The sequence below is a fragment of the Hymenobacter siberiensis genome, from assembly GCF_018967845.1.
In the GTDB taxonomy this organism is placed as follows: domain Bacteria; phylum Bacteroidota; class Bacteroidia; order Cytophagales; family Hymenobacteraceae; genus Hymenobacter; species Hymenobacter siberiensis.
The window spans coordinates 1,779,269-1,835,838 of the sequence record NZ_JAHLZZ010000001.1 but is presented as its reverse complement, the minus strand read 5'-3'; the positions used below and the strand labels follow the sequence as shown (position 1 = coordinate 1,835,838).

The following is a 56,570-nucleotide window of genomic DNA, read 5'->3' as shown; positions in this document are numbered from 1 at the left end:
GCTGAAGCGCGGGCGAAACAGGATGGAGTTGGCCGAGTCAATCTTGTGCTCCAGCCGCAGGTTGAAGCGCTGGTTGGTGTTGAGGCTGCTGGTGGTGGCGTTCTGGGTATAGGTGGTACCGACCGGCAGCACATATTGCCGGTTAACATTGCTGTTCAGCGTATTATCAGCCCGATTAAAGAAGTAGCTGGCCGCGAGGTCGGTTTTCTTGTTCCAGGAATTCGAGTAGTTCAGGCCCACGGCGTTGGTTTTGGTAATACCGCCGCTCTGGTTCACCAGGAAGTCGCCGGCGTTGCCACCGTTGCCGCCGCTGCCTCCCCCACTGCCCCGGCCGCCACGCCCGCCGCCGCCCTGGTTCGAGTTGCCCACCACGCCAAGCAGGTCTTCGGTGCCGAAGTTCTGCTCGTTCACGTTGTTGCTCTGGGCCAGCACCGACATCCGCTCGTTACCCTTGAACTTGTTTACGTTGCCGCTGGCCTTGTAGCGGTCCGGCCCCGCGCCGGCCACCACCCGCCCAAAGGTGCCGTTGCGAAATTCCACCTTGGTCACGATGTTGATGGTCTTGGTTGTGTTGCCGTCATCAAAGCCTGAAAAGCGGCTCTGCTCGCTGCGCTGGTCAAATACCTCCACCTTGTCCACCATTTCGGCGGGCAGGTTTTTGAGCACCGCGTCGGGGTCGTTGCCGAAAAACGGCTTGCCGTCCACCAGTACCTGCTGCACGTTTTCGCCCTGAGCCTGCACCTTGCCGTCGGTGCCGCGGCTCACGCCAGGCAGCTTATCGATGAGGTCGCCGGTGGTGGCATCGGGGTTGGTTTTGAAGGCGCGGGCGTTGAACTGGGTGGTGTCACCCTTCTGCACCGATTGGGCGGCGGCGCCCGTCACCACCACGCCCTTCAGCTGCACGCCGCCGGCTTGCAGGGCCAGCATGCCCAGCTGCACGGGCGCGCCGGCCACGGTCACGGCCTGCCGGGTTTTCTGGTAGCCCACAAAAGAAGCATCGACCACGTAGCGCCCGGCGGCCACGTTATCAAACTGAAACCGGCCCTCGGCATCGGCCGCCGCGCCGCTCTTGGCCGAGTCGGGCAGGTGAATCAGCAGCACGTTGGCCCCGATGAGGGCCGACTGGTCCTTGCCGTCCGTCACGCGCCCACTCACTGTGGTGGGGGCCTGGGCCCGGGCCGCCTGTAAGCCAATCAGCAGGAAAAACAAGACCGCAAAATGCCGCATATACTTGGTTAAAACAGGGTAGCGGTGTCTGACGGTATTCGGTATTCTGCGGCTGAGAGTTGGCCTGGTGGGTCAACGCGGGCGGCGGCTACTTCCTACGCAGCAGCAGCAAGCCGTCGCGCAGGGGCAGAAACACCGGCTCCACCCGTGGGTCCCGGGCCATCTTGTCGTTGAAAGCCCGCACCAGGGCCGTGTCCTTGTCGCCGGCTTTCAACGCGTGCGTGGGCAGCACCTTGCCACCCCACAGCACATTATCAACGATGAGCAGCCCGCCGGGCCGCACCTGGTCAATCACTGCTTCAAAATAAGCGTCATTATTCCGCTTGTCGGCATCAATAAAGACCAAATCCCACACTTCATCGACCAGGCCGGCCAAAACGTCGAGCGCCGCGCCAATGTGCAGCCGCACCTGCTCCGTGAGGCCGGCCGCTGCCACGTAGCGCCGGATGCGGGCTTCCTTCTCCGGGTCAATTTCAATGGTGTGCAGCAGGCCGTTAGCTGCCAGCCCCTCACCTAAACACAGCGTGGCATACCCGCAAAACGTGCCAATTTCGAGAATGCGGCGCGGGCGCGCCAGGTGGCTGAGCAGGCTGAGCATACGGCCCTGTACGTGCCCGCTGCTCATGCGCGGCATCAGGAGCTGCAGGTGGGTTTCGCGGGTGAGCTGGGCGAGGAGCGGCGGCTCGGGCGCGGTGTGGAGTTCGGCGTAGCGGTCGGTGGTCATGGGCTATTCGGGTTTCTCGCTGAGGTTCGCGGAGGAAAACGCCGAGGTACGCGGAGACGACCTCCGCGTACCTCGGTGAGAAATTTTAACTACAAAAACGGCCGGAGGCGAAAGACAAAACGTTGTACCCCGATTTCCCCGGCCCAAAGCGCGCCTCTACCACCCGGCACAGCCCCTCGTAGCGATAAACATCCGGCCCGTACTCGCCTGGCACCTTGCCGGGCACGCGCACGGGCCGGCCGGTTTCCTGGCTTTTGAGCAGGGCCAGATTGGTGCCAACCGCCAGCTGGCCGGTCACCTGCCGGCCGGTTTTGGGGTCGCGCCCGCCGTTGCCGGAGTAGCGGATTTCGGGCTCACCAAATTCGTCGTCCTCATACTGCCCGGCCAGCACGATGCTTTCGGCCACCAACGCCCGGGTGCCGCACACGCCCGCCCGGCGCGGCCGGTGCACACCACTAAAAGCCAGCTCGATGCGGTTGTGAAAGGTGTCGCCCGGCCGGTAGGTGCCTACGTGGCCAAAAACCGGCGGCAGCCATTACTTCCCTTCCGGCACGTATTGCAGCACGCTAAGGTGCTCCTCGGTCAGCACTTCATTGGCCATTTCCTGCAGCTCAGCGGCCGAAATCTGCTCGATTTTACCAAAAATCTCGCTCAGCGGCTCCACGCGGCCCAGGTCCAACGTGCTTTTGCCGAGGAGCTGCATCAGGCCGCCGTTGCTTTCCTCGCTCATGGCGAGCTGGCCCATGAGCTGGTGCTTGGCGATGTGCAGCTGGTTGGTGGTCAGCGATTTTTCGCGCAGCAATTTTAGCTCCTTCTGCACCAGGCCCAGCGTGCGCTTCACCTGCTTGCCCTCGGTGCCAAAGTAGATACCGAACAGGCCGGTGTCGGTGTAGGGCGAATACGTGCTGTCGATGGTGTACACGAGGCCGTATTTCTCGCGCACGGCCAGGTTGAGGCGCGAGTTCATACCCGGGCCGCCGAGGATGTTGTTCAGCATGAAGAACGGGATGCGGCGGGCGTCGTTCAGCGAATACGCCGGGCCGCCCAGCAGGCAATGCGCCTGCGAGATGGGCCGGGTTTCGGTCTGCGACTTGCGCTCGTAGCTGCCCACGGGGCGGCGGGTGCGCGGGCCCAGCCGGGCCGGCAGCGGGGCCAAGAATTTATCGGCCAGTTTTTTCACCGCCTCAAACGGCAGGTTGCTCACCGAGCTGAATACCAGCCGGTCGGTCCGCAGCTGCTCCTGCAAAAAGGCGTAGAAATCGGCCGTCTGGAAGCGGCTCACGCTCTCGCGGGTGCCCAGAATGTTCACGCCCAGCGGGTGGTCGCCGAATACGACGGTATCAAAATCGTCGATGATGGCATCTTCCGGGGCGTCCTGGTACATGCTCATCTCCTCCAGAATCACGCCCCGCTCCTTCTCCACCTCGCGGCCCGGAAAGATGGAATTGAACGTGAGGTCGGTCAGCAGCTCAAACGCCCGCTCGAAGTGCGTGCTGAGCAGCGCAGCGTAGAAGCAGATTTTCTCTTTGGTGGTGTAGGCGTTCAGCTCGCCGCCCACGGTTTCGAGGCGGTTGAGGATGTGGAACGACTTGCGCTTTTCGGTACCCTTAAAGGCCATGTGCTCCCAAAAGTGGGCCAGGCCCTGCTGGTGCGGGGCCTCATCACGCGAGCCGATATCGAGTAAAAACCCGCAATGCGCTATTTTAGTATGCAGTACCTGCTTGTGTAAGAGGCGGATACCGTTAGGATATTCGTGAATGTGATAATCGAGCATAAGTAGGGCAAAGGTACGGCTGGGCAGTCACGCAAGCTCAGGATAACAGCCGGCTTTCGGATGATATAACCGGCAGCGTAGCCAGTAGTTGCCCCACCTCAATGCCGTAGGCGCAGCGAAAGTGCCCCAACGGGCAGACCGCGTGGCCGTGCAGGCCGCACGGCCGGCAGGCCAGCGCCTCCTGGGTTTCGACGATGAACGAAACGGGGCTCAGCGGCCCGAACCCGAACGCTGGCACTGTGCTGCAAAAAACGGCCGTCACGGGTGCGCCCACAGCCGAGCACAGGTGCATCGGAGCCGAGTCGTTCACATAATTCATCATCGCCCCGCGCATGAGGGCGGCGGAGGCGAGCAGGCCGATTTTGCCGGCAATGCTGGTCACGTTGGCGCGGCTGCTGGCGGCGGCCAGGCGCTCGCAGGCGGCCACGTCGGGCGGGCCGCCCAGCAGGTACACCCGCACGCCCTGGGGCAGGGCGGCCAGCAGCTCCAGCCACTTCTCCTCGGGGTATTGCTTGGTGAACCACACCGAGGTCGGGGCCAGGCAGATGTAGGGGCCGGCCATGGCATACGGGGCAATGGCCGCTTCATCGGCGGCCGAGGGATAGAGCCGGGGCGGGTAGAGAGTTAAAAGTGAAGAGTTAGAAGTTAAAACCTCTGCGGATTTACCGGCTACTTTTTCGCTTTTAATTTTTAACTCTTCACTTTTAACTATAACCAACCGCAGGTTGCGCGTCACCTCATGGGTGCCGTCGCCAATTTGGTGGGGCACGCGGCGCGTGAAAAACCGGCTCAACGGGTTTTTAGCGAACCCGATACGCTCCCGGGCTTTGGAAAACGCCGTGAGAAAGCCCGTGCTGGCAAAGCGCTGCAGGGTCACGACGCGGCCGTAGTGCGCCGCCCGAATCTGGCCCAGCAAGTCCCACAACGCGGCGTATTTGCGGTATTTCTTATTCCAAATCAGCACGTTGCGGACGTGCGGATGGCCGGCCAGCAGGCCCTCGTTGCCGCGGCGCACCAGCACATCGACGGGCGTGGCGGGCTCGGACTGATGCAGATATTCCAGCAGCGCCGTCATCAGAATAACGTCGCCGATGAAGGCGGTTTGAATGAGTAGCGTGGCGGGCGGGGCAGGAGTCGTGGGCACGGCACAAAATTACAGCGGCGCGGGCACGTCGCGTGCTTGCGGCGGCAAGCTGCACGCACGCAGGGATTAAAAAGCAGATATGCGGCACCGACCAAGGCTATCCAAGCCTGGCCAATGCCGCATATCCTGGCTGCTGCTGCTGCTGCTCAATCTCAGCCGGTGCAGCTACGTCAGTTGCGTGGGTCGGTTCACTACTTCTTCCAGCGAAATAAGGGTTTCGGTGCGCTCAATACCGTCAATCGGCTGAATGCGGTCGTGGAGCACATCGCGCAGATGCTGGGTATCGCGGCACACCAAACGGGCAAAAACCCCGTAGGCGCCGGTGGTGAAGTGAATGCTCACAACCTCCGGTATTTCACGGAGCTGCTGCACCACGCTGGTATACACCGAGCTTTTCAGCAGATAAATACCCAGAAAGGCGCTCACGCCGTAGCCTAGCTTTTGGTAATCAATGCGCAGGGTAGCGCCCTGTACAATTCCCAGCTCTTCCAGCCGGGCCATTCGCACGTGGACCGTGCCGCCCGAAACATTGACTTTGCGGGCAATTTCGGTGTACGGCATTTTGGCATCCTGAATCAGTAAGTTCAGGATGTTCCGGTCGGTGTCATCAAGTTCGTAATTTCTGGCCATTTTTTGCGGAAAGGAGTTGGAGAGAGTGTTGAATTAAACGCTTAAAATTAAATTTATTGCAAAGCTCGAGTTAGATGAAAGAATTATTTGCATCATCTAACCATACATCTTACATTTGTCATAATCCTAGGCAGAAGGCCACGGTGCTAAGTAAGAACGTACTAGTGCTTGAAACAAGGCCGATACCTCGACCATGCCATTCGCTAAGTTCTTCATAAAAGGAAACTTCCTTTTGTTACGGCCGTGGTTGGATACGGAGGAGAAGAGGGGAAAACGGGGCTGCGCATCTGGGTGGGTGCGCACCTCACATTTGTAAGAGGCGGCCTCTGGGTGGGGGCCGCCTCTTCGTGCTTTAACTCGTCCGGGGATTGTGTGTGCTACCGCCACGGAATTGCTCAACTGATTTTTAGCGGGCCGCTACCGGGACCCGCTGCGTACGGTACTGCTTCGAGCCGGCTTGCAGGAAAGCGCTGAATTGCGCTACGTCGGGCTCATAGGCAATAGGCGTTACCAGGGGCTGGCTGGTTGCATCGTCGGCATCGAGAATCACATAGTACGGCTGGGCATTGATGCCGTAGCGCGTTATCTGGAGGTCGGCGTTTTGCTTGCCGAGGGTGGTTTTAATTTGGTTATCGTGGGTGGAGGTGTACCACTCCTTCTGGGGCAGCTCGGTTTTATCGTCCACGTACAGCGCCACCACCACGTAATCGTTGCGGAGTTGGGTGAGCACCTGCGGGTCGCTCCACACCGTAGCTTCCATCTTGCGGCAGTTCACACAGGCATGGCCGGTGAAATCGATAAAAATGGGTTTGTGCTGCAACCGAGCCACGCGCTTGGCCTGCTCCAAGTCGAAATAGCCGTCGAGGTTGTGAGGCAGCTCCAGGAACTCGCCGAAGCGGGGCGTTTCGCGGGCGGCGGCCCCGGCAGTGCTGGTTGCCATGGCGGGCGCGGCCCCACCCTCGGCCGTGGCCAGGGAGAAGTCGTGCTTGCTCTGGGGCGGCAGGTAGCCGGCCAGCAGCGGCAGCGGCGCCCCAAACAGGCCCGGCACCAAGTACACGGTGAAGGCGAAGGCCAGCACGGCCATCAGCAGGCGGCCCACGCTGAGGTGGTCGAGGGGCGAGTCATGCGAGAGGCGGAACTTGCCTAGTAGGTAGAAACCCAGCAGCGCCGAAAGCACAATCCAGAGCACGATGTACACGTCGCGGTTGAGCAGGTGCCAGTGGTAGGCCAGGTCGGCGGTGCTCAGGAATTTCAGGGCCAGCATCAGCTCAATGAAGCCCAGCACCACCTTCACCGTGTTTAGCCAGCCACCCGAGCGGGGCAGGCTTTTCAGCCACGAAGGGAAGATGGCAAACAGCGTGAACGGCAGCGCAAACGCCAGCGAGAAGCCCAGCATGCCCACAATAGGCGTGATGCGCTCGCCGCGCGCGGCCATACTCAGAATGCTGCCCACAATGGGCGCGGTGCACGAAAATGACACCACCACCAGCGTAAGAGCCATGAAGAAGATGCCGGCCCAGCCGCCTTTATCAGCCTGCGCATCCACCGAATTCACAATCTGGTGGGGCAGCGTAATTTCAAACAAGCCCAGAAACGACAGGCCAAACACTACAAAAACGATGAAGAAAATCAGGTTTGGAATCCAGTGCGTGGCAATGAGATTAGGGCCGTCTTCGCCCAACAGCACCGATACGAGCACGCCCATCAGCACATAAATACCAATGATGCTGGCCCCGTACACCAGCGCCTTGAAAATACCGCGCTGGCGGCTGTCGTTGCCGCTGGTGAAAAGCGAAACCGTCATTGGTACCATCGGGAACACGCAGGGCGTAACCAACGCGGCCAGGCCAAAGGTGAAGGCCAGCAGCGCGAAGGCCCACAGGCCGCCGGCTTTGTTCACGGGGTCGGCGGCGAGGGCTACGCTGGCCACGGCGGGCGCGGGCGCGGCCGTGGCTTCGGGGGTGGCGCTGGTGGCTGGGGCGGGCACAACTGCCGCAGTGGCTGCCTGGGCAGCCGTATCACCGGCAGGGTCGGCCGCCTGCACAGCGGCGGGGGCGGCAGCAGTTGGGGCAGCCGCTACCGCCGCTGTGGTGGGCATGGCAGCGGGCGGCATGGCCCCGGTGGCTTTAGCCGGAGCAGCCGCGCCGATGGCAGTAAGCGGGCCGAATTTCAGGGTTTCGCTGCCGGGCACGCATTTGCCGTCCACGGTGGTGCAACTTTGGTAGTCGGCATCGGCCACGATGCTGAGCGCGCCGGGCTGCAGTATTTTGATACGCTGGCGCATCTGGCCGGTTTTTTCCCAGAAGGCGACTTCGCCCTTGAAAATCTCGTCCTGCTCGTGGTGCGACTTGATGGCCTGGAGCTTGCCCACCAGCGCATAGGCCGGGCTGGGCTTGAATTTGAGCGTGAACACCACGGGGCCGACTTCATCGCTGAAATCGGAGGCGTAGAGGTGCCACTTGTCGTCGATGCGGGCGTTGATAATTAATTCGACCTCCTCGCCTACTTTGGCGGTGGGCTTGCTCAGGGCGGTGCTTAGGTGGGTAGGCGTGAGAATCTGAGCGGCGGCGGGGCCCATCAGGGCCAGCCAAAACAGCGCTGCAGTTAATATCCGAAAATTCTTCATTGTATTTGAATGACGCGTTGTGGTTGGCCACGCCTGGCTTCTTTCTAACCGGCAAAGAGCCGCTCTCGTTGCAATTACCCCGGTTGGAGGCCACGGGTAGTCGCTTCACCCGGCCATAGCTTACACCTACTTCAGAGCACAAAATTAAGCCTCGTTGAATGACAAACCGATGAGTTAAAAGTTCAGCAAGCCAACCACCTGCGCCAAACTGCGTACTTTTGGCCTACAAAGGCTTCCAGACCGACCGCGTCGCGGGGCCGCCGACATGGGTTTAAAAATACTTTTCACCGTTTTACTGGTCTTGGTAAACGGATTTTTTGTGGCCGCCGAGTTTGCGCTGGTCAAGGTTCGACTTTCGCAGATTGACCTGCGAGCACAGGAGGGCAACCGCTTGGCGCAGCTCACCAAGACCATGCTCCACAACCTAGATGCCTACCTCTCGGCCACCCAGCTGGGCATCACGCTGGCATCGCTGGGGCTGGGCTGGATTGGCGAAAGTGTGGTGGCGGAGGTGCTGCTGGCCATTATTCACAAGCTCGGGCTGGTAATCGCACCCGAAACCGTGCACACCATTGCCCTGTTCGCGTCGTTTGCTACCATCACGGTGCTGCACATCGTTATTGGCGAGCAGGCTCCCAAGGTGCTGGCCATTCAGAAGCCCGAGGCCACCACGCTGGTTATTGCCGCACCGCTGCGCTTCTTCTACATCATTACCTTCCCGGCCATCTGGCTGCTGAACGTGCTTTCTAACGGCCTGCTGGGCATGTTTGGGGTGAAATCGACGCACGGGGCCGAGATTCATACGGCCGAAGAGCTACGCCTGCTCATCGACCAGGGCAAAGAGAGCGGCGAAATCCAAGACTCTGAGCATGAGCTGATTGAAAATGTTTTTCAGTTCAACGACCGCATGGTGAAGCAGATTATGGTGCCCCGCACCAAGCTTTCGGCCTTGGAGGTGAATGCGCCCGAAGAAACCATTCTAGACCTGGTATTCAGCGAAGGCTTTTCGCGCATGCCGGTGTTCGAGGGCAATATCGACAACATCGTGGGGGTGCTCAACGTGAAGGACCTGCTGCCCATCATCCGGCGCGGCGAGGCCGTGGATTTGGCCCGCATCATGCGCCCGCCCTACTTTGTGCCCGAAACCAAGAAAATCAACCGCCTGCTGCGCCAGTTTCAGCGCAAGCACATTGTGATGGCCATTGTGAGCGACGAGTTCGGCGGCGTGTCCGGCATTGTCACCATCGAAGACATTATGGAGGAGCTGGTGGGCGAAATCCAGGACGAATACGACAACGAGGTGCCCGTGGTGGAAAAAGTGGCCGAAGACGAGTACCGCGTAAACCCCGCCACCCCCATCTCCGACGCCAACGAGTACCTCCCCTTCCCCCTACCCGAGGGCGAAGACTACGAAACCGTGGGCGGCCTGCTCAACGTCATCTACGGCAGCATCCCGGAAGTGGGCGACGTGGCCGTGCTCGACCCCTACGAGTTCCGCGTGCTGCAACGCTCGCGCCGCGCCGTGGAGCTGGTGCAACTCCGCGTGACCACCCACGCCGAGCGCGAGGCCCCGCGCGGCGAGCTAAGCGACGAGGTGTAAAGGGAATTAAGAATGGTCCTCCTGACGATGCAGGAGGACCATTCTTAATTCTTCATTTTTAATTCTCCAACCAGCTGGCATAAGTCTGGTAATTAGCAGCCGTGCGCTTCAGCCCCTCGCGCTGCTTCTCCGTCACGGGCTTAATCTTTTTGGCGGGCACTCCCGCGTACAGAAAACCGGGCTCGCACACGAAATTTTCGAGTACCACGGCCCCGGCCGCGACGATGCAGCCGGTGCCCACCACGGCGTGGTCCATCACGATGGCTCCCATGCCGATGAGCACGTCGTCCTCCACGGTGCAGCCGTGCACCATCGCCCGATGCCCGATACTAACGCGGCTGCCGATGTTGAGCGGGGCCTGCTGGTAGGTGCAGTGCAGCACGGCCCCATCCTGGATATTAGTTTCGTCACCGATGCGGATGCGGTGCACGTCGCCGCGAATCACGGCCGTGAACCAGACGGTGCATTTTGAGCCAAGGACGACATCGCCGATGATGGTGGCGTTATCGGCAACGAAGCAGTCGGCGGGAATGGTGGGCGAGATGCCGTGAACAGGGAGAATTAGAGCGGGCATGAGTTGTGAGGTAAGCTTTAGCTTGCCGTATCGGCAATGAGACGGCAAGCTAAAGCTTACCTCACAAGCAGCCGTTTCCACGTCCCCTTCTCCCAGTTATACTTCAGCGTACTCGGCAGCGCCTGCCAGAAATATTTACTGGTTTCGACCGCGAAGCTGGGCTGCATATAGCAGTTGATAGTGCAGCCCTCGCAGGCGGGCAGGCGGCCTTCAAGGGCAGCCAGGCGCTGGGTTTCGGGCGCGTTGTAGAGGTCGAACAGCTTGCCGTCGATGGGGAATTTCTGTTCGCCGAGGTGGTAGCAGGGCAGCACCAGCTCGTTGCTGGGCGAGATAACCAGCGTGGTGCTGGCGGCCCGGCACACGGGCGCGGCAATGTGGTTGCCGCCATCGCGCCGCAACTCGATGAAGGCTTCGTTCAGGTACACGCCCTTGCGCTTGCCGAAGGCCGAGAGATAGTCCAGCTCCTCGGGAGTGAGCTGCTCACCGGTTTCCACGTCGCCGTATTCGAAGGCGGGATTGAGGATGAGCACGAGGCCGTTGGGCTGGGTAATGTCGCGGTACACGGCCTCCAAATCCGCCAGGTTTTTGCGGAATACGGTGAAGAGGATATCCGGCCGCTCGCCCAGCTCTTTGGCTACGCGAATGCTTTCGAGCACGAAATCGTAGCAGGCCACGCCCCGGCCCAGGTCGTGAGTGTCGCGGTCGGCCGAGTCGAGCGAGAAATGCAGCATATCGACCTTACCGCGCAGCTTTTCGGCGTTTTTGGGGTAAAGCAGGCCGTTGGTCGTGACGGTAGTGATGAAGCCCAGCTCCCGCGCCAGTCCCAGAAACTCGGGCAGCTGCCGGTGCAACAGCGGCTCACCGCCGGTGAAGTCAATCACCGAAACGCCCAGCCGCTTGAGGTCGCGCAGGTTGCGGTCCACATCCTCCAGAGTGATGTAGGGCGAGGGCTTCTCCCAGATATCGCAAAACGCGCACTTCGCATTGCAGCGGTAAGTGACGTAGTAATTGCAAAGGACGGGGTGCTTAACGAGACGCATATTTTTAGCTGTTAGCCATTAGCTTTTAGCTATCAGCTTTTTATGTTCCGGCCTCCTCCAAGCGCCACAACGAAGCTAACAGCTAAAAGCTAACAGCTAGGTCAATGCGGCAGCTTGCCCCAGGCGGCGGCATCCCACTGCGTTGGCGTGGCCGCCAGCGCCTCGGCCGTGGCTTCGCCAAAATGCTCTTCATAGTAATTGCAAAACCCTTTCAGTGGGCAGCGGGCGCAATTCGGCTTCAGGAAAAAGCAGATTTGCTGCCCGTGCCAGTAGTTGTGCTTGTGGAAGTTAAACAGTGTTTCGGCATCATTGGGGAGCAGGGCCAGCAGCACGCTGTGCGCCTTCTCGACCGATACCTTGGGGCCCAAAAACCCCACCCGCTGCGCTACCCGGTGCACGTGCGTATCGACGGGCAGCACCGACTTATGATAATTGAAGAGCAGTAGCAGCGAAGCCGTTTTCAGGCCGATACCGAGCATATCCGTGAGCCAGGCCAGGCCGCGTTCCGTGGGCCAGTCGGCCAGAAAGTCCAGGTCGAACGCCCCGCCCGTTTCGGCCCGGATGCGACGCAGAATTTCCTGAATGCGCGGGGCCTGGGTATCGGGCCAGCGCGTGGTGCGGATGGCGTGGGCCAGGTCGGCCGTGGGGCAGCCTCCACCCCGGTCCAGTCGCCAAAAGCTTCCAGCATGCGGTCGTAGGCTAGCTCTTCATCGGCGTGAGTGGTGCGGTGCGATAGCACGGTGGAAATGAGCTCACGCATAGGTGTGCGGCGCGGCTCGGGCAGCAGATGGCCGTAGAAATGGTCGAGTATCTGGTGGTCGGCCAAGGCTTTCTCGGCCGGCGAAGAAGTCAGAACCGCGGATTTATCGGATGGCACGGATTGGTCGGATTTCGTGGACGATTTTCATCAAACGCAAAAAAGCCGCCCGGGTAGGCGGCTTTTTTCAATCTCACTACGGTTCGGCTTACGTTTTTGGTCAGCTACAAAATCCGACCAATCCGTGTCATCCGATAAATCCGCGGTTCTGACAATTACAGCTGGCCTTTTTTGGCGGCCTTCTGCATCTTGTCGTTGGCGAAGATGGCTACTTCTACGCGGCGGTTGGCCGATTTGCCGGCGGCGGTAGCGTTGTCGCCCACGGGCTGGGTAGCGCCGTAGCCGGTGGCCGTGATGCGGCCCGAGTCTACGCCCTGGCCCTGAATCTCGTTCGACACGGCCTGGGCCCGACGCTCCGACAGGGGCTGGTTGATGGCATCTGAGCCCGAGCTATCGGTGTGGCCTTCCACCACCACGCTGGTATCAGCATACTTCTTGAGGGTGGTGGCCAGCTGGTCGATGTTGCCGGCAGCTTCCGGGGTCAGGTTCGACGAGTTGGTGCCGAACAGGATGCCCGATGCAAAGGTAATTTTGATGCCTTCGCCCACGCGCTCTACAGTTGCGCCTTCCAGGTCGCGGCGCAGCTCGGCGGCCGCCTTATCCATTTTGCGGCCGATGAGGGCACCCGCCGTACCACCTACTACAGCCCCAATGATGGCCCCTTTGGCCGTGCCCGACTTACCGCCAATCAGGCGGCCGGCCACGCCACCAACTACGGCACCACCCAGGCCACCAATGAGGCCGCCTTTGAGGGTTTTGCTCATGCCCTTCGGCTTGGCAGTCGAAACGGTAGAGGTCTGGGCTTGCGCAAAATTGTTTACCAGCAGCAGCAGGGCGAACAGAAACGCAATGGATGAACGAAGAAATTTCATGTTAAAAAAAGGTTTGGATAAAAAATACCAGCAAAAATCGCGGTGTGCGAACAGGCCGGCAAGTACGCCATTTGCAACCACCTTGCCAAACTCCTCGGGGCCAGCGCGCCTTTTGGCCCTCCCAACTCATTAGCCGGCTCGTTCAACCACAAAAAAGGCCCTGCCGGGTGGCAGGGCCTTTTATAAGCGCGATAGCCTATCGGCGTAGCGCGGCCGAATTACTTCTTTTTGTGGTAAGCGTTGTAGCGGGCCGGGTCTTTTTTCTTGTCTTTGTTGCGGCCAATCAGGCCGCCGCCAATCACGCCGGCTACCCCGCCAATAATGGCCCCTTTACCGCCGCCAATCACGGCACCCGTCACGGCACCCGCACCGCCGCCAATGGCCGCGCCTTTGGCCTTATTACTCCAACCTTTTTTGGGCGTCTGGGCCTGCGCACTGGTGCCGGCCAGCACGAACAGCATTAAAAACAAAGCGAATACTACACGCAGGGATTTCATAATTCAGGAGGTTAAAGTTGATGGGAGGGATTACGGGATTTCAACGCATACCAGGCGGGCAGAGTTGCTGAAGAAAATGCGTCTGTTTGCGCGCCCAAGGCTTCCGCATTCACAAAAAAAAGGCCGCCCCGGTGGAGTGACCTTTTTTTGCATACCGGGCAGCAGTGGCCCGACAAATACTGCTTACAAACGGCCTTGCTCGGCCGCTTTCTTCATCTTTTCGTTGGCGTAGATAGCGATTTCTACGCGACGGTTGGCCTGCTTGCCTTCGGCCGTGGTGTTGTCGCCCACGGGCTGGGTCGAGCCGTAGCCCTGAGTGGTGATGCGGCTCGACGAAACACCTTTGGCGATGGTGGAGTTGGCCACGGCCTGGGCCCGGCGCTCCGACAGGGGCTGGTTGATGGCATCCGAACCCGAGTTATCGGTGTGGCCTTCCACCAGCACGTTGGTATCGGGGTATTTCTGGAGAATGGCAGCCATCTTGGTGATGTCCGATTCCGAAGCCGAACGCAGCGTAGCCGAGTTGGTATCGAAGAGGATACCCGAGTCGAAGGTAATTTTAATGCCTTCGCCCACGCGCTCAACCTTGGCGTTCTGCATGTCTTTTTGCAGGTCTTCGGCCTGCTTATCCATTTTGCGACCAATGATGGCACCCGTGGTACCACCCGCAGCAGCACCTACGATGGCCCCGATAGCCGTGCCCTTGCCACCGCCCAGCAAGCCACCAACTACGCCACCAAGAATAGCACCACCACCAGCGCCCAGCAGGCCACCTTTAACGGTTTTGCTCATGCCAGTTTTGCGGGCACCGGTACCGTTGTTGGTCGAAAGATCGGGCTGCGTGGAGCTGGCTTGCTGCGAAGTGGCGCAGGAGCTAAACAGCAGCACGAAAGCCATCAATACAGAAAGAAGGGATTTGGAGGTGTTCATGTGAAAATGAGGGGGTTGGTGAAGTTGTGTTCAGCCCTTATACGGAAAAACCCGTTCCGGGGCTGGAAGCGGATTTTTCAAGAAGTGTGCCGAAAACGAAAAGTGCCTTTTTTTATTGTTGGTGGGCCTTGGTAGCGGCGCGGCGCGGCGCGGGGGCACTGGCGGCGGCGGCCGGCGCGGGCTGCAGCATGCCCAGCAGGTTGGCCAGGCGCTGCTTCAGCTCGCGGCGGTCCACGATGAAGTCGAGGAAGCCGTGCTCCAGCACGAACTCGGCGCTCTGGAAACCCTTGGGCAGGTCCTTGCCGATGGTTTCCTTGATGACGCGCGGGCCGGCAAAGCCGATGAGCGCGCCGGGCTCGGCAATGTTAAAATCGCCCAGCATGGCAAACGAGGCCGTGACGCCGCCCGTGGTGGGGTCCGTCAGCAAGCTTACGTAGGGCACGCCGGCTTCGGAGAGCAGGGCCAACTTGGCCGACGTTTTGGCCATTTGCATGAGCGAGTAGCCGGCCTCCATCATGCGGGCCCCGCCGGAGCGCGAAATCATCAGAAACGGCGTGCGGGTCTGGCGGGCGTAGTCGATGGCGCGGGCAATTTTCTCGCCCACCACCGAGCCCATCGAGCCGCCGATGAACTTGAAATCCATGGCCGCCACCACCAGCGGCTGGCCGGCGCTCAGGCCGTGGGCGGTACGCACGGCATCTTTCAGGCCGGTATTGCGCTCGGTGGCCTCCACACGCTGCGGGTAGGCTTTGGTATCCACGAAGTGCAGCGGGTCGCCGGAGGTGAGGTTGGCATCGAGCTCCGTGAATCCGCCCTGGTCGAAGAGGAATTCGAAGTAGTCGATGGCATCAATGCGGCCATGGTGGCTGCAATTGCCGCACACATGCAGCAGGCGCTTGTGCTCGGCCATAGTGGCCACGGTTTTGCACTCGGGGCACTTGTACCAGAGGCCGTCGGGAGTCTCTTTTTTCTGGTCGGTGGGGGTCACAATGCCCTTTTCTACGCGCTTGAACCAGGCCATATTTCGTTTAACTAACAGCTGCCAGCACGGGGCTGTCAGCTTGAATTTTTAGATGGAAAAGCCGCCGGCTTCGGGCGTGCAGCGGCAAATTACAGGGCATCAAAGATAAGCCATAACTATTGCCATCTTTCGCAAAATCCTTGGTGGCAGCGGGCTGGCGTGGTTTGGCGCGGGCAAGACCGCTGCTTTGGCGCGGCACCCAGCCCCAAACGGAGGCGGGAATGGGCTTCGTTCGCGGTGTTTCCAGCATCGATTCCAAAACCTGTCCGGAGTGGTATTTTGCTAGGCTGAGCGCGGGTTAAGCGCTACCTTGCCGGGCCAACGCGGCCGGGCAGTCCGACCGCCGATGGCCCGGCGCTGCGCCTTTTTATCCCCGTGAAAACCTTCTCCCCTGCCCTGCTGGGCCTTTACCTGCTGGCCGCCCCGGTGCTGAACAGCTGCGTAACGGCCAAGAAATACGACGACCTTAGCGCCCGCCAGCGGGCCGATGCCGATGGCAAAGCGGCCGCCGAGCGGCAGTACCGCGGCGCTACCGCGGAGCTGCAAAAGGCCAGCGACGAGCTGGCTCAGCTGCACCTCACCCAAAAGCGCCTCGTAACGGACTCGGCCGAAACCGGCAATGCCTATCGCAAAACCCGCAGCCTCTACAACGAGCTGAACAACAGCTACGACAAGCTGCTGAAAAACAGCGACCGCGAGCTGGCCAACAAGTCCTCCGACTACAACAAAGTGGCCAAAGACCTGGCCCGCCGCGAAGCCGAGCTGGGCTCCCTGGAAACCACGCTGCAGAAAAGCAAAGCCGATAACGACCGCCTCGCCGTCGACCTCAAAACCCGCGAGGTTCGCCTAACCGAGCTCACCAAAGCCCTGGCCGAAAAGGACAAAGCCGTGGACGACCTGAAGGCCCGCGTGAGCAAGGCCCTGCTCAGCTTCAACAGCAGCGACCTGCAGGTGAAGCTGAAGGACGGCAAGGTGTACGTGTCGCTGTCGGAGCAGCTGCTGTTCAAATCGGGCTCGACGAAAGTGGACCCCAAGGGCCAGGAGGCGCTAAAAAATCTGGCCACCGTGCTCCAGGAGCAGAAAGACGTGAACGTGGTGGTGGAAGGCCACACCGATAACGTGCCCATCCGGTCGGGCACGGCCGGCATGACCGACAACTGGGACCTGAGCGCCCTGCGCGCCACCGAAATTGCGCGCCTGCTCACCACCGCCGGCGTGGCCCCGGAACGCGTCACGGCCTCGGGCCGCAGCCAGTACGTGCCCGTGGCGGCCAATGACTCGCCCCAGAACAAGGCCATGAACCGCCGCACCGAGATTATCCTCACGCCCAAGCTAAACGAGCTGTTTAAGATTCTGGACAGCAATTCGGCTACGGCGGCCACGGGCAAGTAGCCCACGCCGCTAGCAACGACCCAAAAGGCCCGCTCGGCCTTTTGGGTCGTTGCTCCGGTCTAACCGGTTGTCGCTAGGCCGGAATCGTGCTCACTTCAACCGGTCAGACCGCCTAGGGCGGTCTGACCGGAGCAACGACTTGGGTAAGGCCTGCGCTGAAGTCGAGCGGGCCTTTTGGATTAGAAATTTCGTACTCTACCCTATAATTTTCACAGGTATTTGATAATGAGATACTTGTCTGATAATCCAGTCCAGCAACCGTTCAACTAGCTGATTGACTGTTGTTTGTGCGCCCGTCATCGGACGGGTGAGTTGGCGCACGATGTTCAAGCCGTGGCGGCTCAGGCTCGTGGCCCGGTACCCGTGTTTTTTGCGGGCGATGGGCTGGCGTCGGTCTGCGGCGTGCCCCACGGCCAGACAAAAGGCGTAGGCCAGACTGACCAAGACCAGTAGTTTACGCAGCTTGTGGCGGCAGGCCAAGTGACTGTTTTCCAGGTTAAAACCCCGGCCTTTCAGATTCTGAAAGCACTGCTCTATCGTCCAGCGCTTGGCGTAGCGCTGGCTTATCTGCTGCAAACCCGAGGTGCCGAAGAGGAAGAGAAACTCGCCGCCGGCTAGGGCCTTGACCCACACCTGCCCCCACACCCCATCCACCTGGCGCTGGGCAAAGCGCCGGTGCTCCCCCTCGGCCAGCCCCAGGTCGGCAATGGCGTGGCAGTGGCCGTGCGCGTCAGTCAGCAGGTGGTGTTTAGGCAGGCGTATGACGAAGTTCAGGCCGTTGTCCTTGAGTCACTTGAGCTATACATGGCCCACCAACTCACGGTCGCCCACGACCAAGCCGATACGCGCGCGGCCGAGCAAGGCCAGGCAGACCTCGAGCAGGGCGATGCGCTGGGTGGCGTTGGAGCTGCCGCTGCGGTTATCGAGCAGTTCCCCGTACAACGGTACGTGAAACGCGCCCTGGCCCACGGTGACGAGCAGAATATTGACCTGACACCGGCCGAAATCCCATTCGGTGCGGTCGATGCACAGCCGCAGCTTACCTGTGGCTGGTAACAGGCGGATAAAGAGCTGCGCCAGGGCGAGATAGTCCAGGGTCACGAGGCGGAAAAAGTTTTGAATCCGGGTCTCATTCGAGGCCGGTTTGGCCGCGTCGTTCAGGTGCTGGGCCACTTCGCAAAACGGCACGTTGCGGCTCTTTATCAGCCCAATAACGAACTGGGCGATGAACTTTTGCCGCGAGAGGTGGCCCACCAGGGGCACGTGCTGTAAAACGGTCGTAATTTTGGCGATGAGGCGTTGCTTCACGGGGTGGGAAGAGCTTTGAGGTGTTGGAACTGCAAAGGTCGGCCCACCCCGTTTTTATGCCCGGTAACGTGGGCCAGCAGCTACCCCTTGCTTAATTACCTATTAAGCAATGCCTTGTGAAAATCATAGGGTAGAGTAGAAATTATGGCATTAGCATAATCAGCTGAATTATACTCGTCCCAAAGTAGGGGGCGGGGGCAGGCCCTACCGGGTACGACCCCGCACCCTACTGCGTTTTTCACAATCCACTTCATGACGAGTATAAATAGCCATTCAACAGAAATTCCCGACAAGCCTCACCATTTTAGCATCCTGGGACCAGGCAGCAAAAAGCCAGCCCCGGACGCGGAGCTGGCTTTTTGGCAAAAAATAAGGCCGGATTACAGCGTGAAATTCACGCGGCCGAAATAGTACGCGCCGCTGAAGCCGAACTGGTTGGAGCCGTAGGGGAAACGGCCCCGGTTGGTGCCGTCCAGGGTGGTGTAGGTCAGGCTCTGCTCGTTGTTGTTGGGGTCCTGGTAGAGGCGGTCGGGGTACACGTTGAACAGATTGTTCACGCCTATGCTCAAGCCGATGTTCTTGATAACCTGGGCGCTGATAGTGAGGTCGGTCACCCATTTGGCCGAAAAAGTCTGGTCGATGTAGGAGCGGGTGGGGTCGGCGTCTTTGGTCTGCACCTCGCCGAAGCGCACAGTGCGCAGGTTCAGGCCGAAGATTTTGTAGCCATAGTCGGCGCTGAGGTTGATTTTGCTGCGGGGCTGGCCGTTTTCGAGGCGAGCGCGCTGGGCGCGGTCAAACAGCGTGTTTTGCAGGCTGGGGTTGTTGTCGATGGTGGCAGAGCTGTTGAAGCTGCGCACCGTGGTTTCGTTGAAGTTGGCGGCGGCCGTCAGGGTCAGGCGGCTGTCGGGGCCGAGGGTCAGGCGCTCATTGGCCACAATGTCGATGCCTTGGGTGCGGGTGTTCACGGCATTGGCGAAGAACTGCACGCCCTGCACCGGGTTCTGGCCGGGGCGCGGGTTGGCGGTGAGGATGGCAGCCACGGCCGGGTTGCCGCGGCTGAACTGTGAGCTGAGCACAATGCGGTCGCGGATGTCAATCTGGTAGGCGTCCACCGTCAGGGTGATGGTTTTGAAGAGGCGGGCCGTGAGGCCCAGGCTGTAGTTGGTCGACTTTTCCTGCTTCAGCGAGCCAATGCCGAAGGCTTTGGTAATGGCGTCGTCATTGCTGGTAGTCAGCACTTCACGTAGTTCGCCGCTGGTAAACTGGGTGCTGGAGTTGGTGAAGTAGCGCTGCTGGAGCGAGGGGGCTCGGAAGCCGTTGCTGAGCGCGCCGCGCAGCGCCAAGCCATCAAGAATGCTATAGCGGGCGGCCACTTTGCCGCTCACATTGGAGCCAAAATCGGAGTAGCGCTCGGCGCGGCCGGCCACGTCCACCAGCAGCTTGTCGGTGAGGTCGCTTTCTAAATCGACGTAGCCCGACACGTTGTTGCGGCTCTGGTTCAGGGCATCGGTCGGCCGGTAGCCCGCAAAACCCTGCGAGCCGGCGGCGGCGGGGCTGCCGTTCACCTTGCGGTCGCCAAGGATATAGGAGCCTACATCACCGGCATTAATCTGGAAATTATCAACCCGAAACTCGCCACCAAACGCCACGTTCAGCGTGGCCAGCGGGCCCACTTCGCTGAACTTGCGGGTGAAGCCCAGGTTGGTGGTATTCTGCTGAAAAGCCAGCTCGCCGGCGTAGAAGCTGGTGGGGCTGGTACCTACCGGCAGCGAGGCGTTGAGGGTGTTGCTGATGTTGTATTTCAGCGCGTTGCGGCCGTAGGTATTGCTGAGGTCGGCGGCGAAGCCGAATACCTTGCCGCGCAGGCCCACGATGGCCGAGCCGTCGTTCACGGTGCTGTTGATGAAGGGCAGGAAGCCATTGGGGTAGATGCTGGCATCGGTTTGGGTAACGGCCGTGGGCAGGCGGTAGAGCGCGCCCGACGAGCCCGTGCGGCGCGTGAGGCCACCCGAGAAATACGCTTCAAGGCCGATGCTGGGGACCAGTGTGTAGGCCGCGTTCACAAAGCTGCCGTAGGTGCGGGTATCGGCGCCGCCCACCCGGATGTCGCGGCGATTAAAGCCATTCTGGGCCACCAGGGCATTATCGCGGGCTTTCAGGTCGAGCTTTTGCTGGTCGGTGAGGCCGGCGGGGTAGTTGCCGCCGCTGGTGCCCAGGTAGATGAGCGGAGCCGTATCGAGCCCGCTGCGGTCCACGTAGCTGCGGTTCGAGAACTGGCCGCTCACGTCCACGAAGCCCCGGTGGCCGAGGCCGAAGCCCAGGTTGGCATCGGCCTGAAACAGCTGGCCGTCGCTCTTGGTGGTCTGGCCGGCAGTGCTGCTCACGCTGATGCCGGTGGTGTCGTCCTTCAGCTGAATGTTGATGACGCCGGCAATGGCGTCGGAGCCATACTGGGCCGCCGCGCCATCGCGCAGCACCTCAATCCGCTTGATGGCGGCCGGCGGAATCACGTTCATGTCGGTACCCACCGAGCCGCGCCCGGGCGTGCCGTTGATGTTGACGAGGGCCGAGGTGTGGCGGCGCTTGCCGTTCACGAGCACCAGCACCTGGTCGGGGCCCAGGCCGCGCAGGGTGGCGGGGTCCACGAAATCGGTGCCGTCGGTCACGGTCTGGCGCGTGCTCTGGAACGAGGGCGCGATGTAGGTGAGAATCTGGGTGATGTCGGTCTGGGCGTAAGCCTTGATTTCGCGGGCCGAAATCACGTCCACCGGCGAGGTGGTGAGGATGTTGGAGCGACCCTCGGTGGCGCGCGAGCCGGTGACCACCACTTCGTTCAGCTCGGTCTGGTTGGCGGCGAGGCGAATTTCGAGGGTGGTGCGGCCGTTCAACGGCACGGTTTGCGTGAGCGAGCCCACGGCAGAAAACACCAGCGTGGCGGTGCCGGGCACGTTGTTTAGGCTAAAACGGCCGTCGCCGTCGGTGCTGGTGCCGTTGGAAGTGCCTTGCTGGAGCACGGTCACGCCGGGCTGGGTCTGGCCGGTGGCGTCGAGCACGCGGCCGGTTACGGTGAGGTTCTGGGCCCAGGTGGCGGCGGTGGTCAGCCACAGGAGCAGCGCCACCAGCCCGATGCGGGTAGTTGTGGGGTGTATCATCAGTAAAAAAGAGAGGGAAATAAAACAGGTTTCCGGCAGCCCAGAGAATGGGGTTCAGGCCGGATTAACCCAGAAAAAAGAAAAGCCACGGTGTCGACTGGCGAGAGCCGCCCACGAAGCAGCTCTGCCCGGCAAGGCACCCATAAATTTCACAAATAGCATATACCAGAAACACCCAAACGGGTTACGCGACTGGCCCGCCAGCAACGCGGCAGTTGCTACGTTGGAATCAGACACCCGCACTTTTCTGGACTGGCATTCAGCCGGGCAAGGCACTCAGGCACTCCCAGCCAACACCCTATCCTAACAACAACAGCAACAGCATCCTACCACGGCCACGCGCATGGGCGCGGGCAAGCTGGCAAGGTTCGGGGAAAAGCTGGGAGAGGCCAGCCGATTGCCCGATAAGGGGGCGGCTGCGAGGAATTGTATCACGAGATAAGCATAAAGTCAGATTGCCGGGCCACGGCAGCGGCCGGAATCGAGTGGGTATAAGCGACGGGCGCGGCAAATGTTTTTCGCACCCGTCTGGTAATTCAAAAATCCTGTCATTCTGAGCTTGCGAAGAACCTTGTCACGGTCGAATAGCCAGGTTCAAATACGTTCCAGCCGTGATAAGGTCCTTCGCAAGCTCAGGATGACAGACGCTAAAAAAACCCGTCATAAACAACTGCTAAGGCTGCACTACCGCTCCCACCACTGCGAATTCAGTGGACCGGCGGCTACGTCCACGCGCTGGCCGGGGGCGGGCAGCAGCAGCGGTACTTCGGGCCCGGCGGCTTCGAGCAGGCGTTGCACGAGCTGCCGCCAGGCATGAAAGGCCAGGTTGAACGTGCCCCAGTGCAGCGGCAGCAGCGGGCCGCCGCCCAGCAGCCGGTGGGCCGCGAAGGCGTGGTCGGGGCCCAGGTGGATATCGGCCCACTCGGGGTCGGCAGCGCCGATTTCCAGCATCGTCAAATCGAACGGCCCGTAGGCCTCCCCTATCTGCCGGAAGCCTTCTTCGAAGGGGCCGGAATCGCCGCCAAGAAACACTTTGTGCGTTGGCCCGAGCAGGCACCAGGAGGTCCATAGCGTATTATTGCTGGTGAGGCCCCGACCCGAGAAATGCCGGGCCGGCGTAGCCACCAGCGTAAAATCGTCGCCCAACCGGGCCGATTCCCACCAGCTCAGCTCGGTGATGCTGACGGCGGGTACGCCCCAACGGCGCAGGTGCGCGCCCACACCCAGTGGGCAGAAAAACGGCACGCCCGTGCGGCCCAGCACCCGAATGGCGGCGGGGTCGAGGTGGTCGTAATGGTCGTGCGAGAGGACGACGGCGTCCAGATTCGGCAGCTTATCCAAAGCCAGCGGCGGGACAAAAAACCGCTTCGGCCCCACCAGCTGCGACGGCGACACCCGCTCGCTCCACACAGGGTCGGCGAGGATGCGGCGGTCATCGATTTCGAACAGCATGCTGCTGTGGCCCAGCTAGGTGGCGCGCAGGGCCGTGGCCGACACGGGGGCCGCCAGGGCAGCAACATCGGCCCGGAAAGGACCAAGGGGCTTTTGGGGCTCCCGCTCAGCCTTTTCACACAACCAGCGCTTGAGGAGCACGCCGTAGCCGGAGGGCGGGCCAACACGCGTGGGCACGGCGTTCTGGTAGATTTTGCCGGTGCGAACGGCTTGCAGGCGGGCGGAGGCTACTGGTTTCATCGCGAGCACAGACGAAGCAGCGGCCGCAATGTTTGATGAAGAACCGGAAAGCTGTGCTAAAGGTGGGAGCCCCGAACGTGCTTTCCCAGAGTCGTTGCGCCGGTCAGACCGTCCTAGGCGGTCAGACCGGCGCAACGACTCTGGGAAAGCACGGCCTGAAGATTCTGCCTTTACGGGCGAGGCTAAAAATCGGCTTTTATGCCCAGCGCCAGGGTCAGCAGCTGGCCGAAGCCCAGGCCGCCGTTGCGGTTATTGAGGTAGCTAGCAAGGTACAAATCGTTACTACCCAGCTCATAATACAGGGATATTTTGCGCGGCTGGCCGGTGGCCGCCACGGGCGGGGCCAGAAACGTGACGCGGCTGCCCAGCAGCGGCCCGTAGCGGGTATCGGTCGAAAACCAGTAGTAGTCGCTGGCGTACTGGCCCTTCAGCTCGTCGTTGATGGTGCCGTGGGTGTAGCTAAAATACGCGCCCACGGTGAGGGGCACCACCTGGAATTTATCGCCCACCGGCAAGTGGAAGGGCGAATACATGAACTTCAGCGAAGCCAGGCTCAGCGTGGAGCCGGCGTAATACTTTGGCACGTAGCCGATAAGAATATCAGTTTCGAGATGGGTTTTTGAGAATTCGTAGCCGGCCCCGGCGGCTACCATGCCCAGGCCGCCACCGGTTTGCAAGGCCAGGTGGGCGGGGCGGTACCAGGGCCGCTCGACGCGACGGGCAGCGGGGGGAATACGGACGGCGGCGGTATCGGGCGGGGTGGCGAAGGCCGGAACACCAGCAACCAGCAAAAGGGCGGAGAACAGGAGCTCTTTCATTAGAACTTGACGCGTTTGATGCGAAACTGCTTGTCGCCCCACACGGTGACCACCAGGTAGCGCCGTTCCGAAAAAGCGTCGGAATTAACGTAGGTTACGCCGTCGTTATAAGGCTGCGTGATGCTGTAGGAATGGTTGTGGCCGTTCATCTCGAACACCAGGTTCGGGGCTTCGTGCAGGGCCTGCACGTAGGGCGTGCGCAGGGCGGGGTCGAAGTCGTCGTTGGTAGGCGGTACGTGCGAAATCACCACCTGCCGCCGGGCGCCGTCGAAATTGGCCAGCTGGGGTTTCAGCCAGGCCATGTCGGGGGCGGTACCGTCGAAATTATATTCGCGGCCGTTGGTGTCCACCATGATGAACTTGGTGTTGCCGTACACAAACGAATAGTTGAAGGCCCCGAAAATGTGCTGGTAGGTGGGCCGGCCATTGCCCACCAAATCATGGTTGCCGATAACCGTGACGTAGGGCACCGTGAGGCGGCGCAGCTTTTCATCCATCCACTGCATTTCGCGGGCTAGGCCGAAATCGGAAATATCGCCGGCAAGCACCAGGAAGGAGATGCCGGGCTGCTGGTTCACGCTGGCCACCAGGGCCTCGGCCTCGTCGTAAAACTGCTGCGAGTCGCCGGTGAAGATGAAGCGCAGCGAATCGCCGGGCGCGAGGGGCCGGGCTTGCAGCTTGGCCAGGTTCTTTTCGGTGAGGTTGGTGAATTCTTCGGGGACGCGGTGGTCGTTGGGGCTGAACTCAATGAGGTTACAGCCGGCTAATCCCAGCAGTGCGATGCCGGGCAGCACGTGCCTCCAGCGGCGCAGATTAGTAAGGAGAAGCATAATGATAAAACCGGCCCAGGACCGACCAATAAAAACAGAATCCTCTTTAAACCGATTCTTCCGGGTAAGGGTTGGAAATTAATTCACTTTTAACCTTTGCCTGCCCGATTCCTGCACTGCGGCGGCGGCGCGGGCGAACAGGCCGCACCCTCCACGCCCGCGCCGATGGTGGACGAGTAGCCCAGCGCCAGAAACGACTCGCCAGACACTTTTGCTTTTGCGCCGGTAGCGGCGGCCGGGAGCTGCACGGCGCAGCCGCTGCAGCAAAAAATCAGAAACAACAGCAGCGGGTGCAGCGACATCATGAGTAGTTTGGCAGTAGGCGGCACACGTACGCCGCGCCGCCGGCTGCAGATTGCCCCCGCCCGGTGCCAGCCCGCTTTCCCCTACCCCATCACGGCCACCATGCGCAGGGTTAGGCAGGGCCAGGGCCGCATCGCCGGCTACCTGAGCCCGCTCCCGGGCCTCTGGTGCGCTCAGGCCTTTGGTGAACAGCTGCCACGCATCGGCCGGGGCCAGCGCGACGATGGCGGCCGGGGTGGCGCCCCCGGGCGGCTGCAGCTGCCAGCCGTGCGGGCCAGCTCCCTCCCAGTGCCCACCCGCATTGCCCGTGACGACCACTCGGACCAGCGTGCCCACCGGCGCAGCTACTGCCCGGTACGCGTGCGGCAAACCCCGCATCATTGTCTCAATAAATGGCTGAAAAAAATGCCGGTTGCATCAGCGGCGCGGTCTGGCCCACAGCGGTGCTGATTGAGCTGCTGGCGGTGCCATTTCTCGGTGTAGTCGCAGGCCATGTGGAACCAGTTCAGCGACGCGCTTTCGCCGGCCCAGGCTACCGCAAAAGCGGCCGGGGCCCACGGGTCAAGCGTGTTCAGATAGGCCGTGTATTCGCGACCCGACTGCGCCAGCAGCTCAATCAGCGCCGCCGGACTGAGGCGGCGGGCGGCTCGCACCCAGTCGGCGTTCAGCCGGTTGAGGTAGGCCACAATGCCGGCGTAGCTGGTATCAGCCGGGGCTTCGCCAAAATGGCCGTCGCGCAACATGGAGAACGTGCGCAGGTTGCCATCGAGCAAGTGCGCGGCTACGTCCTGCACCGTCCACTCGCGGGCCAGAGTAGGGCGCTGCCAGTCGGCGGGCGTCAGACTTGGCAGCAGCTCCAGCAGCAGGCGGTCCAGCTCCGGGAAGAGCGGCAGGGTGATGATTGGGGGCTGCTGCATGGGCATTCCACTAGCTATTATTAGTCTGACTTGACGGGCCGCAACAGCCGCTTCTCAACCTTGGGCCGGGTGCCCACCATTGCCCCTACCAGGTTGCTTGCAGCGCCTTTTCGAGCCGGGTAGCCACCCCGAAAGGCACCTTGCCGCGCGCATAACGCAGTTGGGCCCGCGGAATGGCCTGCGCGGTGTGTTCCACCATCCGAAAGTAAGTCGTCGCGGGCATCGCTTCTACTGCCCGGAACTCGGCGGGATAGGCTACGCCACTGCCGTAAGCGGCAATTACGTAGGTGCCAGTCAGCTTCCAGTCGGTGCCCGAAGCCAGCCGAACAGCCCGGATTTTAATATCTCCCTGGCGGTAGGCCGATTCCAGCTCGACCTTGGTCGTGACGAGGCCACGCACCGGGTCCAGGGTATCGAGTTCGAAACCTTCGCGCTGAATGTGGTGCACCAGCGCATCCAGCACTGAATCGGGTCGGGCGGTGGTATGCGCCAGCACAATATTGGCACGGCTGAAGGGTTGGTCGCTGGTCGTGGGGTCGGGCTGCAAGCGCAAGTGGGCCGGGCGCGTTCCGCCCAGCCCACTGCCAATCATCGCACAGCCCACCAGTAAGGCAAAGCCGCGCATTACCCGATGGCCTGGGCCAAATCGGCAATCAAATCCTCGGCATCCTCGATGCCCACGCTCAGGCGGATGAGCGAGTCGCTGAGGCCCGACTTGCGGCGCTGCTCGGCCGGAATACTAGCGTGCGTCATGGTGGCGGGGTGGCCGCTCAGGCTTTCCACGCCGCCCAGGCTTTCGGCCAAGGTGAAGTACTGGAATTTCTCGAGCACGGCGATGGCATCCTCCTGCTTATCACCCTTCAGGATGAAAGAAAGCATGCCACCGAAATCGCGCATTTGCTTGGCAGCAATGGCGTGGTTGGGATGGTTTTCGAAGCCGGGCCAGTACACTTTCTCCACTTTGGGGTGCTGGCGCAGGTACTCGGCCACGGCGCGGCCGTTTTCGCAGTGCCGCTGCATGCGGATGTGCAGGGTTTTGAGGCCGCGCAGCACCAAGAAGCAGTCCTGGGGGCCGGGCGTGCCACCGCAGGCATTCTGATAGAAGCTCAGGCGCTCGTGCAGCTCGTCGTCGTTCACCACCAGCGCACCCATCACGGTATCGGAGTGGCCGGCCATGTATTTGGTCAGCGAGTACATCACGATATCGGCCCCGAGGTCCATCGGGGTTTGCAGGTAGGGCGTGCTGAAGGTGTTATCCACGGCCAGCAGCGCACCGCACTCCTTGGCCACGGCCGAGGCAGCGGCGATGTCGATGATGTTGAGCAGCGGGTTCGTGGGCGTTTCCACCCAAATCAGCTTGGTTTTTTCGCTCACCACGGCCTTCACGGCTTCCATATCATGCATGGGCACGAAGTGGAATTTGATGCCATAAGGCTCGTACACTTTGGTGAAGAGACGGTAGCTGCCACCGTACAGGTCATTGGTCGAAATGACTTCGTCGCCGGGTTTCAGCAGCTTCATCACGCAGTCGATGGCGGCCATGCCGGAGGCGAAGGCGATGCCGTGCTTGCCGTTATCGAGGGCGGCCACGGCGGCCTGCAGCTGCGAGCGAGTGGGGTTGTGGGTACGCGAGTACTCGAAGCCCATGTTTTTGCCGGGCGAGGACTGCACGTAGGTCGAAGTCTGGTAGATGGGCGTCATGATGGCGCCGGTGGCGGGGTCCGGGTGCACGCCGGCGTGAATGGCTTTGGTGGCGAATTTCATGGGTGGGCTGTAGAAGTTGAGCGGCCGGATGGGCCGCCGGCAAAGGTCGGCGATTAATCGGAAACGGCCCCGGTTGCCGGCTCGACGGCCGTGCCTATCTTACCTGCTGATTTTTTCAATTCCTTTCATTCCCCCCTTTTCCCCTGCTCCTACATGAAGCATTTTCTACTCGCGCTGGCTACCTAGGGCTACCACTGGTGGCCCAGGCTACGCCCAAACCACTGCTCACGCCCGCCGACTCGACCGCCCGCCGCACCTTCTACATCGATTCGCTGAACCACGCCCTGCACTACCAGCAGGGCCACGTCACGCTGCCCGGCGGCATCAGCGAGATTGAGGTGCCCAGCGGTTTTCGCTACCTCGACTCGGCCCAGAGCCGCACGGTACTCACCCGCTACTGGCACAACCCCGACGGCGGCTCGCTGGGCATGCTGTTTCCCAGCAAGCTGAATCCACTGGATGAAAACAGCTGGGCCTACGTCATCGAATATGACCCCTCGGGCCATGTGAAGGACGACGATGCCGACGACATCAACTACGACGACTTGCTGAAGGAAATGCGCGACGATATGGTGGATGCCAACAAGGAGCGCACCGCCGCCGGCTACGAGCCCGTGGCGCTGGTGGGCTGGGCCTCTTCGCCCTACTACGACAAAACCACGCACACCCTGCACTGGGCCAAAAGCCTAAACTTCGGCAACAGCCCCGATAACACACTGAACTACAACGTGCGCGTGCTCGGCCGCAAGGGTGTGCTCATTCTGAATGCCGTGGGCTCCGAGCAACAGCTGGCCGACATCAAGGCCAGCATTCCGGGCCTACTCAGCGCCGTGAGCTTCGCCAAGGGCCAGCAGTACACCGACTTCAAAGCCGGCCTCGACGAGGTGGCCGCCTACGGCATCGGCGGACTGATTGCGGGCAAAGTGCTGGCCAAAGTGGGCCTGTTTGCCGTGATACTGAAGTTCTGGAAGCTGGGCCTGCTGGCGCTCAGCGGTGCCTGGGCGGGCACCAAGTGCTTTTTCACCGGCAAAAAGCTGACCCCCGCCGGCGGCCCCACCCCCGACGACGAGCCCACCGAAGAAACCCCCGAGGCGTAAATATTTCGTCGCTCCCCCGCTTTCCACCGTACTTGCAGGCCGAAGCCCCGCTGCCAACTGGCGGGGTTTCGGCCTTCCTTATGTTCCGACTGCTGCGCGAGCTTTTCCAGAAAAACTTCTCCACGTTCTTCACCATGTTCCTGCTGGTGGCCGTGCCCCTGCTGGGTTCGGCCTCGCTGCTAACGCTGCTCTACGAAAAGCAGGATTTGCTGGAGCACCTCAGCGCCGGCCAGGTCGTGCTGTATTTCGTGGTTATTGCCTTCACCATGGCCTTTGCCCTCACGCCTACCACGTTCGTGGCCATCATCACGGGCTACTATTTCGGGTGGGCGGGGCTGCCGGGCATGGTACTGGCCTACGCGCTGGCGGCCGCCATCGGCTACGAGCTGGCCAAGCGGCTCGACCACGGCAAGCTGCGCCACTTCCTGCATCTGTTTCCCAAGGCCGAGGCCGTGCTGGGCGAGCTGCAAAACCAGAGCTGGCAGCTCATCCTGCTCACGCGCCTCTCGCCCGTGCTGCCGTTTGCCCTCATGACGTTTGTGCTGGCCATTGTGGGCGTGCCGCGCAAGCGCTTCCTGGCCGCTTCGGTGCTGGGCATGCTGCCGCGCAGCCTGTTCTTCTACTGGCTGGGCACGGAAGCCTCCGACGTGCTGGCCCTGCTGAAGGACCCCGACGAAGGCACCCTCAGCAAACTGGTGCTGGTGGGGCTGGTGGCGGCCTCGCTATTCGGCCTCTATTTTGTCTTCAACCAAGCCCTGAATCGGGTATTGCGCCAAGGCGGCACCGGAAATCAGTAAAAATCTCCAGCTGATTATTAGTCACTTGCTGCCATCTGCACATTTTTATTGAGGAAAAATGGGCGCGTGGTTTGCACAGGCGCTTTTTATCCTCTTACCTTTGTGCTCCCAACACGGGAAAAGGGTTGTGTAGCTCAATTGGATAGAGCATCTGACTACGAATCAGAAGGTTTAAGGTTCGACTCCTTACACGACCACTATTAGACCCTGCAACCAGCTAATTATTAGCAAGTTGCAGGGTCTTTTTCTTTCTGCGGGACGGCTCACGGGACAAAACTTTGTTGATGCTCAACGAAGAGCAATTTTCAGGGCCTGGCTTACGCAGCCTCGAAAAGTTGTTTTGATGAAGTTGCTACATTTGATGAGATTGTCGGCTGGAGCAGGCAATTTTTCCAATAACAACATCTTCTAGCGTGAACCATCTCTACCCCCGCGCCATTCGGGCGCTCTGTTCTGCCTTGCTACTCGCCCCATCTGGGGTAGCCTTTGCCCAGGCTCCTACCATTTCGACCATCGTACCGATGGCCAACGCTAAGGCAGCATCACGCACCGCCCCACTCACCGTTACTTTTACCCAGCCACTGACAGCGGCCTCGGCTGGAGCGTTGAAAGTATTCAGCAACCAGCGTGGCGGGCTGCGTTCGCGTGGCGCTACACCAGCTGTAGTAAATGGGAGTAACCTCAGCTTCGCACCGACGCCTTATGATTTCCGGCCAGGCGAAACGGTGCAATTTACCGTGTCTACTCTTGCGACGAGCAACGGAGGCTCCTTGGCGAGGGCGCTAGTTGGGCAGTTTACTACAGCGGTGGGTGGTACGGGCACGGGCTCTTTTGTGGCAGGCTTTCGGGGGACAGATGCCTCACTTAATTCTATCCGCAACGTGAAGGTTGGCGACATGGATGGCGATGGTGACCTAGACATCGTCACCGCCAATTTTGAAGGCAGAACCGTAGACGTACGACTCAATAACGGAACCGGCACATTTGGAAGCCCCCTGCGCACATCTGTTGGGTTTAACCCTAGCAGTGTGGCCGTGGGTGACATAAATGGCGACGGTAGCTTGGACGCCGTAGCTGGTAACCTCTTTTTCAATCAGTCGAGCGTATTGCTGAACGTTGGGGCTGGTACGTTTACTAACGCACAAACCATCCAAGCAGGCGGTTCTGACGTTCAACGGCTCGTACTTGGCGATGTGGACGGCGATGGTGATTTGGACCTGCTCACGGTCAGCGCGAATAGTTTGGCGAGCGTGCAGCTCAACAATGGCACTGGTACGTTCGGGGCCCCTACCAGTGTACTGGTGGGCAACCAGCCAGCGGACATTGTTATGGGCGATGTGGACGGCGATGGCGACTTGGACCTGCTTGTAGCCAACGCAAGCAGGAACGGACCGGGCACGATAAGCATCAGGCTGAACAACGGCTCGGGCACATTCAGCGGAACTCAGGATTTATCCGTGGGAAGTGGCCCCGGCCAAGTGGCGATAAGTGACGTGGACGGTGATGGCGACTTAGACATTCTGGCAGCTAATTCTTATTCCTCAAACGTAAGTGTGCGTCTTAATGACGGCACAGGCACGTTCAGCGGCAACCAGGATGTGAGTGGAATTAACGCATTTAGTTTAGCAGTGGGCGACGTAGACGCCGATGGCGACGCCGACCTTCTTTCCGGCTTCGGCAGCAACTTGAGCATCCGTTTAAACAACGGCAGCGGCCTCTTTGGAGGCTCCCAAAACATGACCCTTGCCGGAGGCATTGGCAATAGCAACCTACTCCTTGCTGACTTAGACGGCGACAGCGACCTAGATTTTTTGACCGTCAATGCTGCCTCTAACGCCACAATTAACGTGTATTTGAATGGCGGCACGGGCCCGCTATCCAGCTCTCCGAACAGCTCAGCCACTGAGCTGGACCTATTCCCCAACCCTACCCATGGTACTGCTAGAATAACCGGGGGTGCCCCGAACACCACAATCACCGTGCTTGACGGGTTGGGCCGAGAAGTGCTTATCACCAAGTCCAACGCCCAAGGCGCGGCCCACCTAGTCTTACCAGCCGGGTTACCGGCAGGGGTGTACTTGGTGCGCACTGGCGGGCAGGTGCGCCGCCTATTCGTGGAGTAAAGGCGGACTAGTGGTTCAAAAACTTTAATTGGTCGTATCGGATTAAGGATGACTAAGTCCTTCGTTATGACCCTTTATCGCCTTTACCTGACCGCCGACGAACGCCAGACCCTAGAGGGGTGGCAGAAGAAGTATAAAGCCCATTCGGCTAAACTTCGGGACATTCAAATTTTGTTGAACAGCGACGAGCAGACCGGGCGCCGCCCGGCCCTGGAACTGGCTGCCGTGCTGGGTATCTGCACCCGCACGGTGGAACGGGTACGCCGTCAGTTCTGCGAGGAAGGCCTGAAGATGTTCGAGCCGAAAGTACGTAAAACGCGCTCTGACAAAAAGATAGACGGTCGGGTAGAAACCCATCTGACGGTCTTGCTCTGCCAAAGCCCCCCCGACGACCACCCGCGCTGGCAGTTGGGGATGCTGGCCAACCGGCTGGTGGAGTTGCAGGTGGTCGAGCATATTTCGACCACAATGGTGGCGCGGCTGCTAAAAAAAACGAACTTAAGCCTTTTCAGGGCCCCACGCAGTGGGTGATTCCGGCCGAAGAGAACGCGGCCTTTGTGTGCCAGATGGAGCAGGTGCTAGACGTGTACGAGCAGCCCTACGACGCGGATTTTCCCGTTGTGTGCCTGGACGAATCGCCTAAACAACTACTCGATTACCAAGAATTTACTGCTTCCAACGGGCAGCCACACCGCGATTCGGAATACGTGCGCCGGGGCGTGGTGGAGTTGTTCGTCGCCACCGAACCGTTGCGCGGTTGGCGCGAGTTGACCGTGGAGAACGACCACAAAGCCGCCACGTGGGTGCAGTTTGTGGCCCGGCTAATGGACACGACCTACCGGGAAGCGAAAAAAGTGCGCTGGGTGATGGACAACCTGAGTACGCACCGAATCAGCAACTTCTACGCCCACTTCCCACCGGAAGTCGCCCGGGCCTATGTGCAGCGGATGGAAATCATTTACCCCCCCGTCCACGGGTCGTGGCTGAATATGGCCGAAATTGAATTCTCCGTCCTCACGCGCCAAGTGCTTGACCGCTCCTTTTCGAGCAAAGAAGCCGTGCAGGCGGTCGTCAAACGGTGGAAAAACAAGCAAAATGCCAACCTAAAACCGCGCAACTGGCAATTCAAAACCGCTGATGCCCGCATTAAATTAAACCGATTATACCCAACTATTTAATGTTTTTTGACCACTAGTTGTAAATTCAGTAGCTGATAGATACGCCATACACGCTTGTGATTGACCACGACCCGCAGCTTGCGCAGGCGGTAGTAGTATTTCCAAAAGCCCCAGCCGCCGTGCCGCTGCACCAGTGCCCGCAGCCGGGCAACGAGTTCGGCATCGGCGGGCTGGAGTCCCCCACGGCCCCCGCCCGGTGGCGGGGCGTAGCTGTTGCGGGCCAGGCCCACGAGTGCACACGCCTGGCGCTGGCTCAGCCCCCGCCCACTGGCGTAATGGGCCACGGCGCGCCGGGCCGTGGGGGTGACTACTTTTTTCGCAATACCTCCTTGATAACCTGGTGTTCCAGACTCAACTCGGCGTAGAGCTGTTTGAGGCGGCGGTTTTCCTATTCCAAGTGCTTGAGGCGCTGCAACTCGCTCACGCCCATGCCCCCAAACTTGCTTTTCCACGCGTAAAAGGTGGGCTCACTGATGCCGTGTTCCCGGCAAATCTGGACCACTGTCTGGTCTTGGTCCTGTTGGCGTAAAATTCCCGGAATCTGGGCTTCACTAAAGCGACTTTTTTTCATGAACAGTTAAAAATAGAAGAAGTGAAAAGTTACTACCTCTCTCTATTTTTGATTGGCTCACTTTCGGGGGAAGCTTACAATTCATACAAAGAGGCTTAAAAGTTAATTCCAGCCCGGCCGGCAATCAGCGGCGGCCCGACTCGAAATCGAGCCAGTCGGCGCGCTGTTCTTCCAGCTCGGCGGGGCTGATGCCGTAGGCGGCGCAGGCCTCCACGGCATCCATCAGGCCTTGCTCCACGGCGTTGAGCACGGCCCAGATTCTGAGCTTGCGCTCGGCGGCAGCACTCGCATAGTCAGCGGGTTGGGGGCGGTCATCGGTATCGAAGTAATCAGGCTGATTCTCAGTCATAATGCAGCCAAGGTAGTGACGCTACTATTAACGCAGCGTGAACATTGGTTGGATTGGCGCACGGGCCCGGAAGTTTATTTCCAGCGACTAAAAAACTGGTCGAAGCCCTCGCGGTAACCGTCGCTCACGGGCAGGGTTTCGCCGGCAATCTGCACCGTGCCGCGCCCCACCGACTGGATGTGGCCCAGCCCCACGATGTAGCTGCGGTGGATGCGCAGAAACTTGCCGGCGGGCAGCTTTTCCTCCATGCCGCGCAGGCTGGTGAGCGAGAGCAGCGGCCGCGTCTGGCTGGCCAGGTGCACCTTCACGTAGTCCTTCAGGCCCTCCACGTACACGATGTCGGCCAGGGGCACGCGCACCAGCTGGTACTCCACTTTGAGGTAGATGTAGTCGTCCTCTGGTGGATTGGCGGGTTGGGGGATTGGTGGGGTGGTGGCGGGCGCGGGGATTTCGCTGGCCTGCTTCATTTCGAAATAGGTTCTGGCCTTGAGGGCAGCGCGCAGAAACTCCTGGTAGTCGAAGGGCTTGAGCAGGTAATCGAGCGCATCGACGCGGAAGCCCTCCAGGGCGTACTGGTTGAAGGCGGTGGTGAAGATGATGCGCGGGCCGTGCTGCAGCACCTTGGCCAGCTCCAGCCCGCTGAGGTCGGGCATCTTAATGTCAAGAAACAGCAGCTGGGCATCGGGGCGCTCGTGCAGCGAGCGCAGGGCGGCCACGGCGCTTTCGTGCCGGCCCACAAGGCGCAGAAACGGGGTTTGCTCGATGAAGGAGCACACCAGGCCCAGGGCCAGGGGCTCGTCGTCGACGGCTACGCAGTTGATGACGAACGGGGCGGCGGCAACGGCGGGGATTATAGATTCAGGTGCAGGCATACTTCGTATTCGTTGGCGGCGTTGTGGGGGTTTACGCGCACGGTGTGGGCGTGGGGATAGAGCAAATCGAGGCGGCGCTGGGTGTTGGCCAGGCCAATACCGCCGGGCTCATCGTCGTCGTCGGCGGGCCGGTCGGGGAACACGGTGTTGCGCACGCACAGCTCCACGGTATGGGCCGTGGGCTGGCGCAGCTCGATGCTGATGCGGCTGGGCGCGGTGGCGCTCACGCCGTGCTTAAACGCATTCTCAACAAACGGCTGGAACAGCATGGGCGCGATGAACGGGTCGGGGCTGAGCGGGTCGGGCATCTCGAAGCTGACCTGCACTTTGTTGGTCAGGCGCAGGTGCATTAGCTCAACATAATCGCGCAGGAAGCTGATTTCCTGGCTCAGGCAGGTGTGGCCGGCCGGCGACTCGTACAGCACGTAGCGCATCATGCGCGAGAGACGGTGCAGGGCGGCGCGGGCCTGGTCGGCGTCGAGCAGCGTGAGGGCGTAGATGTTATTGAGGGTGTTGAAGAAGAAGTGCGGGTTGATTTGGGCTTTCAGCAGGCTCAGCTCGGTGGCTACCTGGCGGCGCTCCAGCTCCAGGCTGCTTTCGGCGTCGCGCTGGCCCTTTTGCATGGCCGCGAGGCTGGTGGCAATGCCCAGCACCAGCAGCGCCAGCAGCAGCACCCCGGAATTGACGAACGGGCTACCTTCCTCCAGGCCCGGCACCGGGTACGGGCGCGGCGCCGACCACGGATTGGGCGGGTTGAGGACGGCCTCGCGGGCAGCCGAAATCAGCTCGGGCACCCCCAGGCGTTGCTCTGCCTGCTGATGAATGGCCAGCACCGCCAGCACCAGCGCGGCATTCAGCACCACGTAGGCCCAGCCTTTGCCGCCATACAGCAGGCGCGGCGCGGCCCACGCCACGTTCAGGTAAAACACGCCCACCAGCAGGCCAAACACCACGGCCTGCGTCAGCCAGAACTCGATGGGCTTGGGGCCGGGGTAGTCGGGCTGCTGGGCCACCAGCAACACCGCCACCAGCCCCCAGACCAGAGCGTGCAGTAGCAGCGTGGAAGCCGAACGGAGCAGGGGTATGGGCATAGTTAGGAGTTGGGAGTTAGGAGTTAAAAGTGAAGCGTTGCGTAGCGAGAACGAACGGCGGCCAGTCCTCAACCCCCATTTTTAGCTCTTATACTCCCAACTTTTAACTCTCTCCAAAGCTACAACTCGCCCTTGGGTGCCCGGGCCTTGTATCGGCCAGCAGGGGGTGGATATCGCCCAGTCGGCACTATAGGCCGCTGGTGCGGCGTGGCCCCAATTGACCGCGCCGTTTGGGGGGGCTAAAAAGGCGAATGGGCGACGCGGGACAGTAGCTCGGCGATTGCAGTTGGCCCCAGTTATTAAGGAGCCGCAAATTTGAGCCAAACCCGCTGCCTATTGGCTGGCAGATTGCCGCTTACTCCTCCGCTCCTCCCCCCTGCTTTCTTCATGGCCTCGACCCTGCTTCCCCGACTTGCTTCGATGATGGCCGCCGCCGCGCTGCTGCTGGTAGTGGCCTGTCAGAAAGACCGCGAACCCAGCACGCCCACCACCGCCGACCTCGCCGCCATCACGGCCCTGCCGCAGGAGGCCACCGCCCCGGCCAGCAACCCGAGCAGCGCGGCCAAAATCGCGCTGGGCCGCGCCCTGTTCTGGGACCCCGTGCTGTCGGGCGGCAAGGACGTGAGCTGCGCCAGCTGCCACCATCCCGCCAGCGGCTACGCCGACGCCCTCGACCTCAGCATCGGCAGCAACGGCCAGGGCCTGGGCACCGCCCGCCACTTCCGCGCCCCCAACGACATTGCCTTCAACCAGCGCAACTCGCCCACCGTGCTCAACGCCGCTTTCAACGGCATGGCGACCGATGGCAGCTACCAGCCCGCCACGGCCGCCATGTTCTGGGATTTGCGGGCACAGTCACTTGAAAACCAGTCGCTGATGCCCGTGGCTACGCTGGAGGAGATGCGCGGCCACCAGTATACCGAGGGCGTGGCCCTCGATTCGGTGGTGGCGCGGCTGCGCGGCATTGCGGCATATGGGCCGCTGTTCAGCGCCGCGTTCGCGGAGGCCACGCCCATTTCGGCGGCCAATATCGGCAAGGCCATTGCCTGCTTCGAGCGCACGCTGCTGGCCACCGATGCGCCTTTCGACCAATACATGCGCGGCGACAAAAGTGCCCTCACGGCCCAGCAGGTGCAGGGGCTGAACGATTTCGTGACCAGCGGCTGCGCCAAGTGCCACAGCGGCCCGATGCTCAGCGACTACCAGCTGCACGTCCTCGGCGTGGCCGATAATAGCAAAAACCCGGCTTCTGATGCGGGGGCCAATGGCAGCTACGCCTTCCGCACGCCCAGCCTGCGCAACGTGGCCCTCACTGCGCCCTACATGCACAGCGGCACGCTGCCCAACCTGCAGGCGGTGCTGGCTTTCTACGCGCCACCGCCCGGGGCACCGGCCACAGCCAACCCGCACGTGAGCCTGGGGCAGCGCGACCCGCTGTTTCCCGGCCGCGTGACCAATCCGCAGAACATCATCGCCTTTCTGCAATCCCTCACCGCCACCAGCTACGACCGCACCGTGCCCGCCGCCGTGCCCAGCGGCCTGGCCGTGGGCGGCAACATTCACTAGCCTTCCTTTCATTATTTTTTCCATTTTTCAACCCTTTTTCCCCAACCAACTTTTATGCGCTTCACTAACCTCCTACGTTTTGCCAGCGCCGCGGCGCTGCTATGCTCCATGAGCAGTTTCTCAGGCTGCGAGAAAGACAATGTGGGCCCCAACGGCGGCTGCACCAAGAAAATCACGACGGCCACTCCGCCGACGACCACGACTACGACGGGAACCGGTACGGGCACGGGCGCTAACTAACCCGGCACAGGGGTACCTCGCCCCCGGCACCTCTCCAAAAGAGAGGGGAACCTGACGTTAGCCCGCGCTGAAAGTCGCGTGGCACCCCTATCTTGGAGAGGTGCCGGGGGCGAGGTTTTTCAGCTGCTGCCGGCCGATTTATTATCTTCACTACTACCATGAAAACCCTCCGCTCGCTTAGACTGCTGTTGCTGCTGTTGCTGCTGCCGCTGGCGGCTTCGGCCACGCACATTGTGGGCGGCGAGCTGGATTTGCAGTACAAGTCCGGCAGCACCTACACGCTCAGCCTCAACCTGTATTTTGATGCCATCAACGGCGACCCGCTGGCCTTGGACCAAAGCCTTATAGCCAGCATTTTTGTGAAAGCCACCAACCAGCGAGTGGTGAACGTGACGCTGCCGCTCACCAGCAATACCTTCGTACAATATACTAACCCGGCCTGCGCCGTGGGCTCGCTGAGCACCCGCAAGCTAGTGTATACCAAAGATATCACCCTGGATATCACCACCTACGCCAACCCCGGCGGCTACTACGTGGCCGTGGAGCGCTGCTGCCGCAACATCAGTATCAGCAACATTATGAACCCGGCCGGCGCGGCCCAGACCTTTTACCTCGAGTTTCCGGCCGTCGTGCGCTCGGGCGCGGCTTTTATTGATTCCACGCCGCGCATTTTCCCGCCCCTGGGCGACTATGCGTGCCGGGGCGAGCTGTTTTATTACGACTTCGGCGGGCAGGACATCGACGGCGACTCGCTCGCCTACGATATGGTGACGCCGCTGAATGGCCACGCCTCGGCGGCCGTGGGCAACACCGCGCCCCTGCCCAGCGCCGCGCCCTACGCCCCCATCACCTGGAGCCCGAGCCTGAGCGCCGCCAACCAGATTCCGGGCACGTCGGCCCTGGGCATTAACGCGCGCACCGGCCGCCTCACGGTGCGGGCCACCAACCTGGGCCTGTTCGTGTTCGGGGTGCGCTGCGCGGAGTTTCGCAAGGGCGTGAAAATCGGCGAAACGCGGCGCGACTTCCAGCTTTATGTGCTGAACTGCCCCACCAACCTGGCGCCCAGGCTCCAGGTGCACCCCGCCAACAGCGCCACGCTGTACCGCCCCGGCCGCGATACGCTACGCCTGCTGCCCGGCGGCAACCGATGCCTCACCATTCGCTACACCGACTCCGACCCCAACTCGGTGCTTACCATGAGCACCCGGCCGGTCAATTTCACGGTGCCCGCGCCCACCTTCACCACTAGTACCAGCGGCACGGTGCGGGCCGCCGGCGCCCCCGACACTCTCACCGCCACCCTCTGCTTCCCCGATTGCGCCGACACCAAGGGCAAGGTGTACCTGCTCGACCTCATTGTGGCCGATAACGGATGCAGTCTGCCCAAGCACGATACCGTGCGCGTAGCCTTCACCGCCACGCAGGGCACCAACGCGGCCCCGGTGCTCAGCAGCAGCTTCCCGCCCGCCCCGGCTCCCACCGTAGATACCGCCCCCACGGTGGTGCGCGTGACGCTGGGCCTGCGCTACACCGCCACCCTGACCGGCACCGATGCCAACCGCAACGCCTTGGCCCTCGCGGCCGTGGGCGAGGGCTTCGACCTCGCGGCGATGGGCATGCAGTTCACGGCCCAGAATGGCGCGGGCCTGGCCAATGGAACCTTCGCCTGGGAGCCCACCTGCGCCGCCGTGGCGGCCATCGGCACCAGCAATGGCCTGGTGGTGCACTTCAAGCTGACCGAAACCGGCCCCTGCGTACCGCTGCCGCAGGAGCGGACCATCCGCTTCGAGGTGGTGCCGGTGACGGAGCTGACAGCCTTCCGCCCGCCCAACGTCATCACGCCGAACGGCGACGGGTTGAACGACTTTCTGCGGATGCCCGACCTGCCGGTGGACTTCTGCGATAATAAATTTGCGGGTATCAAAATCTTCTCGCGCTGGGGCCAGCAGATATTTGCTTCGGCAGAGCGCGAGTTTCAGTGGGGCGGCCAGGGCGCGGGCGGGCTGTATTATTACCTGGCTACTTACACCGACGGCCGCAAGTTTAAGGGCTGGGTGGAGGTGATTCCGTAGCGGGGTGGCAATGCTTGGTTACCCGTCATTTCATTACCCGTCATGCAGAGCGCAGCGCTCTGCATGACGGCCTTTATAAAAACCAGCGCCAACGCTACTTCTACCTACTTTTCCCCTCCCATGAAGCTAAAGCCCAACATTGCCACCAGCGAGGCCGGATTCATCTTTAATCCCGCCACCGGCGACTCCTTCGCGGCCAACCCGCTGGCGGCCGACATCCTGGCCCGCGCCAAGGCCGGCCTGGACGCAGCGGCCATCAAGGCCGGCATTCTGGAGTGCTACGACGTAGCCCCCGGCCAGCTCGAAAAGGACTGGGACGACCTGCTGGCCCAGCTGCGCGACTTCAACCTGCTGGTGGAAGCGGGAAGTGAGGAGCAGGGAGCGGGCAACAAAAAGTAACCTGCGCCAATGCCCACTCCCCACTCCCCGCTTCCCGCTTCCAACACCCGGCCGCGCCTCACCGTGGCCGTGACCGGCCTTAATGCCACCGACAGCCCCGGCCCGGGCGTGGCCGTTATCCGCGCCCTGCGCGAGAGCACGGATTTCGACCTGCGCATCATCGGGCTGAGCTATGAGGCGTTGGAGCCGGGCATTTACCTGCGTGAGCTGGTGGATAAGTCCTACCAGCTGCCCTACCCGGCGGCGGGCACGGCGGCGCTACTGGCGCGGCTGGCCCACATCCGCGAGCGGGAGGAAGTGGCCGTGCTCATCCCCAACTTCGATGCCGAGCTGTTCAACTTCATCAAGCTGGAGCCAGAATTACGGGCGCTGGGCATCCACACGTTTCTGCCCACACTGGCCCAGCTCGACGCCCGCGACAAGCTGAACCTTGCCGCCTTCGGGGCTGCGCACGGCTTCAGCACCCCCGCCAGCCGGCCGCTGCACAGCGCTTTTGAAATAACGACTGCCGCCGAAACCCTGGGCTGGCCGCTGGTACTGAAGGGCCGCTACTACGATGCCGCCGTGGTGCACTCGCTGGCGCAGGCCGAGCAGGCGTTTGCGCGGCTGAGCGGGCTGTGGGGCATGCCACTCATCGCACAGCAGTTTGTGGCGGGGCAGGAAATCAACATTGCCGGGCTGGGCGACGGGCACGGCCGCGCCCTGAGCGCAGTGCCCATGCGCAAGCTCACCATCACGGACCGGGGCAAAGCCTGGGCCGGCATCACCCTGGAGGATGAGGCCCTGCTGGCCCTGGCCCGCCGCTTTGCCGAGGCCACCCGCTGGCGCGGTGGCTTCGAGCTAGAGCTGATTCGCACGGCCACGAATGAGCTGGTGATTCTCGAAATCAACCCCCGCTTCCCGGCCTGGATATACCTCACGGCCGCCGCCGGCCAAAACCAGCCCGCCGCCCTGCTCCGCCTGGCCCTGGCCCTGCCCGTGCCGATGATGGAAGGCTATGCCGTGGGCAAGATGTTCGTGCGCTACGCCTGGGATTTGATTACCGACCACACCGAATTCCAGCAAGTGGCCGCGCTGGGTGAACTTTGAGCTCCCCTCCTCGGCTGAGGAGAGGATATTGCCGCGTAGCGGCAACGGGGGTGGTTGACCGCGTTGAACGACACCCGAACGACACCCGGCTGGTGCGGCCGAATCACGCCCAAACGATGCCCGGCTGGTGCGGCCGCGAGTCGTTCAACGATTCAACCACCCCAGCTGTCGCTTCGCGCCAGTATTCCCTCCTCAGCCGAGGAGGGGAGTTGTCCGCTGGCACATTATTATCCATCCATGAAACGCCCCTACGAACGTCCTACCCTGCGCAAGCTCACGGCCGGCGCGCTGCACAAGTTTGGGCCGCGCGCCGGGGCCGCACCCACGGCCGCCCTCGATGGCGTAGCCGTGGCGGAGCTGGTGGCCCGGTTCGGCTCGCCGCTCTTTGTGCTGAGCGAGCGGCAGCTGCGGCGCAGCTACCAGGCGGCGGTGCGGGCCTTTGGCACGCGCTACCCGGCGGTGCAGCTGGCGTGGTCGTACAAAACAAACTATCTGAACGCCGTGTGCCGCACCTTCCACCAGGAGGGCGCGTGGGCGGAGGTGGTGAGCGGCATGGAGCTGGAAAAGGCTTTGCTGAACGGCGTGCCCGGCCCGCACATTCTCTTCAACGGCCCCGGCAAGCGGCGCGCCGATTTGGAGCGGGCCTGCGCGGTCGATGCCGTCATTCACCTCGACAATGCCGATGAGCTGCACCTGCTGCTGGACGTGGCCGCCGGCCGCGCCAGCCGGCCCCGCGTGGCCCTGCGCGTGAATCTCGACGCGGGCATCTACCCGCAGTGGGACCGGTTCGGCTTCAACCTGGAGAATGGCGAGGCCTGGCAGGCCCTGGGCCGCGTGGTGGCCTCGGGGCGGCTGGCGCTGGTGGGGCTGCACTGCCACATCGGAACTTATGTGCTCCAGCCCAAGGCGTATGGCGTGGCGGCCACCAAGCTGGCAGCGCTGGCCCGGCGCTGCCGGCGCGAGCTGAACACGGCCGTGCAGTACCTCGACCTGGGCGGCGGCTTCCCTTCCACCAACACCCTGAAAGGCGCTTACCTTCCCGCCGCCGATACCGTGCCGCCGCTCGACGAATACGCCGAAGCCATCACCGGGGCCCTGCTCGGCGCAGGCTTCCCGGCCGATGAGCTGCCGCTGCTGGTGCTGGAAGCCGGCCGGGCGCTGGTGGACGACGCGGGCTCGCTCATCGGCTCGGTGCTGGCCAACAAGCGCCTGGCCGACGGCCGCCGCGCCACCATCCTCGACTTCGGGGTGAACCTGCTCTTCACCTCCTTTTGGTACGACCACCACATCAGCCCCACCCGCGAATTCTCGGACCAAACCGAGCCCACCGTGCTCTACGGCCCCCTCTGTATGAACATCGACCAGCTCCGCAACAGCATCGCCCTGCCCCTGCTCGCCCCCAGCGATACCGTGGTGGTGCACAAAGTGGGCGCATACAACATGAGCCAGTGGCAGCAGTTCATCAACCTGCGGCCCAACGTAGTGATGATTGACGAGGCCGGCGCGGTGCATATAATAAGAGCCGCCGAAACGCTGGAGTACCTGCAGCAGCTGGAGCGGGTGCCGGCGCACCTGCTTCCTTAACTTTCATCGCCCTCCCCGAAAACCTCACCCCCGGCCCCTCTCCCCAGGAGAGGGGAGCCTGACGACCCGTAACCGAAGTATTTCCGGTGCCCCTCTCTTTTGGAGAGTGGGTCGGGGGTGAGGTTACGCCAGCCGCGCCGTTATGACTCCTACCCTTACATCCTTCCTTCGCGCCGTGCTGCACAGCTACGCCATGCTGTTCTTTTCGCAGCATCGGGGCTTTGCAGCGGTGCTGCTGCTAGTGTCGTTTGGGCACCCGGTGGTGGGGGCGGCGGGGTTGGTCAGCACCTGCCTGGCGGTGGCCGGGGCGCAGCTGGGCGGCTTCAATAAGGAATGGACCGCCAGCGGTGCCTACAGTTTCAACGCCCTGCTTACCGGGCTGGGGCTGGCCTCGTTTTTCGCGCCGGGCTGGGGGCTGGCGGGGCTGGTGGTGGTGGGCGCGGGCCTGGCCCTGCTGCTGAGCGTGGCCCTGGGCGGCTGGCTGGGCGGGCGGGGACTGCCGTTTTTGTCGGTGCCGTTTGTGGGCACGGTATGGGTGCTGCTGCTGGGAGCCGGGCCGCTGCTGCACCTGCCGGCGGCCGAAAGCGGCATCTACTGGCTGAACGATGCCTACGCCCTGGGCGGCCCCCGGCTGGCCACGGCCGCCCAATGGGTGGGCGACTGGCCCTGGCCGCCGCTGCTGGCTACGTACCTGCGGGCGCTGAGCGCGGTGCTATTTCAGGACAGTGCGCTGGGCGGGCTGCTGGTGGCGATGGGGCTGCTGTGGCACTCGCGCATTGCGTTTTCGCTATCGGTGCTGGGCTTTTTGGGAGCATATGGCTTGCTGCTGCTCACCGGGCCGGCGGGCAGCGGGCCGCCCGATTATAACCTAGGGGCCAACTACGTGGTGGCGGCCGTGGCCGTGGGCGGCGTGTTCGTCATTCCCTCGGCGGCCAGCTACGGGTGGGCCTTACTGAGCGTGCCCATGACGGTGGTGGTGCTAGCCGGCTGCACTACGGTGCTGGACCGGCTGGGACTGCCGGCGCTGTCGCTGCCCTACTGCGCCACGGCTTTGTTGTTCCTCTACGTGCTACTGCTGCGCGAGCGGCCGGGCGCGGGACTGGTGCTCACGCCCATCCAGCGCTACTCGCCCGAGCGCAACCTCTACGCCTACGCCACGGCCCGGGTGCGGCTGGCCCACCAGGGCGCGGTGCCCCTCACCCTGCCCTTCCTGGGCGCGTGGACCTGCACCCAGGGCTACACCGACGGTGGCCCTACCCACCTCGGCGACTGGGGCCAGGCTCTGGACTTCGCCATCACTGACGCCGACGGCCGCACCTACCACGGCACCGGCCGCGCCCTGAGCGACTACTACGCCTACAACAAGCCCGTGCTGGCCCCCGCCGACGGTGTGGTGCAGGAAGTCATTCAGCACATCGAAGACAATGCCATCGGCGAGGTGAACACCCGCGAGAACTGGGGCAATACCGTCGTAATCCGCCATGCGGCCGGGCTGTTCACCCAGCTTTCGCACCTGCGCGCCCACTCGGTGCCGGTGAAGGTGGGCGACTACGTACGGCGCGGCGACATCGTTGGTACCTGCGGCAGCTCGGGGCGCTCGCCCGAGCCGCACCTGCACTTCCAAGTGCAGGCCACTCCCTACTTGGGTTCGCGCACGCTGGCCTACCCGTTGGCGTATTTCGTGGCAGCGGCGGGGGTGAGCGCGGCCAGTATTCCCGCACAGCCAACCCCGCCGTCGCGGAAGCTCAGGCAGCAGCTTGCTCAGTCAATAAATTTATCAGCAAGCATTTATGGGCAAGCAAATGCTGCATTGGATTCGCCGGCTAGGATGAGCTACGCCCCCGATGGAACAACACGCCCGGCCGAAACCCCTGCTTTTGCTGCTTCCCAAATGCCGCAGCTCCGGCACTTTGCCGTGCCCGTGGCGGGCGAAATCGTGCGCCCGCCCACCTTCAACCGCACTCTGAGCCAGGCCCTGCGCCTGCCCCCCGGCTACGCGCTGGACGTGCGCGATGCCGCCGCGCCCACCGCCCCGGCCCAGCGCTGGGAAGTATTCACCGATGCCTACAACCTGGCCTATCTGCGCTGCCAGCGCACGGGAGCGGTGCTCTACTTCGGGGGCGATGAGTCGGTGTTCTACTGCACGGCTTTTTATGGCGATGAAAGCTCGTGGCTCTTTCTGCTTTACCAGGCCGCCTACCGGGTGCCGCTGGCCGGCCTGCCGGGCCAGGTCGTGCACGACGAGTTTCCGCTGACCGTGGTGCACAACCCGGCTCTTACCTGGGCGCAGGATGTGCTGGCCCCATTTTACCGTTTCCTGCGCCCCACTTTTTGGGCCGAGGAACTACCCGCCACGGCCGGCCATTGGCCCGGCGGTCCGGTGCGGCTGCGCAGCCGTGTGGTGGTGGCAGGCTTTGGCCGCGCCCGCGAGGTACAGGCTGCCGAGCTGCTTTTTACCGAAGGCCGGCTCGCCGAGCTGCGCGTGCGCCGTGCCACCGGCAGCGTCACCCTCACCTGCTCAGTAGCCGGCGCATGAGGAAATTAGCCCTGCTGCTGGTACTGCTGGCCGGAACCACCGCCGCCCACGCCCAGGCCCCAGTGCCCGATTATCAAACCACCGACAGCCTGACCCAGGCCCTGGCCGGGCAGTACCGCTGGGCCGCGCTCGACTCGGTGGGAGGCACCGCCCTGCGCCTCGGGCTCGACTACCCGGCCCTGCGCCGCCGGCTGGGCCAGGCCGCCCTGGCCCGCGACCGCCCAGCGCAGGCCACCTGGCACTACGGCCGCGCCCTGCGCGAAAACCCGGTTGATATCACCGCCCGCTACGGCCTGGCCCTGGCCTACCTCAGCCTGAACCAGCCCGGCCCCGCCGCCCTGGTGGCGCGCGACCTGCCCGACTCGCTGCGCCGCCCACTGCATCTCAACGGCTTCCAGCTGCTGAGCCGGGTGGAGGTGGAGGCCAGTGGCCAGACCACCCGCCAGGAGCATCGGGGACCGGCCGGCTTCCTGCGCCTGGGCGTGGGCACCCGCCTCAGCCCCCGCCTCAGCCTGAGCCAGAGCATTAGCTACTTCGGCCAGAACATTGAGCTGCCCGACCGCCAGCAGCGCGGCCGTGGCACCTCCTACCCCGTGCGCCAGAACGGGTACTACGCCCAGCTGGCCGGCCAGCTGGCGCCGCGCTGGCGGGCACTGCTCGGCTACCATTTCCTCGACAGCGATTTTGGCCGCCTCGAAACCAGCAGCAGCCACCTTGGCTATGCCGCCCTGGCCTACGCCCGCCCCCACTGGACGGCGCAGCTGGGCCAGTACGTGGGCACCCTCACCGATACTGCCCGCGCCCAAACTAACCTGCGCCTGACCGTGTACCCGCTCGGCAACCTGCGCCTGTATGGCTTCGGGCAGGCCAGCGTGGTGCGCTCCAACGGCCGCAGCCACCCGCATGCGCTGCTGGGGGCGGGCGGGCGGCTGCACCGCCGCGCCTGGCTCGATGTGTACGGCGGCCTGGGCCAGGTGCCGGTGCTGGCCGAGCTCGATGGACTATACGTGTACAATCTACTCGACCCCTTGCAGGCCCGCGCCGGGACCGGCCTGCTTATTTTGCTGCCCGAGCGGCTCTCGCTGCGCCTGAGCTACGGCCTGGAGCGCCGCCGCGATGCCATCAACGGCTCCCTGTATAACTTGCAATCTCTTAGTACCGCCCTCGCATGGACCTGGTAAAGCTGACTTTCGCCACCGCTGCCCTCGTGTATGCTGTGCCGGCCGCCGCCCAGGCTCCGGACCAGACTACCGCCTTTGCCACCAGCTACGCCGCCGAGGCCAAGGCCGACTACGCCGACGCCATTGCGCCCATCAAAAGCATCTACACCGGCACCTACGAGCAGAACCTGCGCCTGGGCTGGCTCTATTTCCTAGCCAAAAACTACCCCGCCGCCGCCGCCCACTACCAGAAGGCCGTGGAGCAGCGCCCCTACGCCATCGAGCCCAAGTTCGGCCTCATCAAGCCCCTGAACGCGCTAGGCCAGATTGAGAAGATGCTGAGCACCTACGAAACCATTCTCAAAGTAGACCCCCAGAATACCCAGGCCAACTACTGGACCGGCGTTATCTACCTCAACCGCAAGGCCTACAGCCAGGCCGCCCGCTACTTCGAGCACGTCGTCAATCTCTACCCGTTCGACTACGATTCCAACATCTCCCTGGCCTGGGCCTACCTCAACCTCGGCAAGAAAGCCGAAGCCCGCGCCCTCTACACCAAGGCCCTGCTCATCCGGCCCGGCGATGCCGCCGCCACCGCCGGCCTGCGCCGCCTCTAGCGCGGCCCCTACGCCACCAGGCAGCGCACCACGTAGGCCACCAGCGCCTGAAACGTTTCGGCCCGCCGCAGCTCGGCATCGTCGAGCTGCACGTAGCACGCCTGCTCTACCTCGCAGTACAGCTCGTTGCGCTCCACCTCACTGGCAAACACGGCACTCAGCCGGCGACGCGGTATGAGGCAGGACGGCGCAATGAAGTGCCGCCGGAAAATGCGGCGCAAAATACGATAGGCCTGCTTTTTCATACTCGTAAGGGATAAGGCGATAACAGCGGCATGGCTGGCGCGGGCTGCCAGCTGCTCAGTTGGCTGGCCGGCGGCCGGGACGGCGCGCCCGGCGCTGGGCCGCCGGCTTGGCCTGCAGCCGGGCATATTCATCGGCTTTCAATAGTAACCGGAGCTGGGTGTCAAATTCGTCTTCGAAGCGCTGCACGGCAAAAAACAATGGGATGATTAAGGGGAGTGGCAATACTAAATCTTTACCGCCCGGCGGCCAGCAGGCTGATGCGCTGGTCGTCGGGTTGGGCGACCTGCCACTGCTCCAGCCGCAGCACCTGTATGGCCGTGAGCTGCGCCCGCAGGACCTGGTCGGCGGCCTCCGGCGTGGCGGTAGTGGCTGAGGAGGCCGGATGGGCTGCGGCCAGGCGGGCGGCCAGTGCCTGGCGCACCGCCACCACTTGCTGGGGCTGGAGTTACAGCGTGGTGGTGAGGTCGCGCAGCAGCTAGTGATACTGCGCCACTGAAAGCGCCGCCGCCACCGGGATGCTGGCCGGGCCATCGGCGAAGGATACGGGCACGCGCGGGGTTGCACTTTCGGCGTCGCGCATTTGCGCGGCGGCGGGCCTGGCTTCGGCGAGGGCGAGCAGGCACACGAGGAGGCGGAGGAGGCGCGGCATTTGCATGGGTGCGGGCTATTGGAAGCGAAAAAAACCGCCGGCGGCGGGCCGGTTTCATGCATCAAAGGTGTTCGGTCGGAGCCGGGGCCTCAAACCCAATCGCCCAACCGTGCTGCCACACCGACTACTTCCCGGTTTGGCCAGCTTATCCACACCGGAGTACCTTGGCTTAAAGCAGAACAACTGGGAGCTTCAGAGCTGATATTCACCGACTTTTTAAACTAATTCGTCGATTTATTATCTTTGCTGCCAACCCTACTGGGTATCTTTGGTCAGCCCCCTCCACTTCGCCCATAGGCTACCCCAAGCGCCGCCTTTTTCTCATCTTACTAATACCCTGTTCCCATGACTGATGCCACCGGCTACGTCACCTCACGCCACCCCACGATTTTACTGGGCAGCGGCTACGCCGTTTCGCCCGGCGTGGTGCCCTGGTCCTACCAGCCCGGCGATGAGCTCGGGGCAGACCCGGTAGCAGAGGGCCAGTTTGTGCTGGAGCAGAACTACCCCAACCCGCACCGCGGCGTAACAACCGTTCCCTTCACCCTGCCCGGGGATGCCGATGTCCACCTCGATTTATTCGACCAGTTGGGCCGCAAAATGGCAGGCGTAGCACGCAAAGGCCGTAACGCCGGGTCGCAAAATATAAAAATCAATCTGGAGGGCCTGGGATTACCGGCTGGCGACTATATTTACCGACTACAGGTCAGCAACCGGTTCGGGATATACCAGCAGGCGAAGCAGATGACCATCGAATAAAAACAACTGGAAGTGAGTGGGCTTAGAAGTGAAGCCCCGAGGCCGACCGCTGCAACGGTCGGCCTCTTTTTTTGGGTCTTGGGGCCCAAGGCCGCATTCGTTTGGCCGAAACCTTTCAGGTTAGGCTGCGCCGCCCGTACTTTGCCGTTGGGCCACTACGGGCGGCGGCTTACTTTTCCACTCGCTTCCAACTCCCATCGCGGCTCCGCCGCATATCTTTTTCTTATGGCTGACCAAACTCTTACCGGCCTGCGCGCCGGTGTGCTGCACGGCGACGAAGTGCAGGCCCTCTTCCAGAATGCCAAGGCCCACGGCTACGCGCTGCCCGCCGTGAACGTGACCGGCACCAACACCGTGAATGCCGTGCTCGAAACCGCCAAGGCAGTGAATTCGCCCGTGATGGTGCAGTTCTCGAACGGCGGCGCGCAGTTCTTCGCCGGCAAGTCGGTGAGCAACGACGGCCAGCGGGCCAGCATCGCGGGTGGTATTTCGGGCGCTCACCACGTTCACCTTATGGCCGCGCTCTACGACGTGCCCGTGGTGCTGCACACCGACCACGCCGCCAAAAAGCTCCTCCCCTGGATTGACGGCCTGCTCGATGCCGGCGAGAAATACTACCAGACGCACGGCCAGCCCCTCTACAGCTCGCACATGCTGGACTTGTCGGAAGAGCCGATTGAGGAAAACATCGAAATCTGCAAGCGCTACCTAGAGCGCATGGCCAAAATCGGCATGACGCTGGAGATTGAGCTGGGCGTGACCGGCGGCGAGGAAGACGGCGTGGACAACTCCGACGTGGATTCCTCCAAGCTCTATACCCAGCCCGAGGAAGTGGCTTTTGCCTACGAGCAGCTGAGCGAAATCAGCCCGCGCTTCACCATCGCGGCCGCTTTTGGCAACGTGCACGGCGTGTACAAGCCCGGCAACGTGAAGCTGGAGCCCAAGATTCTACACAACTCGCAGGAGTTCCTGCGCCAGAAGCACAACATCGCCGAAGCCCTGCCCATCGACTTCGTATTCCACGGCGGCTCGGGCTCGTCGCAGGAGGAAATCCGCGAGGCCATCAGCTACGGCGCCATCAAGATGAACATCGACACTGACCTGCAATGGGCGCTGTGGGAAGGCATCAAAGACTACTACGTGAAGAACGAAAGCTTCCTGCAGGGCCAAATTGGCAACCCCGGCGGAGCCGATTCGCCCAACAAGAAGTACTACGACCCGCGCGTGTGGCTGCGCAAAGGCGAAGAGACGTTCTCGGCCCGTTTGAAAACGGCATTTGAGGACCTGAACTGCATCAACCGCCGCTACTAGCCGGTTGAACGTCCCACTCCCCTCCTTTTTTAAGGAGGGGACATTTTTGCAACGCGAAAATTGGGGTGGTTGCATTCGTTGAACCGAAGGTCGGCGTAGCCAACGACACCCGAACGAGGCCTTTGTGCTATGTTCGGGTGTCGTTGGCGTTTCGGGACCCGCCGCAAGTCGTTCAACGACCTCACCACCCCAGTGTCCGCTACGCGGCCACGTCCCCTCCTTGGTAAGGAGGGGAGTTTGTCGTTCTTCATCTCCCCATCATACCCTACCAAGCCAACCCTACCCGCTACCAGGAAATGACTTACCGCCGCTGCGGCCGCAGTGGCCTGAAACTGCCGGCCCTCTCGCTGGGCCTGTGGCATAATTTCGGCGGGGTCGACACCTTCGAAAACGGACGCGCCATCCTGCACCGCGCCTTCGACCGGGGCATTACGCACTTCGACCTGGCCAACAACTACGGCCCGCCGCCCGGCTCGGCCGAGGAGAATTTTGGCCGCATCCTGCGCGAAGATTTCGCCGGCTACCGCAACGAGCTCATCATCTCGACCAAAGCCGGCTACCACACGTGGGAAGGCCCTTACGGCGATTAGGGCTCGAAGAAATACCTCGTTTCCAGCCTCGACCAGAGCCTCAAGCGCATGGGCCTGGAGTACGTCGACATCTTCTGCCACCACCGCCCCGACCCCGACACGCCCCTGACCGAAACCATGGCCGCCCTCGACCTCATCGTGCGCCAGGGCAAGGCCTTGTACGTGGGCCTGAGCAACTACCAGCCCGCCGAGGCCACCGAAGCTTTCGCCCTGCTGCGCGAGATGGGCACGCCCTGCCTCATCCACCAGCCCAAGTATTCCATGTTTGAGCGCTGGGTCGAAGACGGCCTGCTCGACCTACTGGGCGATGAGGGCGTGGGCGGCATCCCCTTCTCGCCCCTGGCCCAGGGCCTGCTCACCAACAAGTACCTGCACGGCATCCCCGACGACTCCCGCGTGGCCAAAGGCGTGGGTTTCCTCACCGAAAACAACCTCACGCCCGAGCGCCTCGACCAGGTGCGCCGCCTCAACGACCTGGCAAAAACCCGCAACCAAAGCCTCGCACAAATGGCCCTCTCCTGGCTGCTGAAGGACGAGCGGGTAACATCCGTCCTCATCGGTGCCAGCAAGCCGGAGCAGCTCGACGACTCGCTCCGCTGCTTGGAGAATCTGACGTTCAGCGCGGAGGAGCTGGCGGCAATTGAGGGAATTTTGTAGGGGCGGAGATGGATTAGCAGCACGATGTACTGAATGACACTGTTCTACTGGTCTACTGCCCAATCGACCCGATTTTGGGCTGAATCTGGATAATAAAGCGCCGGTTTAACTCTTCATCTTTACCCATGTAGCGTCCTACGCCACCAAACCCACTTCCAGCCGATACAAGTTCGTAGCGTGGCGCTGGGAAGTTGATTCCCGCGCCACGCCACAGATTGGTTACTGCCAGCGCCCGGGCATAGCTTAATTGCCGGGTAATGATGCCATCGAAGTTTTTGGGCGAATCGTAAGAGTACGTGCCATCATGCCGGCGGCTTGTGAACCGGGCCGTGCGGCCCTCTACCACAACCAGGTATTGAATGTCGTTGGGAGCGTTTGCCTCATTCAATTGTTTTTGCAAGAAGCGACCAACTTCAAGTACGCGGGGCTTATCCGCTTCGTAAAGTTCGGAGCTATTCTCCTTGAAGGAAATATTAAAAGCCAACTCGTAGCGTTTATACTTTTGACTATAGACAAAATATTTAGGGTCTTCCAGCTTTTTAAGAGCCGCTTTAATTTCATCCAGCTTTTTCTTATCCTCCAACTGTACCCTGAGTTCTTCGTTTTTTTTCTGAAACTGCTGGTAACTGACCACAAACAGCACCAGCATCGTCAGGAACAAGGCCGTCATAAGGTCCACGTAGCTGGGCCAGAAAAAGTCCTTGCTCTGTTTCATATCGCGGGGTTTGGGAAATTTTACGGATTGCGCTGGGCGCTATTTCTTACCTAACCAACGCTGAATCAAGTTGGGCCGGGTGATTTCCTCCAGCACTTGGTTGGTGCGGCTCACCTGCTCCAGCAGGCCCTGTTGGAGCTTGGCATCCTGCGCAATGCGGGCTTCAAGGGCCTGCAGGGCCTGGGCGCTGGCTTGGGCTTGGCGCTCCTGCAGCTTGTTGAGTGCCTGCTGCTGCTCGGGCAGGTTGCGGAAGGGGTCGAGCTGCTTGCTGAGGCGCTCGAAAAGATTGTCGTCGTTGAGGCGGTCGAAGTAGGATTTCCAGCGGGCGTGGGCCTGGGTCGACTCAGCGTCCAGCTCTTTTAGTCGGGCCTTCAGGGCCTCATCCATTTGCCGGGCTCCTTCGCTCACCTGCTGGCGGACGCCCGCGCCGAGGTCGGCCAGGAGCTGCTGATGCTCGCTGAACACGGCCACTTGGTTGCGCAAGTTTGTATCGTGCGATTCGAGGTAGCCAGGCACGCTGTTCAGGCTTTTTTCCAAGGTAGTCAGGCGGTTGAGCAGGGCCGTAATGGTACGGGCCACGTCGGCACCTTGCGTCACGGCCACGTTAAGGGCCTGCTGATAGCCGAGGAATTTCTCGAAGGTGTGGGCGCTTTCGTCCATCCGGTCAAATATCTTGATAGTCGAGTTGGCCAGCTGCGTGTAGCCGATGGTTTGCAGCTTTTCCAGGAAGCTTTTTTGAATGGCGATGTTTTCCGTGATTTTAGCGATGAAGGGCGTGAACTCACTGATTTTAGTAAAGAACTCTGATTGCATCTGGCCAAAAAACTTCTCATTAAACGTGTTGAGCACGGCTTGCAGGCTGGCCATGCCGGTTTGCATGTCGGTGTTCAGCTTGGGCAGCAGGGCCTTTTGCAGAAAGGTATAGTAGGCGTTTTTGAGCTTGTCGCGCCGCACGCGAGCTTTTTGCAGCAGGTGGTTGCTCCAAAGAGTGAAGCCCAGCCCGAAGAGGCTGCCCACCATCGCAATGAGCACGCCGCCCAGAAAGTGCTGCACGTCCCTATCGGAAAAGGACGAGCCCTGCGGCAAGGCCGCGCTGGCCTGTTTCGCAAACGGGTTGCCTACCAGCGTGCTCAGCCCCATGATGGCCCCCAGAAACGTGCCTAACAACCCCAAATACAGCGGCGTGGAAACGCGGGACTGAATTTCCTCGTCCAACGCCTCAGCGTGGCGTTCGGAGATGTCTTTCAGAATGCCAAAATCGGCCGCCGCGCCGTGGTTATTGAGTAGGTACTCGTTGGTATCAAGCACGATTTCCCGGAAAGTAACCGAGGCATCGGATGCAGCCTGCACGGCATCGTAAGTAGCGGCGACGGTAGGAGCGGCCGGAACTGGAACCGACACGGCAACGGGCCGCACGGGCTCGTGCCGCAGCCAGTCCATGAACTGAACCCCAGAAAACATATCCGGAGCCAACGTTCGTCTTTCTTCTCCGTCGAAATATTCGATGGTTGCGTCCGAGCGGGTCCACGTTTTATCAACGTAAACCAGCAGCGCAAAGCTTATCTGATTAGTAGAATTGGTGAACTCATCATTTTTCTGGGCTTTGAGCCAGTGCCGGGGCTGCGCCTGGGCCACGAACGGCGTGCCAGCGAAAAGGCGCTTCATTACCTCCGTATCGGCCAGGGCAAACGGGGCGGGTGGGGCCACCGGCACCGGGGCCACCCGGCTTTCCGGGCCGATGGCGAGCGTAGCGCTCGAGGGGTACGTTTCCGCGATGCGACCAATTAACTGGCGGTTTTGCCAGAACACATAGGCCTGCCACGCAATGAGGCCGGCAATGACAATGATTTCCAGTAGTTGGGTAGAATAATCCATGCGCTTGGGAAGGACGTGGGAACTTAGCTGATGTTCAGCTTGGCTTTGGTTACCACCCGCCAGCCGTCGGGCTCGCGGCGCAGCTCCCCGTTGCCGGTGGCCCGCAGGGCGCTGTAGCGCCCGGCGGGCAGGTCAAAATCGAAGAATTCGCGGAGCTGGCTCAGCCCGTCGCCGATGAGGCGGGCCTGGTTGGCGTGGGGGCTCAGCTTGAAGCTGGCGCGGTCGGGGTTGTCGGGCCGCACCGTGAGCTGCACGGGCAGTTGGGGCAGGGCTTCGCTGGTAAGCTTGCGCTGCTCGATGTAGCCGGTTTCGGGTGCCGGGGCATAGTAGCGTGCAGCGGCGGGCACGGGCGCGGCGGAGGTGGGGTCGGTGGCCGGGGGCTCTTCCATAACCGCAGTTGCCGTTGGCTGGAGCAAGGTGGCGGGCGGCACGGGCACCAGTGGACCAGGGTTCTTGACAAATTTGGAAATCGTCCCGGGAGTCTCAGTGGCACCGTTGCCTTGGTCTCTTCCCTTCAAATTTTTTATTTGAAGTTCAAGCTCTCTTATTTGAAGTTCAAGCTCTCCTATTGTTTTGTCTCTTCTGCCGACCCTGCCTTCGAGAGACGTTCTAGCTCCCCCTGCATTCATGCGTCCCAGCACCCAACCAATCAGAACGCCAATTATCAAACTTACTAGGCTCCACAACCAAGATACTTGGGTATTGGTCTTTGCCGCTCCAGGACCGCCGATAGCCGCACTCGGCCCCGCCATGCGCGGCTCACCAACCGCTAACTCCTCGGCGGCAAGACCATTAGACTCTGACACCATTCCCTGCGAAGCGGCAGCTTTCGGCTGTTGTAGGGTCGGGTTGGCTGTCGAAACGGCCGTTGTTCCCGACTTCTCCGCCCAGTGATTTGCACGTCGAATAGCCTGATTGAGCGTGATGTCCAACTGCGCTAGGCTGAGCGAGGTTTCGCGGCTTTTGGCATCTGCTTTACGCTCCTCCTTCAGCTCTTTTATGATAACGGCGGCGAGTGAATCCGGCGTGGCAGACCGGGTATTGTCCTCCTTTTTAGGAATCCGCATCAATACCTCATTCTTAAAAGCCAGCAGGTTAACTGGCAATGGCGCATTGCCAAACTTCCACGTTTTCAAAGCCTCATAGAACTCCGCCGTCGTCTTCCAATTGACAGCGATTTGCTTACCAGGCGCCACCTTATGCACCGCCCAGATGTGCCGCACGGTCAGCCGCCACAGCTCGGCCTTGGTGTGGTCGGCCACCGAATCGAGCGGCGGGCCGGAGCGGCCGAACGTGGCCCCCGGCAAAAGCCCTGCTGCCACGATGAGAAAGAGAAAACGACGCATAGCAACGCTGATTTAAGTGGCCGGCTGGCTCGCGTACAGCTCCCGCGACAGCTCGTAGAGGGCGTGCCGGAGCGGCAGGAAGAACAGAGTTTCGGGAATGATTTCGCCCTGGGGCAAGCTGTCGGCGTAGAACTGCCGGCTCATGTTGAACGAATCGGCCAGGTGGGTGCGCAGCAGGCGCAGCACCTCGCCGGGCGCGTTTTTGATGCCGAACTGGGGCTGGAGCCGGGTCAGATCGGAGTCTTCGAGCAGCAGGTGCAGGCAGGCTTCCACATTGGCGAGCACGGCGGTTTTCACGGCTTCGGTCACGTCGGCGGGGCGCAGGTCGCGCAGCTCCTCGGGGCCGGGCTGGCCGGTACCCACCGGATGCACGATGGCGAGCGGGGCTTCTTCGGCATCGGAGTCGGGGCCGTCCTGGCCGGTGGCCATCACGCCGCCGTTGGCGGTGGTTTGCTTGGGGTCGGCGGCCAGCACAATCTTGAAATTGGCGGGCGGCGGCGTTCCAAACACCTTCCCCAGAATGAGCCGGGCCAGGGTTTCGACACCCCGCAGGTCGGAGCCGCCGCTCAGCAGGCGCACGTAAAGACTGCCGCGCCCGGTGAGGCACAGGTAGCGCGGCACAGCATAGCCACCGCCCCGCACCACCTGCCCCACATGGTAAACCAGCGCCCCGAAGTGCAAGTAAAACAGCACCCGCAGGTGTGGCGCGTGCAATAGCCGGTTGCCGAAGCGGAACACGCTGTCGTAGTTAAAGAGCAGGCTGGCAATTTCTTCCGAGCCGAAGGTGGGATTACGCCGCACTACTTCGAGATACTTTTTGGCTTCCTTGGCGCGGGCCACGTCCTCGTTCACCTGCTGGGAGCTAAAAAGCGGGTCGGCCTCGATGCCGGCCAGGCCGAAGGCCACGAGGCCGTTGTCTTTGCGGCCGCGCATGTCCACCGCGCCATCGCCCCACAGGTCGTTGCCGGCGAAGCGGAACGAGGTACTAAGCACGGGCTGATGCTTTTTGTACGGCGTGCCGTCGGGAGCACGGTCGGCGTAGAGCAGCACGTCGGACGTGCCGCCCCCAATGTCGATGAACACGGCGCTTTCGCCCGGCCCCGGCGTCACCACGCGGTTGCGGGTGAGGTAGAAGTACGGGGCCGTGCTTTCGGGCAGGAAAACGGTGGACTCGGTGGGGACGTGGAAAATCTCCCGGAACAGCCGGTCCCAGGTGTTCTGGTACTGAATGCGGGAGAAGACCGGGAAGCTCAGCGGCGCAAACCAGACCACCTTAGTCGCGGCTAGGTTGCCGCCGTTCAGGGCGGCTTTGTACTTGAACAACAGCAGCATTTCCCGGAAAAAGGCTTCCACCCGGTTGCGGGCCTCG

56 protein-coding genes, 1 tRNA gene and 2 pseudogenes (2 of these 59 running past the window's edge) are annotated in these 56,570 nt (G+C 61.8%); 21 read left to right on the top strand and 38 right to left on the bottom strand.

Features of this window, described 5'->3' with window-relative positions; all coding sequences use genetic code 11:
• The 7 genes from KQ661_RS07950 to KQ661_RS07920 all read right to left on the bottom strand — a co-directional run.
• On the bottom strand, nt 1-1,227 hold the beginning of the coding sequence (locus KQ661_RS07950) for a TonB-dependent receptor (RefSeq protein WP_216686097.1). 1,698 nt of this gene lie to the left of the window's left edge; only the first 1,227 of its 2,925 coding nucleotides appear in the window; it begins with the start codon at nt 1,225-1,227; its stop codon lies off the left edge, out of view.
• An 88-nt stretch (nt 1,228-1,315) separates the two neighbouring features.
• Nucleotides 1,316-1,951 (bottom strand): O-methyltransferase, encoded by a 636-nt coding sequence (locus KQ661_RS07945; protein WP_216680130.1) that lies wholly within the window; start codon nt 1,949-1,951, stop codon nt 1,316-1,318.
• An 85-nt stretch (nt 1,952-2,036) separates the two neighbouring features.
• Entirely contained in the window at nt 2,037-2,483 is a 447-nt protein-coding gene (locus KQ661_RS07940) for a YDG/SRA domain-containing protein (RefSeq protein WP_216690634.1), read from the bottom strand.
• Between the two features lie 3 nt (nt 2,484-2,486).
• Entirely contained in the window at nt 2,487-3,725 is a 1,239-nt protein-coding gene (locus tag KQ661_RS07935) for a M16 family metallopeptidase (protein WP_216680129.1), read from the bottom strand.
• Nucleotides 3,726-3,762: 37 nt separating this feature from the next.
• Nucleotides 3,763-4,869 carry a glycosyltransferase family 9 protein gene (locus KQ661_RS07930; RefSeq protein WP_317196082.1) on the bottom strand — a complete coding sequence of 369 codons (1,107 nt, stop codon included), beginning with the start codon at nt 4,867-4,869 and terminating at the stop codon, nt 3,763-3,765.
• A gap of 165 nt (nt 4,870-5,034) precedes the next feature.
• Nucleotides 5,035-5,499: an Lrp/AsnC ligand binding domain-containing protein gene (locus KQ661_RS07925; protein WP_168671949.1), complete on the bottom strand. Its 465-nt coding sequence runs from the start codon at nt 5,497-5,499 to the stop codon at nt 5,035-5,037.
• Between the two features lie 406 nt (nt 5,500-5,905).
• Complete coding sequence (locus tag KQ661_RS07920; protein WP_216686096.1) at nt 5,906-8,125, bottom strand: protein-disulfide reductase DsbD family protein; 2,220 nt, start codon at nt 8,123-8,125, stop codon at nt 5,906-5,908.
• A gap of 265 nt (nt 8,126-8,390) precedes the next feature.
• Here KQ661_RS07920 and KQ661_RS07915 point away from each other — a divergent pair, with 265 nt between their 5' ends.
• A complete protein-coding gene (locus tag KQ661_RS07915; protein ID WP_216680127.1) occupies nt 8,391-9,725 on the top strand; it encodes a hemolysin family protein in 1,335 nt (444 codons plus the stop codon).
• Nucleotides 9,726-9,783: 58 nt separating this feature from the next.
• Here the strand turns inward: KQ661_RS07915 and KQ661_RS07910 are convergent, their stop codons facing one another.
• From KQ661_RS07910 to accD, 7 genes are all read right to left on the bottom strand, one after another.
• A complete protein-coding gene (locus KQ661_RS07910) occupies nt 9,784-10,299 on the bottom strand; it encodes a gamma carbonic anhydrase family protein (RefSeq protein WP_216680126.1) in 516 nt (171 codons plus the stop codon).
• Between the two features lie 56 nt (nt 10,300-10,355).
• Nucleotides 10,356-11,339, bottom strand: coding sequence for a radical SAM protein (locus KQ661_RS07905; protein ID WP_168671952.1), 984 nt, complete (start codon nt 11,337-11,339; stop codon nt 10,356-10,358).
• Between the two features lie 101 nt (nt 11,340-11,440).
• A complete protein-coding gene (locus KQ661_RS22045) occupies nt 11,441-11,818 on the bottom strand; it encodes an endonuclease III domain-containing protein (RefSeq protein WP_235726941.1) in 378 nt (125 codons plus the stop codon).
• Between the two features lie 553 nt (nt 11,819-12,371).
• Entirely contained in the window at nt 12,372-13,088 is a 717-nt protein-coding gene (locus tag KQ661_RS07895; RefSeq protein ID WP_216680125.1) for an OmpA family protein, read from the bottom strand.
• Nucleotides 13,089-13,306: 218 nt separating this feature from the next.
• Nucleotides 13,307-13,585: a YMGG-like glycine zipper-containing protein gene (locus KQ661_RS07890; RefSeq protein WP_216680124.1), complete on the bottom strand. Its 279-nt coding sequence runs from the start codon at nt 13,583-13,585 to the stop codon at nt 13,307-13,309.
• A gap of 183 nt (nt 13,586-13,768) precedes the next feature.
• The gene (locus KQ661_RS07885) at nt 13,769-14,515 is read right to left on the bottom strand and encodes an OmpA family protein (protein WP_216680123.1); all 747 of its coding nucleotides are present in this window, start codon (nt 14,513-14,515) and stop codon (nt 13,769-13,771) included.
• A 112-nt stretch (nt 14,516-14,627) separates the two neighbouring features.
• Nucleotides 14,628-15,536 carry an acetyl-CoA carboxylase, carboxyltransferase subunit beta gene (gene accD / locus KQ661_RS07880; RefSeq protein WP_216680122.1) on the bottom strand — a complete coding sequence of 303 codons (909 nt, stop codon included), beginning with the start codon at nt 15,534-15,536 and terminating at the stop codon, nt 14,628-14,630.
• A gap of 375 nt (nt 15,537-15,911) precedes the next feature.
• Between accD and KQ661_RS07875 the strand changes: the two genes are divergently transcribed.
• Entirely contained in the window at nt 15,912-16,928 is a 1,017-nt protein-coding gene (locus tag KQ661_RS07875; protein WP_226915762.1) for an OmpA family protein, read from the top strand.
• Between the two features lie 195 nt (nt 16,929-17,123).
• Here the strand turns inward: KQ661_RS07875 and KQ661_RS07870 are convergent, their stop codons facing one another.
• The 11 genes from KQ661_RS07870 to KQ661_RS07820 form a co-directional block, all read right to left on the bottom strand.
• On the bottom strand, nt 17,124-17,582 hold the full coding sequence (locus tag KQ661_RS07870; RefSeq protein ID WP_216686095.1) for a transposase: 459 nt from the start codon (nt 17,580-17,582) through the stop codon (nt 17,124-17,126).
• Nucleotides 17,583-17,726: 144 nt separating this feature from the next.
• The gene (locus tag KQ661_RS07865) at nt 17,727-18,236 is read right to left on the bottom strand and encodes a hypothetical protein (protein WP_216686094.1); all 510 of its coding nucleotides are present in this window, start codon (nt 18,234-18,236) and stop codon (nt 17,727-17,729) included.
• 380 nt (nt 18,237-18,616) lie between these two features.
• The gene (locus tag KQ661_RS07860) at nt 18,617-21,388 is read right to left on the bottom strand and encodes a TonB-dependent receptor (protein ID WP_216686093.1); all 2,772 of its coding nucleotides are present in this window, start codon (nt 21,386-21,388) and stop codon (nt 18,617-18,619) included.
• Between the two features lie 684 nt (nt 21,389-22,072).
• Complete coding sequence (locus KQ661_RS07855; RefSeq protein ID WP_262898330.1) at nt 22,073-22,855, bottom strand: MBL fold metallo-hydrolase; 783 nt, start codon at nt 22,853-22,855, stop codon at nt 22,073-22,075.
• Entirely contained in the window at nt 22,856-23,080 is a 225-nt protein-coding gene (locus KQ661_RS07850) for a hypothetical protein (RefSeq protein WP_216680118.1), read from the bottom strand. It lies immediately after the preceding gene.
• Nucleotides 23,081-23,262: 182 nt separating this feature from the next.
• A complete protein-coding gene (locus KQ661_RS07845) occupies nt 23,263-23,898 on the bottom strand; it encodes a hypothetical protein (RefSeq protein ID WP_216680117.1) in 636 nt (211 codons plus the stop codon).
• Nucleotides 23,898-24,728, bottom strand: a complete 831-nt coding sequence (locus KQ661_RS07840; RefSeq protein ID WP_216680116.1) for a metallophosphoesterase family protein — start codon at nt 24,726-24,728, stop codon at nt 23,898-23,900. The genes KQ661_RS07845 and KQ661_RS07840 overlap by 1 nt, the downstream gene beginning before the upstream one ends.
• A gap of 89 nt (nt 24,729-24,817) precedes the next feature.
• The gene (locus KQ661_RS07835; RefSeq protein WP_216680115.1) at nt 24,818-25,033 is read right to left on the bottom strand and encodes a hypothetical protein; all 216 of its coding nucleotides are present in this window, start codon (nt 25,031-25,033) and stop codon (nt 24,818-24,820) included.
• A 375-nt stretch (nt 25,034-25,408) separates the two neighbouring features.
• Nucleotides 25,409-25,948: a maleylpyruvate isomerase N-terminal domain-containing protein gene (locus KQ661_RS07830; protein ID WP_216686091.1), complete on the bottom strand. Its 540-nt coding sequence runs from the start codon at nt 25,946-25,948 to the stop codon at nt 25,409-25,411.
• A gap of 85 nt (nt 25,949-26,033) precedes the next feature.
• Nucleotides 26,034-26,573, bottom strand: a complete 540-nt coding sequence (locus KQ661_RS07825; RefSeq protein ID WP_216680112.1) for a hypothetical protein — start codon at nt 26,571-26,573, stop codon at nt 26,034-26,036.
• Nucleotides 26,573-27,712, bottom strand: a complete 1,140-nt coding sequence (locus KQ661_RS07820; RefSeq protein WP_216680111.1) for a cystathionine gamma-synthase — start codon at nt 27,710-27,712, stop codon at nt 26,573-26,575. The genes KQ661_RS07825 and KQ661_RS07820 overlap by 1 nt, the downstream gene beginning before the upstream one ends.
• Nucleotides 27,713-27,909: 197 nt before the next feature.
• Here KQ661_RS07820 and KQ661_RS07815 point away from each other — a divergent pair, with 197 nt between their 5' ends.
• The 7 genes and pseudogenes from KQ661_RS07815 to KQ661_RS07790 all read left to right on the top strand — a co-directional run bounded on the left by KQ661_RS07815 (nt 27,910) and on the right by KQ661_RS07790 (nt 32,907).
• Nucleotides 27,910-28,809: a DUF2167 domain-containing protein gene (locus KQ661_RS07815; RefSeq protein ID WP_216686090.1), complete on the top strand. Its 900-nt coding sequence runs from the start codon at nt 27,910-27,912 to the stop codon at nt 28,807-28,809.
• An 80-nt stretch (nt 28,810-28,889) separates the two neighbouring features.
• A complete protein-coding gene (locus KQ661_RS07810) occupies nt 28,890-29,606 on the top strand; it encodes a TVP38/TMEM64 family protein (protein ID WP_216680109.1) in 717 nt (238 codons plus the stop codon).
• A gap of 123 nt (nt 29,607-29,729) precedes the next feature.
• Nucleotides 29,730-29,803 (top strand) — tRNA-Arg (locus KQ661_RS07805).
• 216 nt (nt 29,804-30,019) lie between these two features.
• Nucleotides 30,020-30,397, top strand: a pseudogene (locus KQ661_RS23025) (Ig-like domain-containing protein); the annotation flags it as partial.
• Between the two features lie 90 nt (nt 30,398-30,487).
• Entirely contained in the window at nt 30,488-31,729 is a 1,242-nt protein-coding gene (locus tag KQ661_RS07800; protein WP_317196081.1) for a T9SS type A sorting domain-containing protein, read from the top strand.
• Between the two features lie 66 nt (nt 31,730-31,795).
• Nucleotides 31,796-32,260, top strand: coding sequence for a helix-turn-helix domain-containing protein (locus tag KQ661_RS07795; protein ID WP_216686088.1), 465 nt, complete (start codon nt 31,796-31,798; stop codon nt 32,258-32,260).
• Nucleotides 32,257-32,907 carry an IS630 family transposase gene (locus KQ661_RS07790; protein ID WP_216680106.1) on the top strand — a complete coding sequence of 217 codons (651 nt, stop codon included), beginning with the start codon at nt 32,257-32,259 and terminating at the stop codon, nt 32,905-32,907. The genes KQ661_RS07795 and KQ661_RS07790 overlap by 4 nt, the downstream gene beginning before the upstream one ends.
• Here the strand turns inward: KQ661_RS07790 and KQ661_RS22525 are convergent.
• The 5 genes from KQ661_RS22525 to KQ661_RS07765 form a co-directional block, all read right to left on the bottom strand.
• The gene (locus KQ661_RS22525) at nt 32,904-33,191 is read right to left on the bottom strand and encodes an IS3 family transposase (protein WP_216686087.1); all 288 of its coding nucleotides are present in this window, start codon (nt 33,189-33,191) and stop codon (nt 32,904-32,906) included. The genes KQ661_RS07790 and KQ661_RS22525 overlap by 4 nt on opposite strands.
• 104 nt (nt 33,192-33,295) lie before the next feature.
• Nucleotides 33,296-33,478 carry a transposase gene (locus KQ661_RS07780; RefSeq protein ID WP_216686086.1) on the bottom strand — a complete coding sequence of 61 codons (183 nt, stop codon included), beginning with the start codon at nt 33,476-33,478 and terminating at the stop codon, nt 33,296-33,298.
• Between the two features lie 124 nt (nt 33,479-33,602).
• On the bottom strand, nt 33,603-33,827 hold the full coding sequence (locus KQ661_RS07775; protein ID WP_216686085.1) for a DUF1153 domain-containing protein: 225 nt from the start codon (nt 33,825-33,827) through the stop codon (nt 33,603-33,605).
• A gap of 74 nt (nt 33,828-33,901) precedes the next feature.
• The gene (locus tag KQ661_RS07770) at nt 33,902-34,699 is read right to left on the bottom strand and encodes a LytR/AlgR family response regulator transcription factor (protein ID WP_216680102.1); all 798 of its coding nucleotides are present in this window, start codon (nt 34,697-34,699) and stop codon (nt 33,902-33,904) included.
• Nucleotides 34,678-35,790 carry a sensor histidine kinase gene (locus KQ661_RS07765; RefSeq protein WP_216686084.1) on the bottom strand — a complete coding sequence of 371 codons (1,113 nt, stop codon included), beginning with the start codon at nt 35,788-35,790 and terminating at the stop codon, nt 34,678-34,680. The genes KQ661_RS07770 and KQ661_RS07765 overlap by 22 nt, the downstream gene beginning before the upstream one ends.
• Nucleotides 35,791-36,177: 387 nt before the next feature.
• On the opposite strand from KQ661_RS07765, the gene KQ661_RS07760 reads away from it, so the two are divergent.
• The 9 genes from KQ661_RS07760 (at nt 36,178) to KQ661_RS07720 (ending at nt 47,053) form a co-directional block, all read left to right on the top strand.
• Entirely contained in the window at nt 36,178-37,356 is a 1,179-nt protein-coding gene (locus KQ661_RS07760) for a cytochrome-c peroxidase (protein WP_226930009.1), read from the top strand.
• Nucleotides 37,357-37,410: 54 nt separating this feature from the next.
• Entirely contained in the window at nt 37,411-37,596 is a 186-nt protein-coding gene (locus tag KQ661_RS07755) for a hypothetical protein (protein WP_216680100.1), read from the top strand.
• A 158-nt stretch (nt 37,597-37,754) separates the two neighbouring features.
• The gene (locus KQ661_RS07750) at nt 37,755-39,668 is read left to right on the top strand and encodes a T9SS type B sorting domain-containing protein (protein WP_216686083.1); all 1,914 of its coding nucleotides are present in this window, start codon (nt 37,755-37,757) and stop codon (nt 39,666-39,668) included.
• A gap of 120 nt (nt 39,669-39,788) precedes the next feature.
• Complete coding sequence (locus KQ661_RS07745) at nt 39,789-40,067, top strand: PqqD family protein (protein ID WP_216680098.1); 279 nt, start codon at nt 39,789-39,791, stop codon at nt 40,065-40,067.
• Nucleotides 40,068-40,076: 9 nt separating this feature from the next.
• The gene (locus KQ661_RS07740; protein WP_216680097.1) at nt 40,077-41,156 is read left to right on the top strand and encodes an ATP-grasp domain-containing protein; all 1,080 of its coding nucleotides are present in this window, start codon (nt 40,077-40,079) and stop codon (nt 41,154-41,156) included.
• A 237-nt stretch (nt 41,157-41,393) separates the two neighbouring features.
• Complete coding sequence (locus tag KQ661_RS07735) at nt 41,394-42,740, top strand: type III PLP-dependent enzyme domain-containing protein (RefSeq protein ID WP_216680096.1); 1,347 nt, start codon at nt 41,394-41,396, stop codon at nt 42,738-42,740.
• 142 nt (nt 42,741-42,882) lie between these two features.
• Nucleotides 42,883-45,276, top strand: coding sequence for an urea transporter (locus KQ661_RS22780; protein WP_216686082.1), 2,394 nt, complete (start codon nt 42,883-42,885; stop codon nt 45,274-45,276).
• Nucleotides 45,273-46,457, top strand: coding sequence for a tetratricopeptide repeat protein (locus KQ661_RS07725; protein WP_216686081.1), 1,185 nt, complete (start codon nt 45,273-45,275; stop codon nt 46,455-46,457). The genes KQ661_RS22780 and KQ661_RS07725 overlap by 4 nt, the downstream gene beginning before the upstream one ends.
• Nucleotides 46,445-47,053, top strand: a complete 609-nt coding sequence (locus tag KQ661_RS07720) for a tetratricopeptide repeat protein (protein ID WP_216686080.1) — start codon at nt 46,445-46,447, stop codon at nt 47,051-47,053. The genes KQ661_RS07725 and KQ661_RS07720 overlap by 13 nt, the downstream gene beginning before the upstream one ends.
• Before the next feature lie 8 nt (nt 47,054-47,061).
• On the opposite strand, the gene KQ661_RS07715 is transcribed toward KQ661_RS07720, so the two are convergent.
• The 4 genes from KQ661_RS07715 to KQ661_RS07700 are packed head-to-tail and all read right to left on the bottom strand — an operon-like array spanning nt 47,062 to nt 47,948.
• Nucleotides 47,062-47,298, bottom strand: a complete 237-nt coding sequence (locus tag KQ661_RS07715; protein WP_216686079.1) for a hypothetical protein — start codon at nt 47,296-47,298, stop codon at nt 47,062-47,064.
• 55 nt (nt 47,299-47,353) lie between these two features.
• Nucleotides 47,354-47,521: a hypothetical protein gene (locus tag KQ661_RS07710; protein ID WP_216686078.1), complete on the bottom strand. Its 168-nt coding sequence runs from the start codon at nt 47,519-47,521 to the stop codon at nt 47,354-47,356.
• Between the two features lie 10 nt (nt 47,522-47,531).
• The gene (locus KQ661_RS07705) at nt 47,532-47,729 is read right to left on the bottom strand and encodes a hypothetical protein (protein ID WP_216680090.1); all 198 of its coding nucleotides are present in this window, start codon (nt 47,727-47,729) and stop codon (nt 47,532-47,534) included.
• Nucleotides 47,730-47,774: 45 nt separating this feature from the next.
• On the bottom strand, nt 47,775-47,948 hold the full coding sequence (locus KQ661_RS07700) for a hypothetical protein (RefSeq protein ID WP_216680089.1): 174 nt from the start codon (nt 47,946-47,948) through the stop codon (nt 47,775-47,777).
• Between the two features lie 345 nt (nt 47,949-48,293).
• Here KQ661_RS07700 and KQ661_RS07695 point away from each other — a divergent pair, with 345 nt between their 5' ends.
• The 3 genes and pseudogenes from KQ661_RS07695 (at nt 48,294) to mgrA (ending at nt 51,265) form a co-directional block, all read left to right on the top strand.
• Nucleotides 48,294-48,707 carry a T9SS type A sorting domain-containing protein gene (locus KQ661_RS07695; RefSeq protein WP_216680088.1) on the top strand — a complete coding sequence of 138 codons (414 nt, stop codon included), beginning with the start codon at nt 48,294-48,296 and terminating at the stop codon, nt 48,705-48,707.
• Nucleotides 48,708-48,932: 225 nt separating this feature from the next.
• A complete protein-coding gene (gene fbaA / locus KQ661_RS07690; RefSeq protein ID WP_216680087.1) occupies nt 48,933-50,018 on the top strand; it encodes a class II fructose-bisphosphate aldolase in 1,086 nt (361 codons plus the stop codon).
• Between the two features lie 296 nt (nt 50,019-50,314).
• Nucleotides 50,315-51,265, top strand: a pseudogene (gene mgrA, locus KQ661_RS07685) (L-glyceraldehyde 3-phosphate reductase).
• Between the two features lie 52 nt (nt 51,266-51,317).
• Here the strand turns inward: mgrA and KQ661_RS07680 are convergent.
• The 4 genes from KQ661_RS07680 to KQ661_RS07665 form a co-directional block, all read right to left on the bottom strand.
• Nucleotides 51,318-51,980: an OmpA family protein gene (locus KQ661_RS07680; protein ID WP_216686077.1), complete on the bottom strand. Its 663-nt coding sequence runs from the start codon at nt 51,978-51,980 to the stop codon at nt 51,318-51,320.
• Between the two features lie 39 nt (nt 51,981-52,019).
• Entirely contained in the window at nt 52,020-53,855 is a 1,836-nt protein-coding gene (locus KQ661_RS07675) for a hypothetical protein (protein WP_216686076.1), read from the bottom strand.
• 23 nt (nt 53,856-53,878) lie between these two features.
• Nucleotides 53,879-54,244, bottom strand: coding sequence for a hypothetical protein (locus tag KQ661_RS07670; RefSeq protein ID WP_216686075.1), 366 nt, complete (start codon nt 54,242-54,244; stop codon nt 53,879-53,881).
• Between the two features lie 969 nt (nt 54,245-55,213).
• On the bottom strand, nt 55,214-56,570 hold the end of the coding sequence (locus tag KQ661_RS07665; protein ID WP_216686074.1) for a hypothetical protein. The gene runs 2,144 nt beyond the window's last position; the window shows 1,357 of its 3,501 coding nt (coding positions 2,145-3,501); the start codon falls outside the window, past its right edge; the stop codon is at nt 55,214-55,216.

Coding starts and splice junctions, on each gene's coding strand:
- KQ661_RS07945 (WP_216680130.1), bottom strand. CDS start 1,951: ATGACCACCGACCGCTACGCCGAACTCCACACCGCGCCCGAGCCGCCG.
- KQ661_RS07935 (WP_216680129.1), bottom strand. CDS start 3,725: ATGCTCGATTATCACATTCACGAATATCCTAACGGTATCCGCCTCTTA.
- KQ661_RS07925 (WP_168671949.1), bottom strand. CDS start 5,499: ATGGCCAGAAATTACGAACTTGATGACACCGACCGGAACATCCTGAAC.
- KQ661_RS07920 (WP_216686096.1), bottom strand. CDS start 8,125: ATGAAGAATTTTCGGATATTAACTGCAGCGCTGTTTTGGCTGGCCCTG.
- KQ661_RS07915 (WP_216680127.1), top strand. CDS start 8,391: ATGGGTTTAAAAATACTTTTCACCGTTTTACTGGTCTTGGTAAACGGA.
- KQ661_RS07910 (WP_216680126.1), bottom strand. CDS start 10,299: ATGCCCGCTCTAATTCTCCCTGTTCACGGCATCTCGCCCACCATTCCC.
- KQ661_RS07905 (WP_168671952.1), bottom strand. CDS start 11,339: ATGCGTCTCGTTAAGCACCCCGTCCTTTGCAATTACTACGTCACTTAC.
- KQ661_RS22045 (WP_235726941.1), bottom strand. CDS start 11,818: ATGCTCGGTATCGGCCTGAAAACGGCTTCGCTGCTACTGCTCTTCAAT.
- KQ661_RS07895 (WP_216680125.1), bottom strand. CDS start 13,088: ATGAAATTTCTTCGTTCATCCATTGCGTTTCTGTTCGCCCTGCTGCTG.
- KQ661_RS07890 (WP_216680124.1), bottom strand. CDS start 13,585: ATGAAATCCCTGCGTGTAGTATTCGCTTTGTTTTTAATGCTGTTCGTG.
- KQ661_RS07885 (WP_216680123.1), bottom strand. CDS start 14,515: ATGAACACCTCCAAATCCCTTCTTTCTGTATTGATGGCTTTCGTGCTG.
- accD (WP_216680122.1), bottom strand. CDS start 15,536: ATGGCCTGGTTCAAGCGCGTAGAAAAGGGCATTGTGACCCCCACCGAC.
- KQ661_RS07860 (WP_216686093.1), bottom strand. CDS start 21,388: ATGATACACCCCACAACTACCCGCATCGGGCTGGTGGCGCTGCTCCTG.
- KQ661_RS07850 (WP_216680118.1), bottom strand. CDS start 23,080: ATGAAACCAGTAGCCTCCGCCCGCCTGCAAGCCGTTCGCACCGGCAAA.
- KQ661_RS07845 (WP_216680117.1), bottom strand. CDS start 23,898: ATGAAAGAGCTCCTGTTCTCCGCCCTTTTGCTGGTTGCTGGTGTTCCG.
- KQ661_RS07840 (WP_216680116.1), bottom strand. CDS start 24,728: ATGCTTCTCCTTACTAATCTGCGCCGCTGGAGGCACGTGCTGCCCGGC.
- KQ661_RS07835 (WP_216680115.1), bottom strand. CDS start 25,033: ATGATGTCGCTGCACCCGCTGCTGTTGTTTCTGATTTTTTGCTGCAGC.
- KQ661_RS07830 (WP_216686091.1), bottom strand. CDS start 25,948: ATGCAGCAGCCCCCAATCATCACCCTGCCGCTCTTCCCGGAGCTGGAC.
- KQ661_RS07825 (WP_216680112.1), bottom strand. CDS start 26,573: ATGCGCGGCTTTGCCTTACTGGTGGGCTGTGCGATGATTGGCAGTGGG.
- KQ661_RS07820 (WP_216680111.1), bottom strand. CDS start 27,712: ATGAAATTCGCCACCAAAGCCATTCACGCCGGCGTGCACCCGGACCCC.
- KQ661_RS07810 (WP_216680109.1), top strand. CDS start 28,890: ATGTTCCGACTGCTGCGCGAGCTTTTCCAGAAAAACTTCTCCACGTTC.
- KQ661_RS07795 (WP_216686088.1), top strand. CDS start 31,796: ATGACCCTTTATCGCCTTTACCTGACCGCCGACGAACGCCAGACCCTA.
- KQ661_RS07780 (WP_216686086.1), bottom strand. CDS start 33,478: ATGAAAAAAAGTCGCTTTAGTGAAGCCCAGATTCCGGGAATTTTACGC.
- KQ661_RS07775 (WP_216686085.1), bottom strand. CDS start 33,827: ATGACTGAGAATCAGCCTGATTACTTCGATACCGATGACCGCCCCCAA.
- KQ661_RS07770 (WP_216680102.1), bottom strand. CDS start 34,699: ATGCCTGCACCTGAATCTATAATCCCCGCCGTTGCCGCCGCCCCGTTC.
- KQ661_RS07765 (WP_216686084.1), bottom strand. CDS start 35,790: ATGCCCATACCCCTGCTCCGTTCGGCTTCCACGCTGCTACTGCACGCT.
- KQ661_RS07760 (WP_226930009.1), top strand. CDS start 36,178: ATGGCCTCGACCCTGCTTCCCCGACTTGCTTCGATGATGGCCGCCGCC.
- KQ661_RS07755 (WP_216680100.1), top strand. CDS start 37,411: ATGCGCTTCACTAACCTCCTACGTTTTGCCAGCGCCGCGGCGCTGCTA.
- KQ661_RS07750 (WP_216686083.1), top strand. CDS start 37,755: ATGAAAACCCTCCGCTCGCTTAGACTGCTGTTGCTGCTGTTGCTGCTG.
- KQ661_RS07745 (WP_216680098.1), top strand. CDS start 39,789: ATGAAGCTAAAGCCCAACATTGCCACCAGCGAGGCCGGATTCATCTTT.
- KQ661_RS07740 (WP_216680097.1), top strand. CDS start 40,077: ATGCCCACTCCCCACTCCCCGCTTCCCGCTTCCAACACCCGGCCGCGC.
- KQ661_RS07735 (WP_216680096.1), top strand. CDS start 41,394: ATGAAACGCCCCTACGAACGTCCTACCCTGCGCAAGCTCACGGCCGGC.
- KQ661_RS22780 (WP_216686082.1), top strand. CDS start 42,883: ATGACTCCTACCCTTACATCCTTCCTTCGCGCCGTGCTGCACAGCTAC.
- KQ661_RS07725 (WP_216686081.1), top strand. CDS start 45,273: ATGAGGAAATTAGCCCTGCTGCTGGTACTGCTGGCCGGAACCACCGCC.
- KQ661_RS07720 (WP_216686080.1), top strand. CDS start 46,445: ATGGACCTGGTAAAGCTGACTTTCGCCACCGCTGCCCTCGTGTATGCT.
- KQ661_RS07715 (WP_216686079.1), bottom strand. CDS start 47,298: ATGAAAAAGCAGGCCTATCGTATTTTGCGCCGCATTTTCCGGCGGCAC.
- KQ661_RS07700 (WP_216680089.1), bottom strand. CDS start 47,948: ATGCCGCGCCTCCTCCGCCTCCTCGTGTGCCTGCTCGCCCTCGCCGAA.
- KQ661_RS07695 (WP_216680088.1), top strand. CDS start 48,294: ATGACTGATGCCACCGGCTACGTCACCTCACGCCACCCCACGATTTTA.
- fbaA (WP_216680087.1), top strand. CDS start 48,933: ATGGCTGACCAAACTCTTACCGGCCTGCGCGCCGGTGTGCTGCACGGC.
- KQ661_RS07680 (WP_216686077.1), bottom strand. CDS start 51,980: ATGAAACAGAGCAAGGACTTTTTCTGGCCCAGCTACGTGGACCTTATG.
- KQ661_RS07675 (WP_216686076.1), bottom strand. CDS start 53,855: ATGGATTATTCTACCCAACTACTGGAAATCATTGTCATTGCCGGCCTC.
- KQ661_RS07670 (WP_216686075.1), bottom strand. CDS start 54,244: ATGGAAGAGCCCCCGGCCACCGACCCCACCTCCGCCGCGCCCGTGCCC.